This is a genomic window from Comamonas koreensis (assembly GCF_014076495.1).
Classification (GTDB): domain Bacteria; phylum Pseudomonadota; class Gammaproteobacteria; order Burkholderiales; family Burkholderiaceae_C; genus Comamonas; species Comamonas squillarum.
The window spans coordinates 3,281,857-3,339,527 of sequence record NZ_CP043575.1; the positions used below are offsets into that span (position 1 = coordinate 3,281,857).

The 57,671-nt window shown below is 61.5% G+C and carries 49 protein-coding genes and 1 pseudogene (2 of these 50 only partly in view); 25 read left to right on the forward strand and 25 right to left on the reverse strand.

The genetic code is table 11. From position 1 onward, the window contains the following. From F0Q04_RS14870 to F0Q04_RS14880, 3 genes are all read left to right on the forward strand, one after another. Window positions 1-11, forward strand: partial view of an ABC transporter substrate-binding protein gene (locus F0Q04_RS14870; protein WP_182341691.1) — the end only. 1,201 nt of this gene lie to the left of the window's left edge; 11 of the gene's 1,212 nt are visible here — the last part of the coding sequence; the start codon falls outside the window, past its left edge; it ends in the stop codon at window positions 9-11. Window positions 12-91: 80 nt separating this feature from the next. Further along, a complete protein-coding gene (locus F0Q04_RS14875) occupies window positions 92-1,516 on the forward strand; it encodes an aldehyde dehydrogenase family protein (protein ID WP_116924006.1) in 1,425 nt (474 codons plus the stop codon). Between the two features lie 52 nt (window positions 1,517-1,568). After that, entirely contained in the window at window positions 1,569-2,483 is a 915-nt protein-coding gene (locus tag F0Q04_RS14880; protein WP_182341694.1) for an NAD(P)-dependent oxidoreductase, read from the forward strand. 70 nt (window positions 2,484-2,553) lie between these two features. On the opposite strand, the gene F0Q04_RS14885 is transcribed toward F0Q04_RS14880, so the two are convergent. The 4 genes from F0Q04_RS14885 to F0Q04_RS14900 all read right to left on the reverse strand — a co-directional run bounded on the left by F0Q04_RS14885 (window position 2,554) and on the right by F0Q04_RS14900 (window position 5,626). Next, window positions 2,554-3,447: an NAD(P)/FAD-dependent oxidoreductase gene (locus F0Q04_RS14885; protein WP_182345707.1), complete on the reverse strand. Its 894-nt coding sequence runs from the start codon at window positions 3,445-3,447 to the stop codon at window positions 2,554-2,556. Beyond that, window positions 3,437-3,922: an Rrf2 family transcriptional regulator gene (locus F0Q04_RS14890; protein WP_116924009.1), complete on the reverse strand. Its 486-nt coding sequence runs from the start codon at window positions 3,920-3,922 to the stop codon at window positions 3,437-3,439. Before F0Q04_RS14890 ends, F0Q04_RS14885 begins: the two co-directional genes overlap by 11 nt. 513 nt (window positions 3,923-4,435) lie before the next feature. Then, a complete protein-coding gene (locus tag F0Q04_RS14895; protein ID WP_182341697.1) occupies window positions 4,436-4,609 on the reverse strand; it encodes a hypothetical protein in 174 nt (57 codons plus the stop codon). A 114-nt stretch (window positions 4,610-4,723) separates the two neighbouring features. Then, a complete protein-coding gene (locus tag F0Q04_RS14900) occupies window positions 4,724-5,626 on the reverse strand; it encodes a LysR family transcriptional regulator (protein WP_182341700.1) in 903 nt (300 codons plus the stop codon). 98 nt (window positions 5,627-5,724) lie between these two features. Here F0Q04_RS14900 and F0Q04_RS14905 point away from each other — a divergent pair, with 98 nt between their 5' ends. The 4 genes from F0Q04_RS14905 to F0Q04_RS14920 all read left to right on the forward strand — a co-directional run bounded on the left by F0Q04_RS14905 (window position 5,725) and on the right by F0Q04_RS14920 (window position 9,767). Next, a complete protein-coding gene (locus tag F0Q04_RS14905) occupies window positions 5,725-6,678 on the forward strand; it encodes a hydroxymethylglutaryl-CoA lyase (protein WP_182341703.1) in 954 nt (317 codons plus the stop codon). Between the two features lie 58 nt (window positions 6,679-6,736). Beyond that, window positions 6,737-7,942: a CaiB/BaiF CoA transferase family protein gene (locus tag F0Q04_RS14910; protein WP_182341706.1), complete on the forward strand. Its 1,206-nt coding sequence runs from the start codon at window positions 6,737-6,739 to the stop codon at window positions 7,940-7,942. A gap of 65 nt (window positions 7,943-8,007) precedes the next feature. Continuing rightward, on the forward strand, window positions 8,008-9,003 hold the full coding sequence (locus F0Q04_RS14915; RefSeq protein ID WP_182341709.1) for a Bug family tripartite tricarboxylate transporter substrate binding protein: 996 nt from the start codon (window positions 8,008-8,010) through the stop codon (window positions 9,001-9,003). 407 nt (window positions 9,004-9,410) lie between these two features. Further along, on the forward strand, window positions 9,411-9,767 hold the full coding sequence (locus F0Q04_RS14920; RefSeq protein ID WP_232539357.1) for a VOC family protein: 357 nt from the start codon (window positions 9,411-9,413) through the stop codon (window positions 9,765-9,767). A gap of 31 nt (window positions 9,768-9,798) precedes the next feature. On the opposite strand, the gene F0Q04_RS14925 is transcribed toward F0Q04_RS14920, so the two are convergent. The 14 genes from F0Q04_RS14925 to F0Q04_RS14990 form a co-directional block, all read right to left on the reverse strand. Then, complete coding sequence (locus F0Q04_RS14925) at window positions 9,799-10,305, reverse strand: DUF6882 domain-containing protein (RefSeq protein ID WP_116924014.1); 507 nt, start codon at window positions 10,303-10,305, stop codon at window positions 9,799-9,801. 130 nt (window positions 10,306-10,435) lie between these two features. After that, window positions 10,436-11,275, reverse strand: a complete 840-nt coding sequence (efeO, locus tag F0Q04_RS14930) for an iron uptake system protein EfeO (RefSeq protein WP_198424321.1) — start codon at window positions 11,273-11,275, stop codon at window positions 10,436-10,438. A gap of 140 nt (window positions 11,276-11,415) precedes the next feature. Further along, on the reverse strand, window positions 11,416-12,759 hold the full coding sequence (gene efeB, locus F0Q04_RS14935; RefSeq protein ID WP_182341712.1) for an iron uptake transporter deferrochelatase/peroxidase subunit: 1,344 nt from the start codon (window positions 12,757-12,759) through the stop codon (window positions 11,416-11,418). Between the two features lie 45 nt (window positions 12,760-12,804). Continuing rightward, window positions 12,805-14,913 carry an iron uptake transporter permease EfeU gene (efeU, locus tag F0Q04_RS14940; protein ID WP_182341714.1) on the reverse strand — a complete coding sequence of 703 codons (2,109 nt, stop codon included), beginning with the start codon at window positions 14,911-14,913 and terminating at the stop codon, window positions 12,805-12,807. Between the two features lie 375 nt (window positions 14,914-15,288). Further along, window positions 15,289-15,897, reverse strand: coding sequence for a response regulator transcription factor (locus F0Q04_RS14945; RefSeq protein WP_182341716.1), 609 nt, complete (start codon window positions 15,895-15,897; stop codon window positions 15,289-15,291). After that, the gene (locus F0Q04_RS14950; RefSeq protein ID WP_182341718.1) at window positions 15,894-16,967 is read right to left on the reverse strand and encodes a sensor histidine kinase; all 1,074 of its coding nucleotides are present in this window, start codon (window positions 16,965-16,967) and stop codon (window positions 15,894-15,896) included. The genes F0Q04_RS14945 and F0Q04_RS14950 overlap by 4 nt, the downstream gene beginning before the upstream one ends. A gap of 89 nt (window positions 16,968-17,056) precedes the next feature. Then, window positions 17,057-18,250 carry a porin gene (locus F0Q04_RS14955; RefSeq protein WP_182341720.1) on the reverse strand — a complete coding sequence of 398 codons (1,194 nt, stop codon included), beginning with the start codon at window positions 18,248-18,250 and terminating at the stop codon, window positions 17,057-17,059. Between the two features lie 152 nt (window positions 18,251-18,402). Next, complete coding sequence (locus F0Q04_RS14960) at window positions 18,403-19,311, reverse strand: CorA family divalent cation transporter (RefSeq protein WP_182341722.1); 909 nt, start codon at window positions 19,309-19,311, stop codon at window positions 18,403-18,405. Further along, window positions 19,308-20,261, reverse strand: a complete 954-nt coding sequence (locus tag F0Q04_RS14965; protein WP_182341724.1) for a CorA family divalent cation transporter — start codon at window positions 20,259-20,261, stop codon at window positions 19,308-19,310. The genes F0Q04_RS14960 and F0Q04_RS14965 overlap by 4 nt, the downstream gene beginning before the upstream one ends. Next, a complete protein-coding gene (locus tag F0Q04_RS14970; protein ID WP_182341726.1) occupies window positions 20,258-20,584 on the reverse strand; it encodes a hypothetical protein in 327 nt (108 codons plus the stop codon). The genes F0Q04_RS14965 and F0Q04_RS14970 overlap by 4 nt, the downstream gene beginning before the upstream one ends. Window positions 20,585-20,671: 87 nt before the next feature. Further along, window positions 20,672-21,622 (reverse strand): CorA family divalent cation transporter, encoded by a 951-nt coding sequence (locus F0Q04_RS14975; protein WP_232539358.1) that lies wholly within the window; start codon window positions 21,620-21,622, stop codon window positions 20,672-20,674. Then, a complete protein-coding gene (locus tag F0Q04_RS14980) occupies window positions 21,619-21,948 on the reverse strand; it encodes a hypothetical protein (RefSeq protein WP_198424322.1) in 330 nt (109 codons plus the stop codon). The genes F0Q04_RS14975 and F0Q04_RS14980 overlap by 4 nt, the downstream gene beginning before the upstream one ends. Window positions 21,949-22,076: 128 nt before the next feature. Next, complete coding sequence (locus tag F0Q04_RS14985) at window positions 22,077-22,442, reverse strand: hypothetical protein (RefSeq protein ID WP_182341729.1); 366 nt, start codon at window positions 22,440-22,442, stop codon at window positions 22,077-22,079. Between the two features lie 511 nt (window positions 22,443-22,953). After that, entirely contained in the window at window positions 22,954-25,188 is a 2,235-nt protein-coding gene (locus F0Q04_RS14990; protein WP_116924459.1) for an NADP-dependent isocitrate dehydrogenase, read from the reverse strand. A gap of 350 nt (window positions 25,189-25,538) precedes the next feature. Between F0Q04_RS14990 and arfB the strand changes: the two genes are divergently transcribed. The 6 genes from arfB to F0Q04_RS15020 all read left to right on the forward strand — a co-directional run bounded on the left by arfB (window position 25,539) and on the right by F0Q04_RS15020 (window position 32,358). Continuing rightward, window positions 25,539-25,955, forward strand: a complete 417-nt coding sequence (gene arfB, locus F0Q04_RS14995; RefSeq protein WP_116924024.1) for an alternative ribosome rescue aminoacyl-tRNA hydrolase ArfB — start codon at window positions 25,539-25,541, stop codon at window positions 25,953-25,955. Window positions 25,956-26,028: 73 nt separating this feature from the next. Then, window positions 26,029-26,778 carry a response regulator gene (locus F0Q04_RS15000; RefSeq protein WP_116924025.1) on the forward strand — a complete coding sequence of 250 codons (750 nt, stop codon included), beginning with the start codon at window positions 26,029-26,031 and terminating at the stop codon, window positions 26,776-26,778. Further along, window positions 26,775-28,193 carry an ATP-binding protein gene (locus F0Q04_RS15005; RefSeq protein WP_116924026.1) on the forward strand — a complete coding sequence of 473 codons (1,419 nt, stop codon included), beginning with the start codon at window positions 26,775-26,777 and terminating at the stop codon, window positions 28,191-28,193. Before F0Q04_RS15000 ends, F0Q04_RS15005 begins: the two co-directional genes overlap by 4 nt. A 430-nt stretch (window positions 28,194-28,623) precedes the next feature. Beyond that, window positions 28,624-29,892 carry a DUF11 domain-containing protein gene (locus F0Q04_RS15010; RefSeq protein ID WP_182341732.1) on the forward strand — a complete coding sequence of 423 codons (1,269 nt, stop codon included), beginning with the start codon at window positions 28,624-28,626 and terminating at the stop codon, window positions 29,890-29,892. A gap of 330 nt (window positions 29,893-30,222) precedes the next feature. Beyond that, the gene (locus F0Q04_RS15015; protein ID WP_182341735.1) at window positions 30,223-31,329 is read left to right on the forward strand and encodes a TonB-dependent receptor plug domain-containing protein; all 1,107 of its coding nucleotides are present in this window, start codon (window positions 30,223-30,225) and stop codon (window positions 31,327-31,329) included. Between the two features lie 12 nt (window positions 31,330-31,341). Then, a complete protein-coding gene (locus F0Q04_RS15020) occupies window positions 31,342-32,358 on the forward strand; it encodes a TonB-dependent receptor domain-containing protein (RefSeq protein ID WP_182341738.1) in 1,017 nt (338 codons plus the stop codon). A gap of 75 nt (window positions 32,359-32,433) precedes the next feature. Here the strand turns inward: F0Q04_RS15020 and F0Q04_RS15025 are convergent, their stop codons facing one another. Next, window positions 32,434-33,651, reverse strand: coding sequence for an MFS transporter (locus F0Q04_RS15025; protein WP_182341741.1), 1,218 nt, complete (start codon window positions 33,649-33,651; stop codon window positions 32,434-32,436). Between the two features lie 180 nt (window positions 33,652-33,831). On the opposite strand from F0Q04_RS15025, the pseudogene F0Q04_RS15030 reads away from it, so the two are divergent. Next, window positions 33,832-34,796 (forward strand): annotated as a pseudogene (locus tag F0Q04_RS15030) (LysR family transcriptional regulator). Window positions 34,797-34,806: 10 nt separating this feature from the next. Further along, the gene (locus F0Q04_RS15035) at window positions 34,807-35,481 is read left to right on the forward strand and encodes a phytanoyl-CoA dioxygenase family protein (protein WP_182341746.1); all 675 of its coding nucleotides are present in this window, start codon (window positions 34,807-34,809) and stop codon (window positions 35,479-35,481) included. A gap of 54 nt (window positions 35,482-35,535) precedes the next feature. Here the strand turns inward: F0Q04_RS15035 and kdgR are convergent, their stop codons facing one another. Then, window positions 35,536-36,387 carry a DNA-binding transcriptional regulator KdgR gene (gene kdgR / locus F0Q04_RS15040; RefSeq protein ID WP_232539359.1) on the reverse strand — a complete coding sequence of 284 codons (852 nt, stop codon included), beginning with the start codon at window positions 36,385-36,387 and terminating at the stop codon, window positions 35,536-35,538. A 40-nt stretch (window positions 36,388-36,427) separates the two neighbouring features. After that, on the reverse strand, window positions 36,428-37,255 hold the full coding sequence (kduD, locus tag F0Q04_RS15045; protein ID WP_182341749.1) for a 2-dehydro-3-deoxy-D-gluconate 5-dehydrogenase KduD: 828 nt from the start codon (window positions 37,253-37,255) through the stop codon (window positions 36,428-36,430). A 255-nt stretch (window positions 37,256-37,510) separates the two neighbouring features. Here kduD and kdgT point away from each other — a divergent pair, with 255 nt between their 5' ends. The 7 genes from kdgT (at window position 37,511) to F0Q04_RS15080 (ending at window position 43,923) form a co-directional block, all read left to right on the forward strand. Beyond that, the gene (gene kdgT / locus F0Q04_RS15050; RefSeq protein ID WP_116924035.1) at window positions 37,511-38,542 is read left to right on the forward strand and encodes a 2-keto-3-deoxygluconate transporter; all 1,032 of its coding nucleotides are present in this window, start codon (window positions 37,511-37,513) and stop codon (window positions 38,540-38,542) included. A 75-nt stretch (window positions 38,543-38,617) separates the two neighbouring features. Continuing rightward, the gene (locus F0Q04_RS15055; RefSeq protein ID WP_021025908.1) at window positions 38,618-39,379 is read left to right on the forward strand and encodes an SDR family oxidoreductase; all 762 of its coding nucleotides are present in this window, start codon (window positions 38,618-38,620) and stop codon (window positions 39,377-39,379) included. 97 nt (window positions 39,380-39,476) lie between these two features. Continuing rightward, window positions 39,477-40,322: an ureidoglycolate lyase gene (locus F0Q04_RS15060; RefSeq protein WP_182341753.1), complete on the forward strand. Its 846-nt coding sequence runs from the start codon at window positions 39,477-39,479 to the stop codon at window positions 40,320-40,322. 189 nt (window positions 40,323-40,511) lie between these two features. Continuing rightward, window positions 40,512-40,823: a hypothetical protein gene (locus F0Q04_RS15065; protein WP_182341756.1), complete on the forward strand. Its 312-nt coding sequence runs from the start codon at window positions 40,512-40,514 to the stop codon at window positions 40,821-40,823. Between the two features lie 114 nt (window positions 40,824-40,937). Further along, window positions 40,938-41,960: a P1 family peptidase gene (locus F0Q04_RS15070; RefSeq protein WP_182341759.1), complete on the forward strand. Its 1,023-nt coding sequence runs from the start codon at window positions 40,938-40,940 to the stop codon at window positions 41,958-41,960. Between the two features lie 42 nt (window positions 41,961-42,002). After that, window positions 42,003-43,436: a TAXI family TRAP transporter solute-binding subunit gene (locus F0Q04_RS15075; RefSeq protein WP_420093962.1), complete on the forward strand. Its 1,434-nt coding sequence runs from the start codon at window positions 42,003-42,005 to the stop codon at window positions 43,434-43,436. Continuing rightward, window positions 43,429-43,923 (forward strand): hypothetical protein, encoded by a 495-nt coding sequence (locus F0Q04_RS15080; protein WP_182341762.1) that lies wholly within the window; start codon window positions 43,429-43,431, stop codon window positions 43,921-43,923. The genes F0Q04_RS15075 and F0Q04_RS15080 overlap by 8 nt, the downstream gene beginning before the upstream one ends. Before the next feature lie 105 nt (window positions 43,924-44,028). Here F0Q04_RS15080 and F0Q04_RS24335 read toward each other — a convergent pair whose 3' ends face one another. From F0Q04_RS24335 to F0Q04_RS23900, 4 genes are all read right to left on the reverse strand, one after another. Continuing rightward, complete coding sequence (locus F0Q04_RS24335; RefSeq protein WP_182341765.1) at window positions 44,029-44,379, reverse strand: hypothetical protein; 351 nt, start codon at window positions 44,377-44,379, stop codon at window positions 44,029-44,031. A 220-nt stretch (window positions 44,380-44,599) separates the two neighbouring features. Then, entirely contained in the window at window positions 44,600-45,016 is a 417-nt protein-coding gene (locus tag F0Q04_RS15090) for a hypothetical protein (protein ID WP_182341767.1), read from the reverse strand. 13 nt (window positions 45,017-45,029) lie between these two features. After that, entirely contained in the window at window positions 45,030-48,389 is a 3,360-nt protein-coding gene (locus F0Q04_RS23895) for an NBR1-Ig-like domain-containing protein (protein WP_198424323.1), read from the reverse strand. 237 nt (window positions 48,390-48,626) lie between these two features. After that, entirely contained in the window at window positions 48,627-51,794 is a 3,168-nt protein-coding gene (locus F0Q04_RS23900; RefSeq protein ID WP_198424324.1) for an RHS repeat protein, read from the reverse strand. 1,265 nt (window positions 51,795-53,059) lie between these two features. Here F0Q04_RS23900 and cydD point away from each other — a divergent pair. The 3 genes from cydD to F0Q04_RS15125 form a co-directional block, all read left to right on the forward strand. Next, on the forward strand, window positions 53,060-54,790 hold the full coding sequence (gene cydD, locus F0Q04_RS15115) for a thiol reductant ABC exporter subunit CydD (protein ID WP_182341769.1): 1,731 nt from the start codon (window positions 53,060-53,062) through the stop codon (window positions 54,788-54,790). Beyond that, complete coding sequence (locus tag F0Q04_RS15120) at window positions 54,787-56,508, forward strand: amino acid ABC transporter ATP-binding/permease protein (RefSeq protein WP_182341771.1); 1,722 nt, start codon at window positions 54,787-54,789, stop codon at window positions 56,506-56,508. The genes cydD and F0Q04_RS15120 overlap by 4 nt, the downstream gene beginning before the upstream one ends. 90 nt (window positions 56,509-56,598) lie before the next feature. After that, on the forward strand, window positions 56,599-57,671 hold the 5' portion of the coding sequence (locus F0Q04_RS15125) for a cytochrome ubiquinol oxidase subunit I (RefSeq protein WP_116924043.1). Its footprint extends 529 nt past the window's final position; the window shows 1,073 of its 1,602 coding nt (coding positions 1-1,073); its start codon is at window positions 56,599-56,601; its stop codon lies beyond the right edge, outside the window.

Sequence of the window (57,671 nt, forward strand, 5' to 3'; positions counted from 1 at the left end):
CTGCGGCCTGAAGCCCGGCTCGCGCTTTCCGACTGACTGCGCTGCGCGCCCACCATGCGCGCAGCGCCACCTATTGCCTTGAGAGTGAGACATGAACGAGAACCTGATCAATGGCCAGTGGCTGGCCGGCGCCAGCACGATCCAAAGCTGGAACCCCTCTGACACCCGCGAACTGGTGGGCGAGTATGCGGCGGCCGATGCCCAGCAGATGCAGCAGGCCGTGGCCGCAGCGCGCGCCGCCTTTGGACGCTGGCAGCACACCACCACGCAGATGCGCTCGGACTTTTTGCAGCGCGTGTCCAACCAGATGATGGCGCAAAAGGAAAGCCTGGGCCTGCTGGTCTCGCGCGAAGCGGGCAAAACCTTGGCCGAAGGCCTGGGCGAGGTGGTGCGCGCCGCGCAGATCTTCCAGTTCTTTGCTGGCGAATGCCTGCGCTATGGCGGCGAGAGCCTGCCTTCGGTGCGGCCGGACATCGGCGTGCAGATCAGCCGCCATGCGCTGGGCGTCGTGAGCCTGATCACGCCCTGGAACTTTCCGATCGCCATCCCCGCCTGGAAGATTGCCCCGGCGCTGGCCTTTGGCAACACCGTGGTGCTCAAGCCCTCGGAATACACGCCCGGCGTGGCCCATGCGCTCTTTCGCATTCTCGATGAGCAAGGCCTGCTGCCGGGCGTGGCCAACCTGGTCAACGGCAGCGGCAAGCATGCGGCGCAGGGGCTGCTGAGCGGCGTCGATGCGGTGTCGTTTACCGGCAGCGTGCATGTGGGCCAGAGCATTGCGCAGACCGCCATCGGCGAGATGATCCGGCTGCAGCTGGAGATGGGTGGCAAGAACCCGCTGGTGGTGCTCGATGACGCCGACCTGGATGTGGCCGTGGAATGCGCACTCAACGGCGCCTTCTACTCGGCCGGCCAGCGCTGCACGGCGTCGAGCCGCCTCATCGTCACCGAGCGGGTGCATGACCGCTTTGTCGAGGCGCTGACGGCGCGCATGCGTGCCATGGTCGTCGGCAACAGCCTGGACAAGACCACGCAGATCGGGCCGGTCATCAACCAGTCGCAGTTCGACAAGATCCAGCACTACCTGGACCTGGGCAGGCGCGAAGGCGCCGAGCTGGTCGAAGGCGGCACGCCAGTGCAGGCGGCGACCCCGGGCTACTTTGTGCGGCCTGCCCTGCTCACCGCAACCCACAACGCCATGCGCATCAACCAGGAAGAGATTTTTGGCCCGGTCGCCAGCGTCATCAAGGTCGCCGACTACGACGAGGCACTGGCCACCGCCAACGACACGCGCTACGGCCTGTCGGCCGGCATCTGTACCACCTCGTTGCGCGCTGCCAACCACTTCCGCCTGCATGTGCGCAGCGGGCTGGCCATGGTCAACCTGCCCACCGCCGGGCTCGACTACCACGTGCCCTTTGGCGGCACGCGCGCCTCCAGCTACGGCCCGCGCGAGCAAGGGCGCTATGCAGTCGATTTCTACACCAGCATCAAGACGGCCTACATCGCGTACTGAGCCCTCTTTCCATTCCCATACCACTTAGAACTTTTCGCAGGAGACCCTCACCATGACAGACAGCATCGGTTTTATCGGCCTGGGGCGCATGGGCCGCTCGATGGCCGCCAATCTGCAGAAAAAAGGCTTCAGCCTGTTGGTGGCCGACCTCAACCCCCAGGCCGTGGAGGCACTGGTCGCGCTGGGCGCCGAGGCCGCGAGCGTGCCCGACATTGCACGCCGCTGCTCGGTGGTCATCACCATGCTGCCGTCCTCGGTCGAGGTCGAGCAGATCGCCCAGGGTGCCGATGGCATCTTTGCCAACGCGCTGCCCGGCACCATCTTGCTGGACATGAGCACCATTGACCCGCTCGCCACCGACCGGCTCAGCAAAGCGGCCGCCGGCCGCCAGATAACCGTGGTCGACGCCCCAGTGGGGCGCCTGGCCGAGCATGCCGACCGGGGCGAGAGCCTGTTCATGGTGGGCGCGAGCGAGGCCGATTTCGCCAAGGTCAAACCGCTGCTCGATGCGATGGGCACCACTACCTACCACTGCGGCCCGGTGGGCACAGGCGGGCGCACCAAGCTGGTCAACAACTATGTGGCCATCACCTTGTGCCAGGTCAATGCCGAGGCGCTGGCCCTGTCGCAGCGCTTTGGGCTCGACATCAGCAAAACCCTGCAGGTGCTCTTGGGTACCTCGGCCAACAATGGCCAGCTGCGCATGAACTTTCCCAACAAGGTGCTGGCTGGCGATACTTCGCCGGGCTTTACCATCGATCTGGCGCACAAGGATTTGTCACTGGTCATCAGCGCCGCGCACGCGGCGCGTGTGCCTATGCCCGTGGCCGCTGCCGTGCATGAGTCCTTTAGCCTGGCGCGTGCCAGCGCGTTTGGCGGTATCGATTTTTCCGGCATGGCCGATGTGGTCTGCGAGCTGGCCAAGATCGAGCGGCCCCGCGTGCCCAAGGGCTGGAAGCCCAGCTGATCGCCGAGCAGCTGCAAGCCGCCCAGGAAGAAACGCCCGCCAGGGGCGTTTTCTGCATCCGGCCCTTGGCTCAGAGCATCGATGCGCGGTGCGCCGCCACCCCGGCCATCGCCCCATCGGCCACCGACAGCGCAATGCTGCCCGCTGCACGCGCAGCATCGCCGCAGGCAAACACATTGGCTACGCTGGTCTGCTGCATTGCATCGACCTGCACATAGGGGCCCATCGGGCCATCGGCCAGCACGCATCCGAGCTGCTGGGCCACGGGGCTCGCGGGCGTGGTGCGGGGCTGCGTGAACAGGCCTTGCATAGCCAAGGTCCGGCCATCGGCCAGCACCACATCCGCCCAGCCATCGATGCGCAGCACCGGCGTGGCCTCGATCTGGGTGCCGCGCCGGGCAAACCCGACCAGATCCGCCTCCGTCGGCTCGTAGAGCCCGTTGAGGAACAAGGTGGTCGGGCCCCAATCGGGCAGCATCAGTGCATGGTGCTGGGCCAGTGGTGACGCGGCAATCACACCAATCGCGCCGCCGCCCACCTCATAGCCATGGCAGTACGGGCAATGGAACACGCTGCGGCCCCAGCGCTCGGCCAGGCCCGGCACGGCGGGCAGTTCATCGCGCACACCGGTGGCCAGCACCAGGCGGCGCGCCACCAGCAACTGGCCCCCCACCTCCAAGGTCAGCTCGCCGCTAGGCAGTACCCGGGCCTGCCGGGCCTTGGCTTCGATCCAGCGCACGGTCGAGTATTGCAGCAATTGCGCACGCGCCTCTTGCCACAGCTGGGCAGGCGCCATGCCGTCGCGCGACAAAAAGCCGTGCGAGCTGCTGCCGGCCTCGTCCACAAAACGGTTGCGGCGCAGGCCCGCATCGACGACGGTGACCTGGCGGCGCGCCCGTGCCAGCTGCAACGCAGCCGACATACCGGCATAGCTGCCGCCGACGATGGCGAAATCAGTGTGCATGTCCATGGTGGTCCTCTATACGGTGGGGGGTGGATGTTTTGGCCAGCCGGTGCGCACGCAGCGAAGCGCCGATCTGGGCAGACAGCTGCGCCAGGGTGATGCCGCCCAGCTGGGCCAGGAGCGAGGCCTCGGCCTCCTGCATCGCGCTGCGCAGCGAGCTGTTCACGACCTGTGCGACCAGGCACTCGGGGTGGTCCTCGCGAAAGCCAAGCGACACCAGCGCCGGTGCGCCCAGCGCCTGGTGGATATCGCGCAGCGTCGTCTCGCCCCAGCTGGGCGCAATCAGCCAGCCGCCCCCATGGCCCTTGCCGGACGAGACCATGCCCGCCTCGCGCAAGCCGGCCATCAAGCGCCGCAGCACCACTGGGTTGGTGTCCATGGTCTGCGCCAGGACCTCGGAGGTCAGCGGCGTCTGCGCCTCGGCCAGGTGCAGCAGCACATGGAGAACATCTGAAAACTGGCTGTTATGCTTCATGCAACTATTGTAGTTACATGAAATGAATCTGTGCCATCAGCTCTGCAAAGAACCATTACCCCCGCTAAGGTCAAGCGCTTGTTGTGATTTCTATCGACCTTGCAAGTTTTTGTCGGTTCTCCATGGGTTTTGAATTTTTCTCACTGAAGTTTGAACTCGGAGCGTTTTGAGCTCAGCCCGAGGGTGTGCAGGGGCGGCTTCCAGCCTGTCGCCGGCCCGTGAGACTGCTGATGCGCCTGGTCCATTCGAAACTAGGATGGCGGCTATCGGCCGGTAGAGGACAGCCGCAAGGCAGCTCCGATAGACGACTTCAGGCTGATTGCTGCCGGTCAGAATGCGGCATCGAACAGCCGCTGACGTCGAAACCTGCCAATCGCCATTGCCATACGCTTTTCCGTAAGGCATCACCGTTTTTCGCAATGTCGGCACGTGAAACACGAGCACTGTCAGGACCAACTCGCGGTTCTTGTCGCCGCTGCTATGAAAGACGTATCGGAAGCCGCTCTCGTGCGGTCACGCCACGGCGCGTTTGAAGTTGCCGTGCGCCTTGGCAACAGTGTCGATGCCGGTGAGAACGGTTGAGGTCTCAGTGCCACGATTGAAAACGAGGATCGCGGTTTTCCTATCGCGCCACGTGGTGTAGCCAAGCCGCTGGTCAATGGCCTCACCGAAGGCTTTCGGCCCCATTCAGAACTTGCACTCTGCGATGAAGACGTTGCGGTCGCCCTCGCGCAGGAGAATATCGGTCTTGCCCGCCCTATTGAAGGTCTCGCCCGTCGCCTTGCCCTGCAAGGCCTGCGGCTACTGCGCCGCCAAATGGTTCAACAAAGCCTTGGCCGCCGACGACAGCAAGGCCGCGTCCCGGTAGCTGATCGCAAACTGCCGCTTCGCCCAGTTGTCCGCCAGCGGAATCACCCGAACATCCGTGTTGGCGGCAAAGCTCAGTGCCACTTCGCGCGGCACCACGCTGATCGCCAGATTGGCCTGGACCACGCGCAGCGCGGCATCAAAGTTGGAGACGTGCACGCGGTGGCGCAGCGCCTTTCCTTCTTGTGCGGCGGCGCGGGTGAGCAAAATTTGCACTGCGCTCAACGCCGGCATGCTGACATGTTCGTAGTCCAGTACGTCAGAGAAGTGCACCGCTGCGCTTTGCGCCATGCGTGCGATGGGGTGGCTTTTGTGGGCCGCAATGGCCAGGTGGTCGCTGCTATACGGCTGGGTCTGCAGGCCGCTCAAATCGGCTGCGTCCCAGCAAATCCCCATGGCCGCACGCCCTTCGCGCACGCCGCGCACCACATCCGGGCTCACGCACTCCTCCAAAGTCACACGGATACTGGTGTGCGCGGGTTGCTGCAAAAAACTTGCGACATGGTCGGCCAAGGATTCGGCCATCACCGACGCCGTGACCAATACCCGTACCTGCCCCTGTACGCCCTTGCTATAGGCCGCCATTTCTTGCTGCATGTGGTTGGCGGCGGCCAGCATGGTGCGCGCATGCTCTAGCAAAGTCTCACCCGCCGCCGTGGGGCGCAGGCCGCGCCGTTCGCGGATGAACAAGGGCGCGCCCATCTGGTGCTCAAGCTGCGCCAGGCGCTTGCTGATGGCAGATGCCACCAGCGCCTCGGCCTGCGCCACACGGGCAATGCTGCGCTGCTCGCAGACCTGCACAAACAGCCGCAGGTTCAGCAGACTCAGGTCATACATGATTTTCCTTTTTGGAACGAAACCGCTTCCGCATTGGATTATTGCTGATGCTTTGGAAAATCTAAAATCAGAGCCAACGACAAAAGCCAGGAGACACGATGACCGCCACCTCAACCCTTGCTACACGGCGCGCCAGCATTCGCGAAGTTGGCCTGCGCGATGGCCTGCAAAGCCTGGCCAGCATCGTCAGCACCGCCGACAAATGCGCCTGGATTGACGCCGCCTACGACGCCGGTATGCGGGAGATGGAGGTGGGATCGATGGTGCCCGCGCACCTGCTGCCCCAGCTGGCCGATACCGAAGCCGTTCTCGCCCATGCCTGCAGCAAACCCGGCTTGCTCGCCTCTGTCCTGGTACCCAACCTCAAAGGCGCCGAGCGCGCCTTGGCAGCGGGTGCGCAGTCCATGGTCGTGCCGTTGTCGGCCAGCCATGCGCACAGCCTGGCCAATCTGCGCAAAACACCTGACGATGTCGTGGCGGAAGTCGCCCGCATCCGCGCAGTGCGCGACGCAGCGGGCAGCCGCGCCCACATTGAAGGCGGCGTGGGTACGGCCTTTGGCTGCACGCTGCAAGGCGATGTGGCCGAAAGCGAGGTGCTGCGCCTGATGCAGGCCTTGCTGGACGCAGGCGCCGACCATGTGAGCCTGGCCGATACCGTGGGCTATGCCGACCCCGACAGCGTGCGCCGTTTGTTTGAAAAAGCCCGGAAACTGGTGGGCGACCGGCTGCGCACCGCCCATTTTCACGACACCCGCGGCATGGGTCTGGCCAACGCCTATGCGGCCTGGCAAACCGGCATCACCCACTTTGACGCCTGCCTGGGCGGCATTGGCGGCTGCCCGCATGCACCGGGTGCCAGTGGCAATGTGACCACCGAAGACCTGGCCTATATGCTGCAGCGCATGGGCATTGATTCGGGTCTGGATGTTCCCGCCCTTTTGCAGCTGCGCCAACGCATGCACGCCTGGCTGCCCAACGAGCGGCTGCACGGCAGCCTGTGGCAAGCGGGGGTGATTGCAGCACCCCAGGCCTCTACCGCCATTTGCCCTTAAGTTTTAGACCAAATCAACCGCTGACGCTCACCCCATGCGCGCTAGTAGCTATTAAAATATGAGTACTCCATCTCCCTCTCCATCGCTCCCACTCGCCGGTATCCGCGTGGTCGAATTCACCCACATGGTCATGGGCCCCACCTGCGGCATGGTGCTAGCCGACCTGGGGGCCGAAGTCATCAAGGTTGAACCTGTCGAGGGTGACCGCACGCGTTACTTGCTGGGTGCGGGCGCCGGCTTTTTCCCCATGTTCAATCGCAACAAAAAAAGCATTGCGCTGGACCTGCGCCAGCCCCAGGGACTGGAAGCGGCCATACGCCTGGCCAGCACGGCCGATGTAGTGGCGCAAAACTTCAAGCCCGGCGTGATGACCAAGTACGGCCTGGATTATGCCGCGCTGTCCAAGCTGAACGAGCGCCTGATCTATGTGAACCACACCGGCTTTTTGCCCGGGCCGTACGAGCACCGCACAGCGCTGGACGAGGTCGTGCAGATGATGGGGGGCCTGGCCTACATGACAGGCCGTCCCGGCGACCCGCTGCGCGCGGGCACCAGCGTGAACGACATCATGGGCGGCATGTTTGGCGCGATCGGCGCCATGGCAGCGCTGATGCAGCGCGCCCAAACCGGCAAGGGGCAAGAGATTGACTCGGCGCTGTTCGAGAACAACGTCTTCCTCGTCGGCCAGCACATGATGCAGTACGCCGTGACGGGCGAGGCGGCCGAGCCCATGCCCAACCGTATCTCGGCCTGGTCGGTGTACGACGTGTTCACCGTCCAAGACGGCGAGCAGATCTTTTTGGCCGCCGTGAGCGATGCCCAGTGGCGCACCATGTGCCAGGCCTTTGGCTGGGCCGATCTGCTGGCCAACCCGCGCTACACCACCAACAACGAACGCGTACGTGAGCGCCCGGCCCTGCTCGCCGATCTGCGCGCGCGCCTGGCACGCATGGATGTCGCACAGGTCGCCAAAATCTTTGAAGACAACGGCCTGCCCTACGCCCCCATCAGTAAGCCAGAACAACTGCTGGACGACCCGCACCTGCAGGCCACCGGCGGTTTGGCCGAGGTAACACTGACCGACGGCGAACGCGCCGGCCAAACCGCACAGACCACCTTGCTGCCGCTGCGCATGGCGGGCGAGCGCCTGACCGTACGCCAAAACCCGCCGCGTCTGGGCGAGCACACCGCCGAGTTGCTGGCCAGCCTGGGCTACGACGCCGCGCAGATCAGCGCCATGCAGGCCGCCCAGGCAGCTGCATAATGCTACTAATATAAGAGCATAAAATCCTTTATAGACAGGCGAAAAGCCGCAATCAGGAGACAAACATGCACCCCACCCGCCCATACACCCGCCGCACCGTACTGGCCATGGCGCTGGCCAGCCTCACTAGTGGCGCCTTGCCCGCGCTGGCGCAAACCAAGCCGGCAGGGCACGACAAAGCGCTGCGCGTCATCTTGCCGCTATCGGCGGGCTCGGGGGCCGACGGCGCCATTCGCGCCATAAGCACGCCCATCAGCAAAGCCCTGGGCCAGACCCTGGTGATTGAGAACCTGCCTGGCGCAGGCGGCATCACCGGCACGGCGCAGATTGTGCGGGCGTCCAAAGATGGGGACACCATTGGCATCGTCAGCAACAACCACGTCGTCAACCCCAGCCTGTACAAAAACATTCCCTTTGATTCGATCAAGGACATCGCGCCCATCACCATCATCGGCACCACGCCCTTTGTGCTGGTGGCCAACCCCAAGGTGCCTGCACGTACTGTGCAGGAGCTGATTGCCCACGCCAAGGCCCATCCCGGCACCCTCAATTACGGCTCATCGGGCAATGGCACCATCCTGCATTTGGGCGCTGCCATGTTTGTCGAGCAGGCACAGATCGATGTGCCCCACATCCCCTACAAGGGCATGGGCCAGCTGATGAATGACTTGCTCAGCGGCCAGGTGCAGCTGGGGGTGGTGGCGGTCGCACCCGCCATGGCCCACATCAAGGCCGGGAACCTGCGCGCCATTGGCATCACCAGCGCCAAACGCAGCGCCAGCCTGCCCGATGTGCCCACCATTGCCGAACAAGGCCTGCCGCAGTACGAGCTGGACGGCTGGATCGCCGCCATTGCCCCAGCGGGTGTACCCAAGACAGAAATAGATCGCCTCTACCAAGGCTTTGTGCAAGGCATTGCCTCCCCAGAAGCCCGCGAAGCGCTAATAGCCCAGGGCTACGAGATCCAGCTCACCCCGACGGATGTGGCGACCCGTTTTATGGCGAGCGAAAAGCTGCGCATGCAGGCGGCGGTGAAAGCCGCACAAGTCAAAATGGATTGAGACCGCAGATGGATCGAACTCCTCCAACAAAAGGCAGATTCAGACTGCTCTACGCTTTTGAGACTGTCTTTTCGCACGGAGTTGCTACTATGAAACCTTGGATCGCCACCGCTGCCCTAGGTGTTTGGCCCCGGCATTTGATGGATCGGATTCATTTTGAATCATTCGGGCTCGGATGACGAAAGCGAGGACGGCAATCGCTGCGCTGCTGTAGTTCAGCTTTGTGAAGCGGCCCGCTGCAACGGGTTGTGAATTCAACCGGTCAATGCAACACAATATCTGCCTTAGGCTGAATGAGTGTTTGTATGAAGCAAACACCGCGGATGTACTGCACCGAAGCTCACGCCCCGCTGCGCCATGCCACAATCGCGCAGCCCACCACCTCCCCCTCAAAGCAAAGAATAGCCTTGTTCAAAAAACTGGACTCCGTCGTGCTGTTTGTCGCCGATATCGATGCCGCAGCCGCCTGGTATGCCCAGCTCTTGGGCACGGAGGTGCAGCACGAGAACGCGCACTATGCCTTTGTGCAGGGCCCGGGCCTGTTGATCGGCTTTCATCCCGCCGATGGCAAATGCCCGGGCGGGGTGGGCGGCACGACGGTGTACTGGGAGGTGGCTGATCTGGGCGCTGCTATCGAGCGCCTGCAGGCCCATGGCGCGCGGCTCTACCGGGGGCCGATGACGACCAGCCTGGGGGCCACAGCGGCCATGCTGCTGGACCCCTTTGGTTGCAGCCTGGGCTTGCATTGCCCGGCAGGCAGCTAGCTGCCGGCGGCAAGCTGCGGGCGGCAAACCTTTACTGCAGCGCCTGGTCCGGGTTCTGCACCACCTGCAGATGCAGGATGCTGAAGTACAGCGTGATATCGCCTTGCTGGTCGATAAAGGTGCCAATGGCGCGCTGCAGCCGGGCGGCAATGCAGAGGCACTCGGTTGCCTCGGGCCGGCCGCCAGGGATGCTTGCGGTGGTCAGCAAGGCCAGCTGGTGCTCGCGGCCAAAGTCGTGGACGACCTCCAAGGCCTGGCCATGCTGGGCGGGGATATTGGCATTGGCCCAGCTCCACACAAAGCTGCCTTCGCTCTCGCTGCTGGTACCCACCAGGCAGACGGTGCCCTGCACCTCATGCAAGGGCGCCTGCAGCACCAGGCTGGCGCTTTGCAGATCCCAGTGGTAGTGCGGCGCGCTGTGCAGGCCAAACTGGCGGGGCCACTCGGTATTGCGGGCCATCATGGTCTCGACGGCTTCGCGGCTCCAGGCGGCCCAGTCGGTCTCGCCCCCTTTGGGGCTGGTGGTGGTGTCGTTCATAGCGCTAGCGGTTCAAAATGCAGCCGCCATTGTCGGCCAATCCGGGCCTGCTGGTCAGCAACCGCGTCGGCCCTAAAAAAACCGCCCCTTGCACAGGTGCGGTCCATCGTTCAGCAAGCTGAGGGCGCTATCAGTTCAGGCCAAGCATGCCGCGCAGCTTGGACAGGTCTTCGGCCAGCGTGTTCACGCGGCCGGCCAGGATCTTGCGGTCGGCCTCATTCAGCTTGGTGTACAGCTCAAAGCTGCCATCGGGCTTGCGGTACTTGGCCAGGATGTCGAACACGGTCTTGAAGTTCGATGCGGTCTTCTCGACAAAGGCCTTGTCCTTTTTCTCGACCAAGGGGCGCAACAGTTCAAAAATCTTGTCCGCACCTTCGAAGTTGGCCTGGAAGTCGTCCAGGTCGGTGTGGCTGTAGCGCTCTTCTTCACCCGAGATCTTGGTGGCAGCCACCTCTTCCATCAGCACCGCAGCGCCGCCCACGACCTTTTCAGGCGGGAAGGTCAGGCCGCTCACGCGCTTTTGCAGCTCCTTGGCGTCGGCCAGCAGCTTGTCGGCAAAGGGGGTCAGGCCCTTGGTGCTCTTCTCGACCCACAGGCCGTACTCGATGCGGTGGAAGCCGGTGAAGCCCGGGTCCTTCTCGGCTTTTTCATGGTCATCGGCGCGCGAGTCCATGCTCTTGTCCAGATCGGCAAACAGCTCGGCGATAGGCTCGATGCGCTCATAAGGGCGACGCACGGTGGCGTACATCTTCTTGGCTTCTTCGACCTTGCCGGCCTTGACCGCATCGGTAAAGGCCTGCACACCCTTGACCAGCTCGCGCAGGTTGGTGTTGACGTACAGCTTGTACTCGGCCAGCGGCTTGACCAGCTCCAGCGCAGACACGCCGTCTGCTGCCCAGCTGGACAGGGGAATGACGCTGGCACTGCCGGCCAGCAGCAGGCCTTGCAAGAATTGGCGACGCATGGACATACGAGAACTCCTAGATACTGTTAGATTGATAATTTTTGGCTTCCAGCATCCCAATGCCCAACCCAGGCTGGCGTCCTTCATGAAGATGGACGCGCCCAGGCCTTGCAGTACAGACACCAGTGGCTGGTTAGGAAACGAGATCAGGCCTTGGCGGCAGCGGCCAGCAGGCCGCGTCCCAGCCAGTCATGGGCGTCGGCCACGCCCGGCAGCACATAGAAAAAGCCGCCGCCAATGGGCTTGATGTATTCTTCGAGCGGCTCGCCATCGAGCCGCTTTTGCACCGTGACAAAGCCCTTTTCCAGATCGGCCTGGTAGCAGATGAACAGCAGGCCCATCTCCAGCTGGCCCGACTTGGTCACGCCATTGGAGTAGTTGAAGGGGCGGCGCAGGATCAGGTTGGCCTCGCTGCCATGGTTGCGTGGGTTGGCCAGGCGGATATGCGCATCCATCGGCGTCTTCTTGCCTTCGGGATCGGCCGCATAGTCGGGCGTGTCGTGCTCGGTCTTCTTGCGCGCATCGAGCGGCGCACCGCTGTCCTTGTCGCGGCCCATGATGGCCTCTTGCTCGCCCAGCGGCGTGCGGTCCCAGCGCTCGACAAAATTGCGGATGATGCGCACGGCCTGGTAGCTGCCACCAGCGGCCCAGGCGGGTTCGTCCGACTCGGGCTGCACCCAGACAATGCGGCGCATCATCGCGTCGTCATCGGACTGGGGGTTGGCCGAGCCATCACGGAAGCCCAGAAAGTTGCGCGCGCTCTCTGCGGACTGGCCCACGGCGGCGGGAATCGGCGGCACCGAGCCCTCCTGCTTCCAGCGCACCATCAGCAGATCGGGCAGGTTCTTGATGATGTCGCGCAGCGCATGGATATTGGTATCGGGCGTGTTGGCGCAGAACTGGATCGACAGATCGCCATGGCAGAGCGCGGCCTGCAGCGCGTCATTGGGGTGCTGCTGCATGGGGGTCAGGCGCTTGGGGCACTGGTTCTTCAGACCAAAGCGGCTATCAAACAGGCTGTGGCCCACGCCGACGGTCACCGTCAGTGCATCGGGCTGCACCACCGGGCCCAAAATGCCCGAGCCAGCCGGCGGCAGCTTGGGATCGAGCACTGGTTGCGCGCCGCCCTGGGTCAGAAAGTGGATGCGCTCGGTCAGGGTTTTGAACAGGCGCTCGAGCTCCGCCTGGTTGCTGGCCAGCACATCAAAGCTGACCAACATGCCGGCCAGCGGCCGGGGCGTGACGATACCGGCCTGGTGCTTGCCGTAGAACGGCACGCGCTGCTGCGACACGCTGGTGTGCGGCGCATCGGCCACCTGGGTATTGCCGGGCGAGGCGTCTTCCGCAGCCAGCGCCTGGCGTGCAGGCATGCCCGCCAGCACGCCGGCGCCCATGACGCCAGCGGCTTCCCCCAGCCAGCGCCGCCTGGCGGGGTCGGTACTGCCCGGAGCTGCGGATTGAGACGCGTTCCTGTTCTTGAACAAAGACATGTGGTGCTTTCTGTGTGTTATTTGTAGAAATAGAAGGCGGAAAGTTCAGGGCTGCAAGCCCAGCGCTGCATTGACCTTGGCCATGCTTTGCGATGCCTGGTAGAGCGCCTGGGCCAGGTTCTGGCACTGCACCGGGTTCAGCGCGGTGCCGGCTGTGTCGCCCACCTGGCTGTCATCGGCGGGCACGCCCAGCTCTTGCATGCGCTGGCGCAGCTTGGCCAGGCTGTCTTGCAGCTGCTGGTTCAGGCCCGGGTTGGCATTGGCCAGCACGGGGCCCAGCACTTGCTGGGCCTTGTTGGCCGCAGCCCAGCTGCCGTAGAAAAACTGCAGCACGGCCAGGCCCTGCTCGGGCGTGGTCGCCTCGCCAGGGATCAGCGTCGAGGCGCGCTCCAGCGCCTTGGCCGCAGCGGCAGCAATCGACTGGGGCTGCAAGGCCGCGTCACCCAGGCGCTGGGCCAGTTGTTGCACATCCTGCTGCAAGCTGGTGGCCAGCGGCAGCAGCTGGTCTGCCGCCTCACCCGCTTGCAGGCCAGCAGCAATGCGCTGCAGCCCCACAAAGGCCGGGTCCTTGTCGCGCAGCGCAAAGTCTGCGGCACGCGCATCGATGCGGCCATTCAAATCACCATACTGCACCGCCAGCGGTGCCAGCTTTTGGTACTGGCCACGCGCCAGCGCTGCCAGCTGCTGCGCATCGGCGGGGTAGCCGTCTTGCGGCATCGCGCCGGCTTCCAGCGGGTGGGCCAGGCGCTGCTGCAGCGCATCGACCATCTCTTGCAGGCTGGCCGTCTCGGTCAGCATATAGACCTGGTACTCGGCCAGTGCGCCCAGGAAGGCGGTCACCGGCGGCTTGGCCGCCTCGGCCTTGAAGGCGTCCGAGGTCGTCACCGTCAGGCTGCCACGCGCGGCGTTGAGCAGGCCGCAGGTCATCTCGTAATTGCCTGGCACCAGGCGAGCGCTCAGCTGCTGCGTCATGCCTGGCAGAATGTTCTCGCGCTCTTCGAGCACCATCACGCCGTCCAGAATCTCCCACTCCAGCGCGCGCTGCGATTGGTTGACGATGCGGAAGATCACCTTGCCTGCCGGCACCGTCACCGCATTGGGGGTGCAGGTGCCCTGGTTGATCTCAATGGTCACCACTGGCACGCCATCGGCTGAGGTGGCGCTACCCGCAGCAGCGCCGCTGGCATGCGGCGCGGTCGATGCCTGCCAGAAGGCAGCAGCGCCCAGCAGGAACACGACCACACTGCCCAGCACCACCGGGCCCAGACGCGGCGCAGATTCTGCAGCGGGCACGGGGGTCGGTGCAGCGGCGCGGGTGGGCGCGGCAGGCACGCCGGCCACAGCAGGCGCCACCTTGACCGGCCAGAAAAACATCACCAAGGTCACGGCCAGGTACAGCGCCCAGGCCAGCACTTCGCCGACGACTGGCGCATGCATATAGCCCAGCAGGCCGCCCAGAATCACGCCCAGCGGGCTGTCCTCGGGCAAAACACCGCTGCTATCGAACACGACTTGCTGCAGCTGGTTCCAGACACCAGCCTCATGCAGGCGGCGCACCGCACCAGCCAGCAGGCCAGCCGCGACCACCAAGATAAAGACGCCGGTGTAGCGGAAGAACTGGCGCAGATTGATGCGCACACCGCCTTTGTAGAGTCCAATGCCCAGCAGCACCGACAGCGCCACGCCGAGGAAGGCGCCAGCCGCTGCGCCCCAGCCCGAGCTTTGCTGAAAGATGGCGAGCAAGAAGAAGACCGATTCCACCCCTTCGCGGGCGACGGCCAGAAAGACCATGCCGATCAGCGCCCAGCTGGCACTGCCCGAGGTGCTGAGCGCCTTGTCGACCGAGGCCTGCAACTCGCCCTTGATCGAGCGCGAGGCCTTGCGCATCCAGAAAACCATGCCCGTCAGCATGCCCACGGCGATAAAACCGACCAGGCCTTCAAACAGCTCCTGCTGCTTTTGCGGAAACTCGGCCGCCATCCACTGCAGGCCAGCGCCGACAAACAGCGACAGGCCCAGCGCGAGAAACACCCCGGCCCAAACGGCGGGCATCAGGCGGGCGCGGCCCGTGTGGCGCAGGAAACTGGCAATGATGCCAACGATCAGCGCGGCCTCAATGCCCTCGCGCAACATAATCAAAAAAGGAACCAGCATGTAATGTGTTGCTCAAGCCGGGGGCGCATGCCAAGGGCCGCGCCGCCTGCTGATCTTTCTCAGTTCTGTCGATAAATGCCCAACCGCGCCGAACGGCCCACGGCCAGCCGCAGGCAGACAATGCGGCGATGCAGCAAAGGCAGGTGCAGCATGTTAAGACCAAATCGCCGTCGCAGTCAGCGCAACCGAAGGCCGCCTACACGCGGGCACAGCATTTACAAGCAAAAACGCATATCTTATCATCGCGCACATGGCTTTGAAGCTATCAATTAGATAGCACCGGCCATCCAAGAAACACCCATGCCGCCATCATGGCGTAAGGCTGGCTTCAGCCTCGGCTCCTCTCCCGCACCGCACTGGGGTCCTGGCCAGCAGCTAGACGCCCAGCTTTTCAGTCAGGCGCACCAGATCGGCCACTGAGCTCAGCTGCAGCTTGCGCATCGCATTGCTACGCCGCACTTTCACCGTCACCTCACTCAGCTGCAGCTGGTGCGCAATCTGCTTGTTGAGCAGGCCCTGCACCACCAGCCGCACCACCTCGCGCTCGCCCTCGGAGAGCGCCTGCCAGCGGCCATGGCTCTCGGCCCGGTCCGCATCCTGCAGGCGCCGGGCGCGGTCTTGCGCAATGCCGTGGTGGATGGCATCGAGCAGATCCTGGTCCCGAAAAGGTTTGGCCAGAAAGTCGATGGCGCCCTGCTTGATGGCCTTGACGCCCATCGCAATATCGCCGTGTCCGGTGATGAAGACCACGGGCAGCAGCAGGCCCAGGCTCTGCATCTGGCGCTGGAACTCCATGCCGCTTTGCCCGGGCATGCGCACATCGAGCACCAGGCAGGCGGGCGCATCAGCGGGCGGATGCGCCAGAAATTCGGCCGCAGAGGCGAAGGAGCGCACAGGCAAGCCGACAGAGGCGAGCAGATCCTCCAGCGCGGCGCGCACCGAGTGGTCGTCATCGACCACATAGACCATCGCAGCTTCCGTCATGCCAGGCCCTCCTGCGGCGCCACCGGCACGCTGAATGCAAACACCGCCCCACCCTGTAGATGGGGCTCCGCCCAGATATGGCCACCATTGCTCTCGACAATGCTGCGGCTGATGCTCAGCCCCACGCCAATGCCCTCATGCTTGGTGGTCCAGAAAGGTTCAAACACCTGCTCCTGCGCACCAGCGGGCAGGCCCGGGCCGCCATCCGATACCCGAAACACCAGCTTGTCCTGCAGCTGCAGCGATTCCACCAGGATGGTGCGGCGCGCTATATCCACCAAGGCCGTGGCCTCCATCGCATTGAGCACCAGATTGGCGATGACCTGCTGGACCTGCACCGGATCGGCCAGCGCCAGGGGAAGGCCAGCGGCCAGATCGGCACGCATCGCGATGTCCAGTCGCTGTATCTCCGCCTGGGACAGCGCCAGCACTTCGCGCACGGCGGCGTTGAAGACAAAGGGCCTGGGGCTGGCGGGTTCGCCCTTGCTGAGCTTGCGCACCCGGCCAATGATGGCGCTGGCCCGGTCGGCATCGCCCAGAATGCGCAAGAGCGCCTGCCGGGCCTTGTCCAGGTTGGGCGGGTCTTGCTCCATCCAGCGCTGGCAGGCATGGCCGCTGGTCACGATCGCTGCCAACGGCTGGTTGAGCTCATGCGCAATCGAGGTGGTCAAGCCCTCCAGGCTGTGGATGCGCGAGATGCGCAAGAGCCTGGCCTGGGCCTCATGGGCGGCCGCGCGCGCCAATTCCGCCCTGCAGGCCAGGTAGCCCGTGATCAGAATGGCCACCGTGCTGATCAGCATATTGATCTGGCCTGCGCGCAGGTCGCCATAGCGGGTGATGAAAAAGCTCAGCCAAGTCAGCGCAATGCAGCTGCCGGTGAGCACCATGAGCCCCCGCAAGGCCAGCACATGGGCCATCGCCACAATGACCACGGTGTAGAACACCGACACCGCCACTTCGTAACGGGTCGCCGTGTCGATCAGAAACAGCAGCACCAGCGCGAGCACCATCGCCATGACGTGCAGGCCTGGGCGGCGCCAGAGTTGGGGTGGCAGGAACGGGGTCGTCATCAGAAACACGCACACAAAGCGGCGCTGGGTTGCAGGGATCGCAAAAGGCTACCACGTCAACGGCAACGTGGGACCAAAGGCCCCCCACATCAAAAACGGGTGTTCAGTCCAAAAGCCACCCGGCTCACGGTGGTCTGGCTGGCATCCACGGCCGCATCCAGTGCATAGGCACGCCCATGGGCAACAAAGGCATAGACACTGGTGCTCAGCGACAGCGGGTGGATATAGCCCAACGACATCACCTGGCTGGTTTTCGCGCGCGCACCGCTGTCCTGCCAATCCCAGTTGGGCCGCGCCTGGGACCACTGTGCTTGCAGCTCGCCGTGGTTCAGAGGGATGGACACACCCAGATAGAGCGCGTCCAGGCGGCCGCCATCGATGAACTCGATCGGCCCCAGCCCCTTGAGCCCGGCCGCCTGCAAATCCGCCGAACCATCGCCGCCATTGCGCCCGACAAAGCCATTGCGCTGGCGGCTCCAGCCCGCCGCCAGGCGTGCCACGCCAAAGTTGTAGCTGGCACCCAGTTGCGCGGCACTGGGGTGCCGGCCCGCCAAGCCAGCGTGCAAAAGGACGGCATTGGCCTGCTCCCAGCTCGCAGCCAGCAGCCAGGGGCCGTCCTCATAGCGCAGTGCCAAACTGTAGAGCTTGTGGGTGGCGCTGCCCGTCGTGCCTGCGGCTGGCGCGTCACCCGCATCAAAGCTGTAACTGGCGCCCAGCTGTACACCGCCCCACTGCGGGCTGCGCCAGCTGATCTGCTGGGACACCTGGTAGTTGTCCGAGGCCCGCAACAAGGCGCCCACACCAAAGCTCTTCCAGGACCCGACCTCGATCGCACTGACAAAGGCCTGGCCCACGGTGTACTGGCGCCCCAGGCGCAGCTCGCCCAGGCTCGCATTGCCCACCCCCACCCAGGACTGGTAGTTGAACGGCCTTGCCGGGTCATCGGGCGCGCCGTGGGTGGCATCCAGGCCGCCTTCCAGCGCAAAGGCGGCGTAGCTGCTGCCACCCAGTGCCTCGCGGCCCTGCAGGCCCCAGAGCGAATCGGACTGGCCGCCACTCAGCAGGCTCTTTTGCGTTGGCGCCCCGCTCACCCGGGTCCAGCCGATGGCGGCATCGACCGTGCCATACAGGCGCAGGCTGGTCTGCGCCAGGGCTGGCATTGCGGCTGCGGCGGCCAGTGCGGCTGCACCGCTGGACAGCGTACGGGCCCAAGCCCGGCGGACGGATGGCTGCCGGGGCGGGGCCGAGCGCAAGGCGACCCTGGGAAAAAACAATGGCGACATAGCGGGCTCGGTCATGGCGCGGCCAGGGCGCTGTCGCATCCTGCGACGGGCGCAGCGGCCTGGCTGCTGAAAAAGGGGCAGGTGAAAGATAAAGGGCAAACGGCGGGTGAGGCAATGGCGCAAAAACAACCGATGCAATGGACTTGGTGCTGTCATCGCAATGTGCCCGAGTGCTTGACCATCCAGACAGGGATGGCGGTGAGCACCAATACGGCGAGCAACTGCATCCAGAGCGAGCCCTGCCAGGACAGCTCGGGCATCACCCGAAAATTCTGGCCATACCAGTTGATCAGGGCCGTACCCGGAATAAAGGCCGCCCAGAGCACACTGAATACCTTGGTCACATTCAGGTCGCTCATTGCCACCGTTTCCTCGGCCGCACGGCGGTGGAAGCGCTGGCGATCGAGCATGCAGCGAGCCCGCCGCTGTACGCCCTCGATCTCGGCCAGCAGCGCATCCACATGAATGCTCTGCAGCTGTGATCCCTGCCAAGCACCGCGGCGCAGCTGCATGGCTGCCTGGGCCAGGTCATCGAGCGCCTGCACAACCACCGACAGCGGCCGGTGGAGCATGGACAGATGGCTGTCTACATCGGTCAGGTCTTGGGCACCCCGGGTGCCGGGCGTGCCCACCGTCAACTGGAAGCTCCGCAGCGAGCGCATCGAGGTCGCCAGCCCCTTGTCGATGCCGTCCAGCACCAGACCGGTCTGGCCCAGCAACTGGTGCAGCAGCACCAGCGCGACGGCATGCGCGCTGCCCGCAGGCAAGCCCTGCGCCTTGAAGCGCTCGAGCGCCTGACCCGGGCGCAGCATGCGGTAGCCTGTCTCGACCGTGTAGAGCGCCTGCGCATCCGCAGCCTGGTGCCACAGCAGATCGGCCACCAGCACCCTCCCGTCTTGCACGCGCGCGCATCGGATGCGCATCGCAGCACCCGCACCCCATTGGCGCTGCGCGGTTGTTGGCAGCAGGTCGATGCCATGGCGCCTGCCCAGGTCATCGAGCGCCTGGGGGCTGGCGGCATGCAGGCGCGTCCATAGAGGCAAGGTTTGATCCCACGTCATCGCATCCACCCCTTGCGTTTGATGTAGGCCAGCGGCACCAGCGCGAACAGGCCTGTCAGCCCCATGACCATCCACTCCCCCCAAGGCAGCGCCAGCTCGGGCATGTAGGCAAAGTTCTGCCCGTAAAACGCAGCGACCAGGGTGGGAGGTGTGAAAACAGCGGTGACCACGGTGAACACCTTGATCACCTGGTTCTGCTTGATATCGAGGGTCGTCATCAGTGACTGCTGCAGGTTGCGGATCTTGTCATGCTGAAACCGGGCATAGCGCCGCAGGCTGTGGATGTCCGACAGCTGCACCGGCAAGCGCTGCCCCCAGTGTGCATCGCCTGCCGCGCGCCGCAGCCAACGGCCTGCACGCGCCAGCATCAACTGCCCCTCAACCGCCTTGGCCACCAGCTCCTCGGCCTCACCCAGTGCCATGGCGGTGCTGGCGATATCCGCCACCCCTGCCTGGCGCTTGGCGGTGTCAAACCCGCCGCTGGCCGCGGCCACGGCATCGCTGCGCTCGTCCAGGCGCGCGGCGATATCGCGCAAGCTGGCATGGGCCGCGTCGTTGAGTGCGTCGAGCATGCAGAACATCGCTGTGCAGGGGTCGAGGGCGCAGCCATCGCCCATGGACGCGAGCAGTTGCTCGCCAGCCTGGTCCAGGGCATGCAGGCGCGGGCCCTGCTCCACGCTGATGAGCCGCTCCTTGCCGAGCGCAAAAAGCACGACCGTCTCCCGGAACGCCTCGTCCTGGAGCAGGACCAGCTCCAAAGGGATGACGATAAAGTCGCCTTCCTGCGTTGCCGCCCGGCCGCGCTCCCAGGACAGGTTGAGCCTATGCAGACGCTGCGCAGCCGCCAGCGACTCGCCCTGCTGGGCGTTGAGGCGCAGCCAGCCGGCCTGGGCCAGGCGGGCGTCTATGAGGCCACCGGCCGCGTGGCAGTGGATACGGGCCTCGCTCATCGCTGCACCTCACTGGCGGTCGGCGCGGGTTCAGCGGCTTGCTTGGCCCTGTCCTGCTGGTCCAGCACATAGCCCCCATACAGATGCAGCGCGGCAAAGCTGCCCAGGATGAGTGCATACAGCACGATCACCGCGATCATGATTTCGCGCTCAATCTGCGCGGTACGCGGGCGGCTGGCACGTGCCTCGTTGATCGCCTGGCGGCGCTGCGATGCGGCCTGGCTAGCATCTTGCAAGCTCAGGTCGGCATTCCACACCAGGCCTTCGAGTTGGCGGTTGAGCGTGGTGTAGCTAAAGCTAATTTTGTCAGTCGTTGGCGGCATCAGAAATACTCCAGGTAGGGGGTCACAGACTTCGCACTGCTTCTTGCGGCAAGCAGAAATGTGGTCTTTGCAATGGCATCGCTGCGCTCAACGCAGCCAGCCGCGGTGTTTGACATAGAGCAGCGGCAGCAGCGCCAACCCAGCCGTCAGGGCGATGGTGAAGGGCTCGCCGTATTGCCACTCAAGGATCGGCATGCGGGCAACGTTCATGCTGTAGTAGGTAGAGATCAGCATCGCGGGCAGGAACAGGGCCGTCACGACGGAGAACACCTTGACGATCTGGTTTTGCTTGACGTTCAGCGCCATGTTGTTGGTGGTCTGGAGCAGGCGCACCCGGTCATGCACAAAGCTCTCATGCTCCTCCACGGCCTCGATGTCTTCGATCAAGGTGCTAAGCAGCGGCTGGAGAGGCGCATCAGCTAGGGGCATCCGCGCCAGCGCATGGCGGGCCGCCAGCGCCAGCTGCAGCTGGCTCTCCAGGCAATCGGACAGCAGCTCTTCGACCTCGCCCAGGTCCAGCTGCGCTGCCACCACATCGCTTACGCCAAAATCGCGGTCCCGCGCCTCCAGGCTGCCCAGCACCGCGTTGGTCTGCACCAGCACGCGCCCCAGATCGCTGTTGAGCGAGTCCAGCAACGCATCGGTCGCATCATTGATGGCCTGCAGGACCAGCACAAAACTCTCGAATGCCCGCGCTCCATGGCCTTGGCGTTGCATCCTGGCTTGCGCCATCTCCAGCGCCTGGGGTGCGTCGCTGGGCTCCAGAGAAAGGAGCATGTCCCGGCCAAGCACAAAAATGACGCGACTGGCTCTCTTGCAGCCTTGCTCCACGCCTAAAAACGTGATCGCAAAGTAGCTGAACTCGCCATCCTGGCTCAGGTTGCGTTGCAGGCCGTAGGCTATGTCCAGCCCCAGGCTTTGCTTGATGTCTGCCAGCTTGCCAGGCTCATCGGCACGGATCCGCAGCCACTGGGGCACAGCGTCCCCGTTGGCATCGGCAGCGGGTTGGAACAGGTGGGAGCTACGCTGCATACTCATGGCGACGGCTCCTGCACGGATGCATCGGATGTGAGAGAACGCGCGCTTTCGTAAAAGCCCGCGTGCGAGCCCGAGGTGGACGAGGTCTTGGTATCCCGGTGGTAGTTGCCAAAATGCAAAGCTGCCACGGCAAGCAACAAGATGCCCCAGGTAAGACCCAGCATCGACAAGGACAGGCGCTCATAGCGTGACCAGTGCCGGGGCCGCTGCGGCGGCACTGCAAAGGGGCGGCGTGCAGGCCGGCTCCAGACGAGGCCATGGAGGGCCCGCTCGGTGTTGACCGGCAGTGGTAATCCACCGGGCGACGGGTATTGGGAAGATGGCATGGTGCATCCTGGTTGGCGCAGCCCTGCCCGGCCCTGGCGCGCAAAAGCGCGTGCCAGGGGCTGGCGGGATAGCGGGTTGGCAAGAAAAGGGCTGCAGGCGCCGCGTGTGGCAACGCGCAGCGCAGGTGCTAACGGCGGGCGCTCGCGGCGGACCGGTCTGCGGGCAAATCGGCCCGTGGGCCCCCTAGCCAGCACAGCGCGCGGGAGCGGCCCGAGGGCCGGTAAGCCGTCAACCTGGCTGGGCGGTCAAGGCCCTGCAGGCGCTGACGGGCAACCCGGCTCAAGAGGGCGACCACCCGTGCCCGGTCAGCGGTGGGCAGCATTGCCAGTGCATCGGCTGCCACCGGGCCGGAGAGGCCCGACAGCGCCTGGGCGAATGGCTTGTCGCCCTGGGATGCCAGAAAGGCGGGCAGCACCGAAGAGGCGTCAGACGCCACAGCGGCCCGGATGACGCGCTGCAAAAGCGCGGTGGATGGGGAGTGAAAAAACAGCATGAGAAGGTCCTTGGGGCAGCGCCTCGCCAAGGCCTCTCATGCATTCAGGCGCGAGATGGACTTGGGGCGATGGCCCGATAGGGGGTGGTGGTGCACTGCAAAGGGAGGCGGCGCTTGCAGCAGCGCATGTCAGGCTCAGGATCGGGGTCCATGGCTTTTCTCCAGGTCAAAAGTTCTGCGGATGCCCATGTCGTGCTTCAACAACTGAGGTGCGCATCGGCGGCAATCGTCGGGCGCTTACATGGACCGGGGCGGAGCGTCATCGTTGTGCGACAGTGCAGGTCTTTCGCGACGACAAAAAGAATTCTCGCAGGCTGGCGCGCCAATCGCCACTGGTCTTTGGGGTAGATGCCACCGCCATTGGGATGGGGGCGATATACGAAGGTATATGGCGCCAACACATGCCGGCCTCCAACCCGACAGCAAATAAAAAAAACCGGCAGCCCTCACGGGTCTGCCGGTTGCGCAAAAACAGCCTGGGCGGCATCAGCCAGCCCGGGCCTGGGCCTTATCAGCCCAGTGCAGCCACCGCTGCGTTGAAGGTGCTGCTGGGGCGCATCACGGCGTCCAGCTTGGCGGCGTCAGGCTGGTAGTAGCCGCCGATGTCAGCAGGCTTGCCTTGCACGTCCTTGAGTTCGGCCACGATCTTGGCTTCATTCTCGGCCAGGCTCTTGGCCAGGGGCGCAAACTTGGCTGCCAGTTCGGCATCGGTCGTTTGCGCGGCCAGGGCCTGGGCCCAGTACAGCGCGATGTAGAACTGCGAGCCACGGTTGTCCAGCTCACCGGTGCGGCGCGATGGCGACTTGTTCTCGTCGAGCAGCTTGCCGGTGGCCTGGTCCAGGGTCTGGGCCAGCAGCTTGGCGCGCTCGTTGTTGTTCTTGATGCCCAGCTCTTCGAAGGACACGGCCAGCGCCAGGAACTCTCCCAGCGAATCCCAGCGCAGGTGGTTTTCTTCCACCAGCTGCTCGACATGCTTGGGGGCCGAGCCGCCAGCGCCGGTTTCGTACAGACCGCCGCCTTGCATCAGCGGCACCACCGACAGCATCTTGGCCGAGGTGCCCAGCTCCAGAATCGGGAACAGGTCGGTCAGGTAGTCACGCAGGATGTTGCCGGTCACCGAGATGGTGTCCAGGCCACGGGCTGCGCGCTCCAGCGTGAAGCGCATCGCGCGCACTTGCGACAGGATGTGGATGTCCAGGCCGTTCGTGTCGTGGTCCTTCAGGTAGGTTTGCACCTTCTTGATCAGCTCGGCTTCGTGTGGGCGGTACGGATCCAGCCAGAACACGGCAGGCATGCCGGAGTTGCGGGCGCGGGTGACAGCCAGCTTGACCCAGTCGCGGATTGGGGCATCCTTGACCTGGCACATGCGCCAGATGTCGCCCTGCTCCACGTTCTGGCTCATCAGCACTTCGCCGGTGGCGATGTCCACGATGTTGGCCACGCCGTCTTCGCTGATCTCGAAGGTCTTGTCGTGCGAGCCGTATTCCTCGGCCTTTTGCGCCATCAGGCCCACGTTGGGCACGGTGCCCATGGTCTTGGGGTCGAAGTTGCCGTGCCACTTGCAGAAGTTGATCACTTCCTGGTAGATGCGGGCAAAGGTCGACTCAGGCATCACGGCCTTGCAGTCGTAAGGCTTGCCATCGGCGCCCCACATCTTGCCGCCGGCGCGGATCATCGCAGGCATCGATGCGTCCACGATCACGTCGTTGGGCGAATGGAAGTTGGTGATGCCCTTGGCAGAGTCCACCATCGCCAGCGCTGGGCGGCCTTCCTGGCACTTGTGCAGGTCGCGGATGATTTCTTCGCGTTGCGAGGCAGGCAGGGTTTCAATCTTTTCGTACAGATTGGCCATGCCGTTGTTGACGTTCACGCCCAGCTGATCGAACAGCTTGCCGTGCTTCTCGAACGCTTCCTTGTAGAAAATGCGCACGCAGTGGCCAAACACGATGGGGTGGGACACCTTCATCATCGTGGCCTTGACGTGCAGCGAGAACAAAATGCCCGACTGCTTGCAGTCTTCGATTTCCTTTTCGTAGAAAGCCAGCAGGGCCTTCTTGCTCATGAACATCGAGTCGACCACTTCGGCGTCCTGCAGCTTGACCTTGTCCTTGAGCACCACGGTCTTGCCGGACTTGGTCTCCAGCACCATCTTGACTTCGCGGGCCTTGTCCAGGGTCATGGACTTTTCGCCGTGGTAGAAGTCGCCCTCTTCCATGTGCGAGACATGGGTTTGCGACCACTGCTTCCACTCGCCCATCGAGTGGGGGTGCTTCTTGGCGTAGTTCTTCACGGCCAGCGGTGCGCGGCGGTCGGAGTTGCCTTCGCGCAGCACGGGATTCACTGCCGAGCCGATGCACTTGCTATAGCGCGCCTTGATGTCTTTTTCTGCGTCGTTGGCAGGGCTGTCTGGGTAGTCAGGCAGCTTGTAGCCGTGGTCTTGCAGTTCCTTGATCGCTTCTTGCAGCTGGCCCACCGATGCGGAAATATTGGGCAGCTTGATGATGTTGGCATCTGGCGTCAAGGTCAGCTTGCCCAGGTCGGCCAGGTTGTTGGGCACGCGCTGTGCTTCGGTCAGAAACTCAGGGAATTCACCCAGAATGCGGGCTGCCAGCGAAATATCACTCTCGGCCACATTGATGCCAGCGGCGCTCGCAAAGCTGCGAACAACTGGCAAGAACGCTGCGGTCGCCAGACGAGGCGCTTCGTCGGTCAGGGTGTAGATGATGGTGGGTTGCTGGGTAGTCATCTGGTCTTTCAAGTGGCAAAAGTTCTGATGTGCGTCGCGCCCTGGCCGGTCTCCACGGCCCAGGGCGCGCCCGCGTAAACTCCGTCATGATGGACCGCTCGCCAGTCGTTGGGAAGCCTGTCCGTCAAATGTTGCAATGCAATATCACAATACGGAATTCAACACCAAGGATTGTCGCTGCTTTTTAAGTCTTATACAAGAGTTGGCCCAGCGAATTGTTGAGCCATAGCACGCAGCTGCCGCAAAATACGGTGTCAATGCCCGTTATGCCAGCGCCGCACGACAGCGCTGTGAAACCCCAGCCCGCTCTTTGCTTTGCGCTTTTGATCCTTTTTACCGCTGTCCCCGCCATGACCACGCCCCTGTCCTCCGCCCTCACCTTGCACGAAGCCGATGTGCAGTGGACGGCCATCCGCGCCCAGGGGCCCGGTGGGCAGAACGTCAACAAGGTCAGCTGCGCCATCCACCTGCGCTTTGATGTGCGCGCCTCGCGCCTGCCCGAGCCCGTGCAGACCCGTTTGCTCGCGCTGGCCGATTCGCGCATCACCCAGGATGGGGTGGTCGTCATCAAGGCGCAGAGCTACCGCACCCAGGAGCAAAACCTCTGGGATGCGCTTGAGCGCCTCAACGCGCTGGTCGCCAGCGTGGCGGTGGAGCCGCGCAAGCGCCGCGCCACCAAACCCACCTGGGGCTCGCAGCAGCGCCGCCTGCAAAGCAAAAGCCTGCGTGCCAATGTCAAAGCCCAGCGCGGCCGGGTGCGGGATTGACCATGCACCGCGCCCACTGGCGAAGGGCCGGTGATAATAAGAAGTAATCTCATTGGCCAACGCCTGTATTTTCATGAATGTGCGACGCAGCATCCTGATCGTCGATGACCACCAAAGCATCCGCGACCCTCTTGCCACTTTCATGCGCCGCTATGACTTCGATGTCGACACCGCCGGTGATGGCCTCGCCATGCGGCAGCTGCTCAAGGAGCACCGCTACGACCTCATCATCCTGGACGTGATGCTGCCCGGCGAGGACGGCCTGTCGCTGTGCGGCTTTGTGGCCGAGCACATCGGCACCCCCGTCATCTTGCTGACCGCAATGACCGACCAGGCCGACCGGGTGGCGGGCCTGGAGATTGGTGCTGATGACTATGTGCTCAAGCCCTTTGACCCGCGTGAGCTGGTGGCCCGGGTGCGCAGCGTGCTGCGGCGCGGTGCCCGCAGACGGGCAGACGATGCGGCGCAAACGGCTGCTGCGCCAGAAGCCTTGACAGAAAAGCGCTACACCTTTGAAGGCTGGTCCTTTGACCTCGCCACGCGCGAGCTGCAGGACCCCGGCCTCAGCCCCGTGCCGCTGACCACCGCAGAGTTCCATCTGCTGCGCGCGCTGCTGGAGAACTCCAACCGCGTGCTCAGCCGCCAGCAATTGATGGACCTCACCCAGCGCGAAGGCGCCGCATTTTTTGACCGCAGCATCGACACCCAGATCAGCCGCCTGCGCAAGAAGCTCGAATCGGACCCGCGCCAGCCCCGCATGCTCAAGACCGTGCGCGGCGACGGCTACCTGCTGGCGGCCAGAAACATCCGCCTGGCGCCATGAAGCTGCTGCCGCGCACCTTGGCCGGCCAGTTGCTCGCGCTGTTGCTGCTGGCCCTGGTCGTCGCCCACCTGGTCGCCGTCTTGCTGCTGACCTGGCTGCGCCAGGACAGTGACGTGGTCCACCCGCTGTCGGCCCACACCATCGAGACCCGGGTCACCGCCGCCTACCGCGCGCTGGAGAGCAGCCCTGAATCGGCCCAGCGCCTGGTGCAAAGCATCAGCCTGCCCGATTCGCAGTTCCGCATCCGAGCGCGCCCCTTTGACGACGGCCAACCCGTTAGCGAGCAGGAAGCCAAGCTCACCGCCAGGCTGCAAGAGCGCCTGGGCCTGGATGCGGGCGCCAACGCTGCAGACCCGCCGGTGCGCATCCATCTGCGCATGCGCTCGCCGTTGGCCGCCAGCCAGGCCGGCGATGTGGACCAGGACATCCTCGCGCTGCTGAGTCCGGCGTTCGAAGAAGATGGCAGCTGGATGCTGCATGTCGATGTGCGCCTGCCCGATGGCCAGTGGCTCAGCAGCTGGCACCTGCCCACCATGCTGCTCAGCCACTGGAGCCGGGTGCTGAGTTTTTCCATCCCCGTGGGCATGCTGCCCATCATCGTCATTGCGGTGCTGTTTGGCCGGCGCATCATGCAGCCGCTGCGCATGCTCACCGAGGCGGCCCAGCGCATCAGCCGGGGCGAGCGCTCCGCGCACCTGCCGCTGTCAGGGCCCGAAGGCGTGCGCGAAATCATCGAAGCCTTCAACGAGATGCAGGACCGCTTGCTCGGCGTCGTCAACGACCGCACCCGCATGGTCGCCGCCATTGGCCACGACCTGCGCACCCCCCTCACCTCGCTGCGCATCCGCGCCGAGCTGGTGGACGATGACGAGCTGCGCCAGGCGATGGTGAGCACCATCAACGAGATGCACAGCATGGTCGAAGAAATCCTGCACTTTGCCCAGGACGACGCGATGCGCGAAACCACCCAGCCGGTAGACCTGGATGCGCTCGTCGGCGAAGTCGTCGAGCAGCAGCGTAGCCTGGGCCGCCAGGTGGACTGGACGCCGCCCCCCAGCATCAGCTACCGCTGCCGCCCGGCCCACCTCAAGCGCGCCCTCGCCAACCTGATCGACAATGCCGCGCGCTATGGCCGTGTGCAAGTCCAGATGACCGTGCCGGATGCTGCTGACCCTGGCACGGCGCGCAGCTTGCGCATGGAAATCGAAGACGAAGGCCCCGGCATTGCGCCGCAGGACATGGAGCGGGCCTTTCGGCCCTTTAGCCGGCTGGAGGTCGCCCGCAACGGGGAGACGGGTGGCTTTGGGTTGGGGCTGGCGATTGCGCGCTCATGCGTGCGGGCGCATGGGGGCGAGTTGAAGCTGCATAACCGCAGCGAGGGTGGGTTAAGGGCGGTGATTGAGTTGCCGGCTTGAGGCCCTGTCAAAGCCAGCACTCCAGGCGCCGAAGAGATCAGCACATCGCTTGACACTCAGGCGACAACAGGGCGACACAGCGCGTACAGAACTATCGAATTTCAACACGGCGTCGCTAAAGGCCTTTCGCAAAACTGTCTGACGTAGAGCACACACTATCCCAGGCAGTCTGCTGTCTTCTCTTCTATGTCCACCGAATGCGCCCCACGTATTTGGCCTTAATGCTGTTCATTTAAGAGCACAACAGCCATCAAGGAACCAAACAGACAATGGACACATTTTGTCACCATCATTACAATAAGCAGACGAGTGACAACAAAGTTCAATACACGATCTCTGGGCACCTAGAAGCCTAGAATCTCGACCGCCAAGCGCGCCGCTTAGTCATACGGTTGCGCATCGCGTAGATATTCCAACAGAAAGTCATATTGTGAAGTTCCACGTTTCTTCAAACATGCCCGGGGGTAAGGGTATCCATGCAGCTGTGCTCCCCTCGGCAACCGGACTGCTCATTGCGTTTGCTGCGCTGTTGTCGTCATTCAACGTGCAGGCACAAGCGGCACTGCCCACGGTGTCATGCAGTTCGTCATCGGACGCTTTTAGCACTGGACATGACGCGTCAACCGGTGGCGCTTTGGCCCAAGGCGCCGCAGAGCCATCGTGGAAATTCGCGTTTGCAGGCAGGCCGGTCACCAACCCTTCGATCGCGTTGAGCGCAATACCTGAAGCCAGCTGGGGGCCCCTCACGGTCTATTGGACATCGCCCTGGAGCACGTCGCCCTACGCCAATGCCAATTGGGTTTCGCCAATGGGCTTTAGTGGTGCGGCCTCCCAACGCTGGGGCTATTACCGGTACCAGTTCAACCTGGACCCTGCGGTCAATCCGGCGGATCTGTCGGTGCAGTTGTCCTACCTGGTGGATGATGTCGCGACAGAGATCTATGTCAACGGCGTCGCCCAAAGCACTTACGCACCGGTCATCAGCCCGGGCTCGACATTTTCCACGCCACCCGTCTCGCGCACCTTGACGCAGGACTGGAAACCCGGCTTGAACGAAATCGTTTTTCAGGTTCTGGACTATGGCTGGGTGACCGGTTTGCTGGTGCAGGCTGAGCCCACGGCTGTGTGCAATCCCACGACGGTCGACATCACCAAAACCGCCAGTGCGAGCCAAGTCAACGTAGGCGGCACATTCAGCTACGACATTGTGCTGACCAACCAAGGCTCGCAAGATGCCACTGTTGCGCAACTGACAGACACCCCACCCGCTGATATCACCCTGAACGCATGGGCCTGCACGGCAGCCAATGGGGCGAGCTGCCCTGTCCCCAGCAGCGGCACCGGTCCTCTCAACCTCAGCAATCTGGCTTTGCCACCCGCCGCGACAGCAGGAGGGGCTGGCGGACAGCTGACGTTCACCCTCCAAGCCAGCGTTAACGCCAATGCAACGCCAGGCTCGCTGACGAACACGGTCCAAGCGACGCCAGACGCCGCAACCACACAGTGCTCTGCAGCGTCTGGGGGCGCGGCTGCCGCTCAATGCGCGGCATCGGCCAGCATCACCGTCGTCAAGCCTGTCACGCCCGAGCCGGCAGCGCCTACCCCTGTGCCCGCAGATGCTCCGTGGGCTTTGTTGGCCTTGGGCGGATTGCTGGCGGCCTTGGGAGCGCGCAAAGTGCGGTCTCAGGGTTCTGTGTAACGTCGGCACCTTCTTGCCCGTCACGCCCCTTCAGCCAACGCTGTGGGGGCGTTTCCGTTTCTTTCGCGAGCAGCAGCCCCGCAGATGAAGCACACGCTGCCTGTCCTCAATCTAACAGCACGTAAAGTCACAAACTGACACAAACAGGCAAACGCCAGCCACATGCATCGCAAATGATTCTGATTGCGAATTCATTTGCTCACCCAGCCAGCGTGATCGGCTCTGCGCCGCGTCCACGCCAGCCGGCTCCGCTCTGCATACCCTTGGCCCGCCCGGCAATGCCCGCGGCTGCGCCGCCTGCAGGCCGTCTTACCGCATCTGTTTGTTGTCATGTCCCATCCCGCTGCTTCATTCCCCCTTCTTCCCATTGCGCTGGCCGCAGGCCTGTGCCTGTCATCGGCCGCATTGGCGCAAAGCAACACGGAGCCCGGCACCACGCTGAACACGATCACCGTGACGGCGGCTGCGACGGCCACGGCCGTCAAGGATGCGCCGGCCAGCCTCACGGTGCTGACCGCAGAAGACATAGCGCGCGTGCCAGCCACGGATTTGAACGAGGTGCTGCGCCGCGTGCCGGGCCTCACGCAAGCCACCACGCCCGATGGCGACACCAGCATCCAGATCCGTGGCCTGCCCCAGCAGTACACCCTGATCCTGGTGGATGGCGTGCGCGTGGGCAGCTCCAGCGAGACCTTTGACCGCTACTCCCGCAATGAACTCAACTGGATTGCGCCCGAGGCGATCGAGCGCATCGAAGTGGTGCGCGGCCCCATGTCCTCGCTCTACGGCTCGGACGCAATGGGTGGCGTGATCAACATCATCACCAAAAAAGGCGGCGACACATGGGGCGGCCAGGTCTCGGCCGGTGCCGAGATCAATCCCGAATCCATCCGTGGCAATGACTACAGCGGTGGATTCAACATCAGCGGCCCGCTGGGCCATGGCTTCAAGCTGCAGCTCAATGGCCAGCAAACCTACCGCCAGGCAGACAGTGGCCTGGAAGACGGCACCACGGCCTTCCGCTGGGGCGGCGGGCGTGAAGGCGCCAAGCGCCAGTCCCTAGGTGCACGCCTGCATTGGGACATCAACGACCAGCACAAGCTGAGCCTGGATGTGCAGCGCGCCGAGTGGAAGACCCTGGGCGGCCCCTCGCCCTCCACCAGCAACCCCGGCGGCTTTGCAGCGGCTGCCACCACCCGTGGTCCATCGAACATGGAGCGCGAAAGCACCAGCCTGACCCACCAGGGCAAGTACAGCTTTGGCAGCTCCAAGCTCTCGCTCAGCCACAGCAAGTACAGCAACGAGACGACCGCCCCGCGCATTGAAAACGGCCAGTTGGTGCCCGTGCCCGGCGGCACTCCCACCCAGACCTACAGCACGCATTCGGTCTCGGAAGACCTGATCCTCGACGGCTCGGTGACCATGCCCTTCAAATGAGGCTTTGACCAGATGCTGACCGTGGGCGGGCAGTGGCAGCGCCAGGAGCTGGACAACCCGAACTCGGTGGGCTCAGTTGCCAATGAGGCGGGCGTGGTCGGCCTCAGCTTTAAGCAGGCCAAGTCGCAGGCGCTGTTTGTCGAAGACCAGATCTTTTTGCGCGACAACCTGACCTTGACACTGGGCCTGCGCGGTGACCGCCATGACGACTATGGCTCTCACGTGAGCCCGCGCGCCTACCTGGTCTACCACCCCAGCGCTGCCTGGACCTTGCGTGGCGGCTACTCCGAAGGTTTCCGCGCGCCCAACCTGCGCCAGTCGAACGAGAACTTTGTGAGCCAGTCGCAAGGCGCGGGCTGCGGCTTTGCCGGCTACACCGGCGGCGGTTGCAGCATCCGGGGCAACTCCGACCTCAAGCCCGAGACCTCGCAGAACTGGGAGTTTGGCGCCGCCTGGGAGCATGAAGGCTGGCAAGCGGGCCTGACCTTCTTCAACACCGATTTCAAGGACAAGATCGATTCGCAAGGCATTGGCTACTTGACGGGCGGCAGCAACTACTGGGCCCAGTATGTGAACGTCGACGCGGCCATCACGCGCGGGCTCGAAGCCAATCTGCGCGTGCCACTCAGCCGTACCATCACCTGGAACAACAGCCTGACCCATATGCTCAAGGCCGAGAACAAGACCACCGGTGTGGCGCTGACCACCGTCTCCAAATGGAGCGGCTCCTCGGTGCTGGACTGGCAGGTCAATACTGCCCTGGGCCTAAGCCTGGGCGCCGAGCTGGTGGGCAAGCAAATGGGCCTGGCCCAGCGCCTGGCCGACAACTCCAACTTTGGCGAGCAGCGCATCCAGAACAGCTATGTGCTGTACGACCTGGCTGCCAACTACCGCATCAACCAGGCGCTGCGCATCAACGCTGGCGTGAAGAACCTGTTTGACCGCCATGCCAGCGGCAACCGCGATGTGGGCAACAATTTCTACCTGCCCGGCCGCCGTTTCTTTGCAACCTTGACGGCCAGCTTCTAAGCCGGTTCAGGTTCCAAAATCCAGGCGCTGAGGGTCACATCTCAGCGCCTTTTTCCATGCGTAGCTCTGTCAGGGCTAGGCCGTTGCAAAGCCATGGCGCTTGGCCATCAGCACCACTGCCAGGCTCAGCAGCATCAGCAGGACTACCGCTGGCGAGAAGGCCGCCACGCCCCACTGGGCCAGCAATACGCCACCGGCCATGCCGCCCCCGGCAATCGCCAGGTTCCAAGACGTCACCAGCATCGACTGCGCCACATCGGCGGCTGGCCCGGCGCTCTTGGCCAAGGCCGTTTGCAGCAGCGGCGGCAGCCCACCAAAGCCCAGGCCCCAGACGGCCACGGCCAGATAAACGGCCGCAGGCTGCTCCATCGCGAGCGCCAGCAACACGGCGCCGAGCAGAAACAGCCCCGTGCTCGCCAGCGTCAGCGCACGCAGATGGCGGTCAATCAGCAGGCCGGTGATCCAGATGCCCATCACCGACATCAGCCCAAACACCAGCAGCACCCGGTCGATCTGTGCGCCCAGGTTGGCAGGGGCCAGCAAAGGCGCGATATAGGTGTAGAGCAGGTTGTGCGCCAGCACATAGGCCAAGACCACCAGCAGCACCGGCCGCACCCCAGGCAGGCGGAACACTTGGCCCAGCCCAAAGGACTGGCCGGCGGGCTGGCCGGCAAAATCGGGCAGGCGCAGCTGCACCCAGGCCATCAGCAGCAGCGCCAGCACACTCATGCTGCCAAAGCACAGGCGCCAGCCCAGGTGCTGCCCCATCCAGGTGCCCAGTGGCAGTCCCAACGACAGCGCCAGCGGCGCGCCCAGCATCGCCATCGCAATGGCGCGCCCGCTATGGTGTGGCGGCACCATGCGCGTGGCATAACCGGCCAGCAAGGCCCAGAGCAGACCTGCCGCCACCCCGGCAACAAAGCGGGCCAGCAAGGTGAGCGCGTAGCTGCCCGACACCGTGGTGATGCTGTTGGCCAGCACAAATCCTGCCAAGGCCGCCAGCAGCAAAGGCTTGCGGCGCATGCGCTGAGTGGCCGCCGTCAGCGGTATCGCCGCCACCAAGGAGCCGATCGCATACAGGCTGACCAGCTGCCCGGCCATCGCCTGCGACACCCCAAGCCCGGCACTGATCTGCGGCAGCAAACCGGCGGGCAAGGCCTCCGTCAGGATGGTGACAAAGCCCGCCAGTGCGAGCGCCAGCAGCGATGCGAGCGGCAGGCCGCCGCGCTGGGGTGGGCAGCTGGGTTCAAGATGGGGGGATGGATGAGAGGAAAGCGAAGAAGAATCTGCCATGGCACAACCGGAAAGTCCTGTACAAGCCCGCGCTGGCCAGCGGGCTGGCAGGCCTGGGGCGAATGAAAAACAATGAGCCGCCATGGTGCAAGGATTGCCTGTGCAAGACAATAATGCCGAGATTCAAAACATATCGGACAAATTGTCCGCAATCAACCAGCGACAGGAGCAACATCCACCATCGACGCATTGAGTGGTATCGCCGTCTTTGTGCAAGCGGCCGATGCACGCAGCTATTCGGCAGCCGGGCGCGTGCTGGGCGTTTCTGCATCGGCCGTGGGCAAAAGCATTTGCCGGCTGGAGACGCGCCTGGGCGTGCGGCTGTTCCACGCAGCACCCGCAGCATGACGTTGACAGCCGAAGGCGCGCTGTTCCTGGAGCGCTGTCGCCGCATTCTGTGCGAGGTCGAGGCCGCAGAGCTGGAGCTGTCCGAGACCTGGCAGTCCCCGCGCGGGCGCTTGCGGGTGAGCCTGCCGCAGGTCGATGCGCTGGTCATGCCTGCGCTCACGGCTTTTATGCAGCGCTACCCGGCCATTACCCTGGACCTGGATTTCAGCGACCGGCTGGTCGATGTGATCGAGGAAGGTTTTGATGTGGTGATGCGCACTGGAGAGGCCGCCGATTCGCGGCTGGTGTCGCGGGTGCTGGGCAGCTTTGCGCTGCAGCTGGTGGCCGCCCCCAGCTATCTCGCAGCGCGTGGCACGCCCCAGCAGCCGGCCAACCTGGCCACCCATGCCTGCCTGCAGCACCGCTTTCCCAGCAGCGGCAAGTTGGAGCCCTGGCCGCTGCGCGCCGACGCCGGCGCTGCCGCCTGGAGCTTGCCCACGTCCATGGTCTGCACCACCACATCGGCGCTGATGGAAGCGGCCATTGCGGGCCTGGGCATTACCTGCCTGCCGGACTTTATGGTGCGCGCTGCCATCGCACGCGGCCAGCTGGTGACTGTGCTGGACGCACAGGTGGTCCATGAAGGCAGCTTTCGGCTGCTCTGGTCATCGAGCAAACAGCTGGCACCGAGGCTGCGGGTGTTTATCGACTGCATGGCCGCATCCCTGCCACTGCGCGCGCCCGGCACCCCAGGCCACACCCCGGCTCCACTGGCTATACTGCCTGCTGCCCCTTCCCCACCCGACCGCGCAGCTTGAAAGGCAGACCATGGACGCATGCGAACAGCTCCAGCACGACGGCTATGTGCTGCTGCGCCAGGCCATCCCAGTCGCCTGGTTGCCGGGTTTGCGCGAGGCCTTTGATGCGGGCATCACCAGCCACTGGCCCGTGCCCCGGGGCTGGGATTGGCGCCATGCACTGGTCGATGACAACCCCCAGATACTCGCCGTGTGCCAGCTGCCGCAGCTATTGGCCGCTGCGGGTGTGCTGATTGGCGAGCGCTTTTTTCTGTCGCAGGTCGAAGGGCGCGAGCCCATTGGTGGTGGCGGCTACCAGCGCCTGCACCGTGACTTGTCCAACCAACGGCCGGGCGACACTGTGGGCGCGCTGGCCTTTTTGGATGACTTTGGGCCGGACAACGGCGCCACCCGCTTGATCCCGGCCAGCCACCGCCCCAACGCAGAAGAAGCTGCGCGCAGCGAGCATGACGAATCGCAGGCGATTCAGATCGCCGGCCAGGCCGGCGATATTCTGGTGTTTGATGTCGACTTGCTGCATGCCGCCAGCCTCAACCCCAGCGGCGCGCACCGCCGCAGCCTGCTGATCAACTATGCCGCCGAAGGGCTGTACGACGCGCACCAGCAAACCGCAGCGCTGCGCCAGGTGCGCATGGATACCAGCGCGCGCTACGCGCCTGGCGATTTTGTGCTGGCATCTGCCTGATGCCAGCTTGATACCCGCTTGGTGCCCGGCTGAACCCAGGCAGCGCGAGCCGCGTTAAAGCGGCGCGTCGCCTGTGCTGATCGGCTCGCCTTCTGCATCTTTCGCATCTTTGGCAATGTGCGGCGCATGCCAGCCCATCTTTTGCGAGATCGCCGCACTGGCGGTTTTCAGCAGTGTGCGGTAGTAATGCGGCGTATCTGCGCCGCAGCGCATGACCGGGAAAGACACCGACAGCGCAGCAATCACATGGCCAAAGCGGTCAAACACCGGCACCGCAATGCAGCGCAGGCCGGGCTCGGCCTCCTCGTCGTCCTCGGCCACCTCCTGCGCACGCACGCGGGGCAGGATGTCCATCACGGCATCGACGGAGCTCAAGGTGCGGGGCGTGAACAGCTTGAGCGGCTGCGACGACAGCAGCGCCCGCGCCTGCTCGGCCGGCATGAAGGCCAGCAGCACCTTGCCAATGGCAGTGCTGTGCAAGGGCTTGCGCCGGCCAATGCGCGACTGCATGCGCAGCCCAAAATCCGATTCGATCTTGTGGATGTAGATGATCGCGTCCTCATCGAGCGCGCCCAGGTGGATGGTCTCGCGGGTCAGCGCCCCCAGGCGGCGCATCTCCTCATCGGCCTCGCGCACCAGGTCGGTGTTCTCCAGCGCCTTGCCGCCTAGCTCAAACAGCCGCAAGGTGGCGCGGTACAGCTCGGACTCGCCATCCTGCGCCACATAGCCCAGCGCCTTCAAGGTTTGCAGCAGCCGGTGCACGGAGGACTTGGACAGCGCCAGCTGCTGGGCCAGCGCGGTCACGCTGACATCGCGCTGGTTGCCCAGGCATTCCAGAATGGCAAAGGCTTTCTCCACCGCGGCGACGGTGTCGGTCTTGTCCATGGCTGCGGGGCTCTCGCTCATCGGTCCGTCCTTCTGTGTTGGGCTGTGTGGATGGCCTCGATTATCGGGCCAGCCAGCCGCCATCGACGGCCAAGGTATGGCCATGCACATAGTCGGCCGCGCTGGAGGCCAGAAATACCGCCGCGCCACCCAGGTCCGCCGGCTGGCCCCAGCGGCCCGCGGGGATGCGCTGCAGGATCTCACCGGCGCGGCCTGCATCCTGGCGCAGTGCCTCGGTGTTGTTGGTCTCGATATAGCCTGGCGCGATCGCATTCACATGGATGCCCTTGCCGGCCCATTCATTGGCCATCAGCCGGGTCAAACCCAGCACACCGCTCTTGGCTGCTGTGTATGACGGCACACGCACCCCGCCCTGGAACGACAGCAGCGACGCGATATGGATGATCTTGCCGCCCTGCCACTGCGCGCCTTGCCGTGCGGCGCAGTCCAGCATATGGCGCGCCACAGCCTGCGACAGAAAGAACAGGCTTTTGAGGTTGGTGTTCATCACCGCATCCCAGTCCTCTTCCGTGAAGTCCAGCGCATCCGCACGGCGAATGATGCCAGCATTGTTCACCAGGATATCGACCTGCCCGCAGGCCGCCAGCACCTGGGCCAGCGCATCGCCTATGGCCGCCGTGTCAGACAGATCGGCCTGCACCGCGATAAAACGCCGGCCCAGCGCCTGCACCTGCGCTGCCGTCTGGCTGGCCTCACTGCGGTTGAGCGCCACGATATCGGCCCCCGCCTGCGCCAGCGCCACCGCAATGCCCGCACCGATGCCGGTATTGCAGCCAGTCACCAGCGCTACCCGCCCCTGCAGATCAAAAGGGTGGCGGGGGCTGGCGGGGGCAGCGACAGGCGCTGGGGCAAAGCATGAATCGGACATGGCTGGTGAATGCAATGGGTACAAAAGCGGCCCGCCAAAACGCGGGCTGACCGGGAGATATGGCAACCATTGGAACACATTTTTTGTTTTTCAGAACACTGTTCCGTAAATTTTTATGAATAGCAAAAAACAAAGGGTTTACCAGCTATTTTTTGAATTTAAATTTATGGAACACTGTCCCGGTTGCCACGATAGTCATCGGACAACACCTCTACAAGCGATAACAAACCACCACCAAAGTGTGAGGAGCGAGACATGGAAATCCAGAAAACCATTGAGCGTGTGCCCGGCGGGCTCATGCTGATTCCCCTGCTGCTGGGCGCCTGCGTGCACACCTTTGCAGCAGATGCCGGCAAGTACTTTGGCTCGTTCACCAACGGGCTGATGACCGGCACCGTGCCGATCCTCGCGGTCTGGTTCTTTTGCATGGGGGCGACGATCAACCTCAAGGCCACCGGCGTGGTGCTGAAAAAATCCGGCACCTTGGTGCTCACCAAGATCCTGGTCGCCTGGGTGGTGGCGATGGTGGCCACGCGCTTTTTACCGGCCGGCGGCATCCAGACGGGGCTGTTCACCGGCCTCTCGGTGCTCGCGCTGGTCACCGCGATGGACATGACCAATGGGGGGCTGTATGCCGCGCTGATGCAGCAATACGGCACGCAAGAGGAGGCCGGCGCCTTTGTGCTGACCTCCATCGAGTCGGGCCCACTGGTCAGCATGCTGATTCTGGGCGCCACCGGCGTCGCGGTTTTTGAGCCACGCTTGTTTGCCGGCGCGGTGCTGCCGTTTTTGATCGGCTTTGCGCTGGGCAACCTGGATGCGAACCTGCGCGAGTTCTTTGGCCGCTGCGTGCATCCGCTGATTCCGTTCTTCGGCTTTGCGCTGGGCTGCTCGATTGACCTGGGTGTCATCGCCAAGAGCGGCTTTACCGGTGTGTTTGTCGGCGTGGCCGTCATCATCGTCACCGGCATCCCGCTGATCCTGGCGGATAAGTACATTGGCGGCGGCAATGGCACTGCGGGGCTGGCCGCCTCGTCCACCGCTGGTGCAGCTGTTGCCAATCCGCAAATCATCGGCACCATGGTGCCCGAGCTCAAGTCCATGGCCGATTCGGCCACCGCCATCACCGCCACCGCCTGCCTGCTGACCGCCATTCTGGTGCCGATCCTCACGGCCATGTGGGCGCGCAAGTATGGACGCCGCCCGCAGGCATCGGTGGCAGCACCCACCCCGCCAACCAGCGCCGCTGGCAGCCCGCCCAAGCTGGCGCAGGACGGGCACTTCTAAGCGTACTCAGCTTTACCCCCTCGCCTGGCGCGCTAGTCCATAGCGCGCCCAGGCATCTTTCACAGGACTGACTCCATGACCCATTCTTCCGTCTCCACCGGCCGCCTGGCAGGCAAGGTGGCCCTGGTGACCGCAGCGGCGCAAGGCATTGGCCGCGCCAGCGCCGAGCGCCTGGCAGCCGAAGGTGCGCGCGTAATTGCCACCGACTTGCATATCGGCCCGCTGGCAGGCTCGGGCCTCGATGCGCGCCAGCTCGATGTGCGCGACAGCGCCCAGATCCAGACACTGGCCGAAGTGCTCGGCCCCATAGACATCCTCTTTAACTGCGCAGGCTTTGTGCATGCCGGCAGCGTGCTCGAATGCAGCGAAGAGGACTGGGACTTTGCCTTTGACCTGAATGTCAAAGCCATGTACCGCAGCATCCGCGCCTTTTTGCCGGGCATGCTGCAGCGCGGCCGGGGCAGCATCATCAATATGTCCTCGGCCGCCTCCAGCATCAAGGGCGTGCCCAACCGCTTTGCCTACAGTGCGTCGAAGGCAGCCGTCATCGGCATGACGAAGTCCATCGCTGCCGATTACTGCACCCGGGGCGTGCGCTGCAATGCCATCTGCCCGGGCACCGTCGATTCGCCATCGCTCGGCCAGCGCATCGCCACCCAGGCAGCGCACGATGGCCTGTCGGTTGACGCGGTGCGCGCCGCCTTTGTGGCCCGCCAGCCCATGGGCCGCGTCGGCAAGCCCGAGGAGATTGCCGCGCTGGTGGCCTATCTGGCCTCGGACGAGGCGGCCTTTACCACCGGCCAGGCCCATGTGATTGATGGCGGCTGGTCCAACTAAAACCCGCCAGCCCCCACTTTTACCGCTGCGCGACAGCAGCCCTAGCTGCAGGCACCTAGACTGGCGCCTGCATGCAATTTGATCCATTGGAGATGACATGAAATTACTGCGTTACGGCCCGGTGGGCCAGGAAAAGCCCGGCCTGCTCGACAGCAGAAACACCTTGCGCGACCTCTCGGGGGTGCTCAGCGATATAGAAGGTGCACACCTGGGCGACGCCGCGCTGGCCCGCCTGCGCGCGATCGACCCGGCCACGCTGCCAGCAGTGCCTGGCCAGCCGCGCGTCGGCCCTTGCGTGGCAAGGGTGGGCAAGTTCATCTGCATCGGCCTCAACTACGCCGACCATGCCGCTGAATCGGGAGCCGCCATCCCGACCGAACCCGTGATCTTCAACAAATGGACCAGTGCCATCTGCGGCCCCAACGATGCTGTCGAAATCCCCCGTGGATCCAGCAAGACCGACTGGGAAGTCGAGCTGGGCGTGGTCATCGGCAAGGCCGCCAAGTACATCACCGAAGCGCAGGCACTGGAGCATGTGGCCGGCTACTGCGTGGTCAACGATGTGTCCGAGCGCGAATGGCAGATCGAGCGCGGCGGCACCTGGGACAAGGGCAAGGGCTTTGACACCTTTGGCCCCATCGGCCCCTGGCTGGTGACGCGCGATGAAGTGCCGGACCCGCAAAACCTGTCGATGTGGTTGGATGTGGATGGCAAGCGTTTTCAGAACGGCAACACCAAGACGATGATCTTCAGCGTCGCGCAGATCGTCGCCTACGTCAGCCAGTGCATGAGCCTGCAGCCGGGCGACATCATCTCGACCGGCACGCCGCCCGGCGTGGGCCTGGGCATCAAGCCAAACCCTGTCTACCTGAAAGCTGGCCAGACGATGCGCCTGGGTATTGAAGGCTTGGGAGAGCAGCAGCAAACCACCGTCAACGCCTGATGACGCGCAGCACCCGGCGCCAGCGCGGCAACGGGTGCTTACAGATGGAAAAATCGTAGCTGCCATCGCCATAGATTTACACCATCAAAACAGCCACTAGAGCTGATGTACAAAGCAACCATTGCTCATCTTTTGATACAGAATTTTCCGCTAAGCTGCCAGCATCCACCACAACTCCACCCCCCTGCCATGAACCGTTTGTTGACCCCTTTGCTCACTGCGCTGGCACTGTCCTGCCTGGCCGATGCCAGCTGGGCCCACGGTGGCGGCCACCGCCACCACCACCGCAAGGAACACAAGGAGCAGTTCTGGGACGGCAACTGCAAGGTGGAGCGCAAGTGGAAGCGCAATGGCGAATACAAGGAAAAGCGCCGCTGCCATGACCGCCCAGCCGCCTATTACGCACCCGCGCCGCAGCCCGTCTATGCCGCCCCGGTGCTGGTGGCGCCCCGCCCGCCCGAGGCCATTGTCATCAGCCCGCAGATCGTCATCCGCCCCTGATCGGCTTGCGCTCGCACTCCTGCCCATCCCTCTTTGCGGGCTGTCAGACACCTGTTTGACAGCCCGCTGTCTTTGCCTCCACAGCCACAAGCCCAGTTGGCCCACAATCGGGCCATGTCTTCCTCCCCCCTCTCTATCGCTTCGGCCGGCTCCATCACCATGGTGCAAGGCATCGAAGTGGGCCATTTCACCGACACACGACGCCCCACCGGCTGCACGGCCATCCTGGCCAAGGCCGGGGCGGTGGGCGGCGTCGATGTGCGCGGCGCCGCACCCGGCACGCGCGAAACCGACCTGCTCCACCCCACCAACCTGGTCGAGCGCGTACACGCCATCATGCTGGCGGGCGGCAGCGCCTGGGGCCTGGACGCGGCCAGCGGCGCGATGCGCTGGCTCGAAGAGCAAGGCGTAGGCCTCGATATCTCCGTGGGCCGCATTCCGCTGGTACCTGCAGCCGTGCTGTTTGATGTGCTGGTGGGCGATATGCGCATCCGCCCTGATGCCCAGGCCGGCTATGCCGCCTGCCAGGCCGCCAGCAGCGCCATGCCCGCGCAAGGCAATGTGGGCGCGGGGGCCGGCGCAGCCGTAGGCAAGATCTTTGGCATCCAGCGGGCGATGAAAGGCGGCATCGGCACGGCCTCCGTCACCGTCGATGGCGTCACCGTGGGCGCCATCATTGCCTGCAATGCACTGGGCGATGTACTGCACCCGGACACCGCCCAGGTGGTGGCTGGCGCACGCACCCGCGATGGTCTGGGCCTCATCGACACGCGCCGCGCGCTGCTGCGCGGCGAGCCGCCCCAGCCCCTGCTGGCGGGCACCAACACCACCATCGGCGTGATCGCCACCGATGCCGCCATCACCAAGGCGCAGGCCAGCCGCCTGGCCACCGTGGGCCACGATGGCCTGGCGCGCGCCATCAACCCGGTGCACACCATGTCCGACGGCGACACCTTGTTCTGCCTGGGTACTGGCGCCGCCGGGCGCAGCCTGGGGATGATGGTGCTGGCCACGATGGCCGCCGAAGCGGTCGCCCAGGCCACCTTGCAGGCGGTGCTGCATGCCAATCGTTTACAAATCGATGCCGGAGAAAACCACAAGGCCTTGCACCTGCCCTGCGCCGCTGATTTACAGTAGGCGCCATTCCAACTGCGCTGCGCAGGCAGCCCGCCACACACCATGGGTGACCGCTCCACGTCGATGCGCCAAAAAGCCTACGGGCTGCGCCAAACCCTGATCACCCTGGTGCTCAATATCCGCGATGCGCTGGTCTCCGGCGGCCCGCTGGTCATCCTGGCCGTGGCCTTGATCGTGGGGGCCTACTGGTGGCTCAAGCCCAACCCGCCCTCGCAGGTCAAGCTGGCCACCGGCCCGGCCCAAAGCGCTTACGCCAGCTTTGGCGAGCAGTACCGCACGCCCCTGGCCAGGAACAAGATCCGGGTAGACCTCGTCGGCAGCGAAGGCTCCTTCGACAACCTGCAGCTGCTGCGCGAGGGCAAGGTCGATCTGGCTTTTGTGCAAGGCGGCACCGCCGACCTGACCGAGGACGACCTCGACAGCCTCACCTCGCTGGGCGCGCTGTTTGTCGAGCCCGTCTGGCTGTTCTACCGCAGCGATGCTGCGCAGCGCCTGACCAAACGCGCCCACTTGAGCAATCTGACGCAACTGGCGGGTTGGCGTGTCAATGTCGGCACCGCCGGCAGCGGCGTGCCCAATCTGTTCAACCAATTGCTGGAGGCCAACCGCCTGAATCTGGCCCAGCTGCGTGTGTCGCACCTGGCTGAGACGCCTGCGACCGTCGCGTTTCTGGATGGCAAGATCGATGCACTGGTGCTGGTTTCCGCGCCCGAATCGCCCATGGTGCAGATGCTGCTGAAGACCCCCGGCGTGCAGCTGATGGATTTTCCGCAAAACGAGGCCTATGGCCGCAAGTTCAGGTTCCTCAGCCCCGTCACCCTACCGCGCGGCATTGTCGACCTTGCCGCCAATGTGCCGCCGCAAAACGTGCACCTGCTGGCCTCCACCACCTCGCTGCTGGCCCGCGATGACACCCACCCCGCCATCAAGCAGCTCTTCGCCCAGGCCTCGCAGGGCATCCACAGCCAGGCGGGCTGGTTCAACCGGGCACGCGACTTTCCCAACACCCGCAGCAGCGAACTGGCCGTCGCCCCCGAAGGCGTGCGCGCCATCAACGAACCCGCCCCCCTGCTGCAGCGCTACCTGCCCTTCTGGCTCGCCAACCTGGTCGAGCGCATGTGGCTGGTGCTGGGTGTCCTGCTGGCCTTTATGCTGCCGCTATCCCGTGTCGTACCGCCCCTCTACCAGTTCCGCGTGCGCTCACGTGTCTTCAAGTGGTACGGCCAGCTGCGCGCCATCGAGCACGAGATGGAGCAACCCGAGCCCGACCGCGCCAGCATCCAGGCCGAGCTGCTGGCGCTGAGCCGCAAGGTCGAGAAGATCACCGTGCCGCTGTCGTATGCGGATGAGTTGTATGCGCTGCGTAGCCATATTCATTGGGTGCTGCAGAAGCTGGAGCAGCAGGGGCGTAGAGATGGCGCAGCCCACGCGAACAATGCAGAAAACACCGATCACCTGGCTAATTCACATGCATAGAACTACAGCCGCCATTGCCCTTACCCTGCTCGCCGCCCATCCTGCTGCCAATGCATTTACCCCTTTCGCCCCAACGGAAAGCCAATGCGCCGCAATTTTTAAAGCAGCCGGAGACAAATACGCAGGCATGTGGCTGGGCAAAGATGGCAAATTGGTGCTGGGACTGACATCACCGGTAGAGCTGGATCGAGAGATTCAGCAAATGCTGCATATCGTTTATGTTCAATACAGCACGGCGGAGCTGCGTAGTTTTTACAATCAGGTTGTTATTAAAAAATTCAATAACAACCAATATATCGCCGGATCGCAGATTGACTACAAAATAAATCGCATTGTTATCACAGTCCGAAAAGATAATCTATCAAAAGCAATAAGCATTTTTGAGGACCAAGGCATCGATGTAAAAATGGTGCATTTTGAAGCTCAACACACCACTGTGACGTTTATGCCCCTTATGGATGATGGTAGCTGTAAAGGTTCATTGTAGTCAGTCCTGAGGTTGCCGACGATTTCTTATATCTTACAGCTCTACAGATTGCCAACACAAATGCAGTCAATCGAGCATAACAAATGATGCTCCTCAAAATACTCATCATTTATATACAATAAGAATTCCTGAATATTTGAAATTGGCAAAGCCCACTCCGATAATAGACTGCATTCCTCGAAAGCACCTTCCATTCACAATCATATGCTCCTCTACCATGCAGCGAGAGAGAAAAAATCGTCGATAATTCTCACGAGTAAATATTTCTTGAAAATAAACAAAATTTTCCACTCTAAATAAGGCCAAACAAATAATTCCGCAGCTAACAGATTCAGACTGAATGCATGTGACAAGAGTAGATTGACTGGAGCGGGATGCAACAAAAAATCTTAGCGTGTTTACCCATTGCCTTTTGTAGGCTTCTGGTGACCATCTGGTGGTGATGAGCGGAACCACCTCTCGATGCGCTCCGATTTCTATTTTGTAGACAAATCATTTTTTAAACTGAGTATCTTTTAATATTTACATGCCAAATGCCATTCGGATATTAATCTAATATCTATTTTAGAAATAATCAAACAATCCTCTAAGTGATAATTTTATGAGCAGCTTAAGGTATACGGACAAAAAAATGAGCAGAAGGCACCAATCGTTCTTCAGGACATGGACTAAATACTCACTTCCTCCTTAAATATTCAAAACGCAATTTCTCCAGAATTTCACGAACTGCACTATCTTCATAGTCGTATCCAAAAACACAGCGAACATCTTTTTCACCAGGAATCGCAGAATTTAATAAAAACCAAACTACGTCATCAATAGATTCACCCTCATGGATAGCAGTGGGAATACCCAAATCTCCCAAATTACAATCATCGATTGCATAATCCAAAGCTTCGTGGACATCTTCTGCGGCACTACCCAAGATCATAAAATATTCACAGCCCATAGAAATATACAGACCGACTAATTTTTGCCAATCAAATTCATCACTTAATGATTCAATTTTGAGTAGACAAACGGTTGGCCACACCGACGCAAGATCAACCATCCCCATCTCGAAACTAAAAACTTGCAAATTACCCAACTTCATATATCTCCGATCATTATTTTCCATTGATGATTTTTTCAATATTCTTTTCAAACGTTCGTATTTCAGTTTTTAAGTGCTGAACCCTTCGCAACTGCTGTCGCTCAATTTCTTTTTGTGACTGCCCCTCCATTCCGGGCCTTACTGTCGGATTTTTTTCAAATGCTGCCAGTTTTTCTTTATGCTCGGCAATTCTCTTTTCATATGATCGAATCGATTTTCTATCACTGTGACTAAGCTCACGCTTACCATCGTCATCGGGATCAGGAGACCCTCCAGAGGCTACAGACCTTGAGTCGGTTGAACTCTGCGGAATAGAGGCAGAATTTTCGTTTGATTCAGAAGATCCTGAATTAAAAAGATTACTAAATGCACGTCCGAGTCGCCCTAACGAATCTCGCATCTCTTGCTGCCTGCTAGGAGGAGCAAGCGCATATGATGCCCCCCCGGACAAAAGCACAACTCCTAAAACCGCAACTATAGATGCTCTGCCATCCGGATCCACATACTTATGAGGATTATTATTAGCATAAGCATAACGATTAAAGCTATGCAAATTATCAGCATCAAACCCCACAGGATCGATACCCATAAACCGCCCTAATGCAGGATTGTAGTACCGAGCCCCCATGTACGACAAACCCGTATCACTGTCATGCGGCTTACCCGTAAACCAAAGGGCATTGCCGCCATCACCTATGTCATTAAGGCGTTCCCCATAAGGCAAATAGCTTTCGTTCCAGAGCAGGTTGCCGCTGGCATCGGTGGCCAGCATGGGGGAGCCGGAGACATCGTTGTGGAAGAAGGTGATGGTCTCTGTGATGGTTGCTGCGACTACAGGCACAGCGATGTTGGTGCTTTGCGCGCCGAACCAAGCGGTATCGCCACGGAGCATCTTCCATTGGAAGTTGTAAGTGCCTGGCGTTGCGGGCGCTGTGACAGTGAAGCTAAAGCTGTGTTCCTCGCCAGGGGCTACAGCGGTCTCCAATGGCACCCGGCCGGTAGCGGTCCATGTGGTGTTGACAGGGTCCTGCGGATTCTGCGCACCAAGGTAATACGTGTCGCCGGCGGACCAAGTAGAGGTGCCGGTATTTTTCATCTTGATGGATGCCGTGTAGCTTTGCCCAGCCGTCATCGTGGTTACTGGCAGGCTTTGCGAGACGAAAGCTGCGTCATCTGTTCCCGTTGACTCAGAGACAGTCACTACGGCGTTGGTAGAAGTGGCTCCAAACCACTGCGTACCCTTCGCCATTTGCCACTGGAAGTTATAGCTTCCAGGGTCATCAGGCGCAGTGATGGGGAAGGAGAAGGTGTAGTCCATCCCCGCTGGTACCGTGCCATTGAGCGCAACTGGGCCCGCATTCCATGTGTTGTTGTCCGCCGGGTTCTGCGCCTTTAACTGGTAGCCGTTGCCGCTCGTCCAAGTGGTGGTACCTGCGTTGCGCATGGTCACCAAGGCTTGGTGTGTATCGCCTGCAATCATGCGGGCGGGGACATTCTGAGCCACAAAGATGGCACTGTCGCTGCCCGGCGGAGCAGATACCACTATCTTTCTGTTATCAGATTTATCTCCAAACCAAGCCCCATCACTCTGCACCATTTGCCATTGAAAGTCGTAAGCGTCAGGCGTTGCGGGTGCAGTGATCTGAAAATTGAACGTGTACTGCTCCCCCGGGTTAACAGAATTGCCAAGATTTACCCTTGACACTCCCCATATGTTCTCGGGCGAGCCCTGAGAGCCGAGGCTAAAGCCGCCCGCCTCCGTCCAGGCTACAGTACCGGTGTTTTTCATCGTTACCGATGCGCTGTACTGCTGTCCTGCAACTATATTAGCCGGCACGCTTTGCGATACATAGGTGGCGCTATGGGGAACAGGCTCAATTAGCGGTATTTTTAGTTCATCGGATAGGCTGCCGAACCATTGAACTCCATCTTGTACCATTTGCCATTGGAAGGAGAACGTTCCGGAAGGCAGAGGTGCAGTGATCGGAATGCTGAATGTGTATTGCTCGCCAGGTGGCACTGGCTTGGAAATAAAGACTCTAGATGCCCCCCAGTGCACATTATCCTGAGGCGCCTGCGATCCTAATCGATAAGCCGCATCTTCAGACCAAGTGGCAGTACCCGTATTTAACATCGTCACAGCTGCAATGTAAGCCTGACCTGCCACCATATTGTCCGGCACCGTTTGCGATACAAACTCAGCATCATTGGGTGCGGGATCGGTTACCTCTATAGCAAGACTGGTTGATTTTGAACCAAACCATTCCACACCGTCTTGCACCATCTGCCACTGGAAATGGTAGGTACCCAGCGCATTGGGCGCGGTGATGGGAAAGTTGAATGTATGCGACTGCCCTGGAGCTACGGATTCTGTTAGCTGCACTCTACCCAAGCCCCAACTGGCATTGTCTTGGGGATTTTGAAAGCCGAGACGATAGTGCGCACCCTCAGACCAGGTTTGCGTACCCGTATTCTTCATCGTTACCGATGCCTTGTATTGCCTGCCCCTAACCACATTTACAGGCAAGCTTTGCGCTACAAATGATGCGCTGTTCGGCTGTGGTGGTGAAACATCGATATCGAGGATAAAAGATGAGCTGCCAAACCACTCGACACCCGTCTGCAGCATCTGCCAGATCAGTTTATGAGTACCTGATGCGGACGGAGCTGTGATGTCAAATGTAAAGGTATGAAGTTGATCTGGGGCTACAGAGCCTTTTACAGGCACACGATTTATACCCCAAAGAGTGGGATTCGCCGGATTTCTTAAACCTAGTTGGTACTGACCAGTCTCACTCCAAGTAGCGGTACCCGTATTCTTCATCGTCACGGAGACGGTATAAGTCTGCCCACCAACCATATGCAGGGGTACGTCCTGGGAGTAAAAGCTCGCTCGATTAGGGACACGTGGTCTTCTTACAATCTGGATAAATGTACCAGTCGAGTAATTATCCTTCTCCCAAAATGCGGTCGAGCCAAACCATCCACCACGCCCCTTTCTCATTTGCCAATCAAGGCGGGTGTTACAGCATGGCGGCGCAGTTACAGTAACGTAGGTACTGAACTCGCCGCCGGGAGGAATAGGTTCACTTGGCTTAATGGAGATAGGCCCCGCGTTCCAATTGTTTTGAGGAGATGCTAAGACATAGCCTTGGCCGGCTGACCAAGTGGTAGTACCCGTGTTTCTATATCCTATCTGAAATCGATAGATATCCCCCTCAATCATGCTTGGCTGCACAGCAGTCATGAACAGCTGGGAGTCATCCTGAGCACGTGCAAAATTACCAAGACTTAAAAGTAGTGCGATGAAAAATGCAAATTTATAAAAATATGAGACACAGTTTTTTAGCTTTGAACGTGCATTTTTAGTCATAATCCCCTCCATGCTATTTCTGCGATTGGAAAACACGCTGTGCTATACGCTTGCCGCCCAAATATATATATTCAGTGGCCTTGTTCAGCTCTGAGGGTGAATAGTCAACCAATAAATCATGGCTGGAGTTATAAAACTCGTAGCTCTTGACACCTGCTTTGACGATAGTCGACCTGTTGTTTTGAGCATCGTAGGTATACTCAACTTTAGAAGCAGCGTTGTCGCAGTCCACACATATCAAGTTAGAGGCATTGTCATAGGTGTACTTCTTACCATCACCGACGACAATATTCCCATATGCATCGTAGCTATAGTAGTAGCCACACCGCCTTTTTGCGTGCTGGTCAGCTTGTTATTGTTATCATAGTTATAGCTGAGCGTATTGTTGCCGAATTTTTGACTGGTGATATTGCCGTTGCCACCATAACCCAACACCCCTGAACCCCAAGGTCCATTAGAAGAAATCAGCCTATTTATTTTGTCATAGCTTAATGTACGGTTGTAATCAGCATCTACCGAATCTCGAATCGAAGTTAAATTACCTACACCGCCGTAACTGTAAGAGTTGTTGTTGTAATTTACCCCACCACCTCTGCGCGTGGTGAACGTACTTGGCCATAAACGAGCGTTTTGTTGATATTCCGTGATCGTGCCATTCAAATAATTAATTTGCCTCAGCTGACCAGACGGCCAATAGGTGATATTTCGAACATAGCCTGAAACTTGCGTTGGCCGCCCCAGCGCATTGGGCGAATAGCTCACCGTTTTTCCGGATGGATAAGTGATGGAGGCGAGTTGGTCGAGGCCGTTATATGAATATGTGGCCTTGAAAGTCTGCCCGTCCACCTGAAGCGTTTCGCTGGTCATGTTTCCATTGGCATCGTAGCTATAGCTACGATTGCCTGTTGAGGACCTGGCCGTTAGAGGCATGTGCGTCTTGCTGTAGGTATTACTGACATTTGGAGTTCCACTGGGGTAGGTTATAGAGGTCAGTCTGTTTTGTGCATCATAGGCATAGCGGGTGGTTGCCGAAGCGCCCACCGCACTAGAGGTCATGTTGCCAGCGGCATCGCGTCCATACTTTGTGACGCCAGTCTCTGGATTAGTCACTGACTCCAAATGATAATTGCTGTTATATTTATAGCTGCGCGTTAATCCTGCCTGGGTGGCAGACGTCATAAGGCCTTTGCTATTTCGGGCAATGGTCACGCTTGCAGATGCTTCAGGAGCTGAAATACCCATTAGCAGTTGCTGATCCGGATCGCCATAGGATCTGTAGCTATAGGTTGTCACATTGCCGCGCTCATCTGTCACTCTCTTAGTGCCTGCACCGTAGACCACATTGCTTGAGGTATTGTCTGCATTAGAAATCCGCGTGATTCGATCCAATATATCGAACTGGTAGCTCGTACCGGCATTGGAATCTGGGTCTGACTCAAATGTGCGGCGGCCAAGCACATCCACTGTAAATTTTCGGGCGATACCACCCAGAGTCACCCCCGTAGCTTGGCCAAAGCCGTTGTACACCGTGCGCTCTACCAATGCGCCACGAGTGGCTGTTTTCGTGGTGGCAGTGTAGGCGACCGAAACTGAGCTGCCAGCAGGATAATCAATGGATGTGATTCTGTTCATACCGTCATATCTCAACCTAGTTGTATGCCCATCTCCATTGGTTTCCGATATGACATTACCAGCATCATCCACTTGCCTTCTGATAGAAATGCTCTCGGGCTGCGTTTCGGACTGGGGTATGCCTCGCTTGAAATTGGAGTAGTTATGTACCTGCGAGCGGGGCAGAGTTTTTGCAACCATATTGCCTTGCGAATCATACCGATAAGTGGTAGTGACTCCATCCTCAGTAAAAGAGGTCAAGTTTCCATTCCCATCGAACGCGCGGCTTATCGAGCTGCCGGTGAAGCTTTCATTTTGGGGCTTATTGATGATCCATTTAGCAGCATTCGTGTAGTAGCTAATGGTAGTAGTCTTGCTTCCACCTGAAGTACCAGACTCAACAACCGTTCTTGGATTTCCATAGCCGTCAAATTGGCTGTTGGTGACGGTATAGGTTGCACCATCGCGCACCGTGGTCTTCTTGGTCAGGATGGGTGCGTTGGTTTGTCCGGAATCTACCTTGGTGACAAATGCACCTGGCCTGAAATAGTTTTCGTTGGATATTTTTTGTTTGTCCCAGGTGTAGGTTTCGGTTTGTGCATTACCTGTCTTCTTAGACATTAGCAACCCTACCATCCAGACCGTACCCGAGCTTGAGTAATTGGGACCTATATGTTGATAGGTGATGGTGCCACTAGGGGTGGTGACAGTAGTAGTGTCATACGTGTTGCGGCTGCCGGGGGCATAGCGAAAGCTCCAATTGCCGCCATTATTGCTGCTTTTGCCTTTGACGACCGTCGTTCGGCTCAATGGATTCGCCTGACTGTCAAAATATACAAAATCGTATGTGTAGTTGATAACACCTCCTTGCGGATAGGTCACATTCCTCATCACATGACTACCGGGCAAGGTATTTAGATTACCGTTGTATTGGTATTTCCAAGATGTGCCATCGGGCCGCGTCACCGATGTTAAAAAGTAGCTATACAGGACATTCGGCACAGCCTGGTAACCATAATTCCAGGCTTGTCCCGCACTACTGATTCGACTGATTCTGGGAGTTCTTGCACCACTGTCGGCATAAGTAAATGCTATGTTGCGGCCGTCATTGGTCACAATATTGGATATTTCTGAAGATGCACTCGCTTTGTAATTGATAACGGCATTGTTTCCGTTTCTATCAATGATTTTGGTGGTGAACCATGCAAATATAGGGTTAACGCCGCCAGTCATGTTCACCAGATGGGTCATCTCATACTGTATGCCATCTGGGGAAAATACCCTTAATCCGCCACTGTTGATACAGTCTGCTCTCCATCGCTGTGTCGTCAGCATCAGAGGCGATGAGTTGCCAGTAAATACCAGGAGTTGGCGACTACCATCTGGCAGTTCCAGAACTGGATTATCAGCCACTGTTTGGGCATTCTTATTCAAACAGATGGTGCGCTCTTTGTTTTTTAAAACGCGGCCGAAGTGAATGCTCCACCCTACCCCAGCGCCAGAGGACGATTCGTAGGCCGCAGGGTTCAGTGGCTCAACAGAAGAACTGTTGTAAGACCTTATCACCTTAAGATCAAACCCCCCATTTCCGGGAAGATGGAGGTCAACGTACTGACGCTGCAACGATCCAGAGAATGGATCAATATTTTCACTGATGCTTTGATTAATATAATCCCGGTTGGGATACAGCCCGGGATCTTTGTATAAATCAGGTATGACCTCTTGAGAAAAGCTAGTATGCGCATAGATCGTCATCAATACAAACGCACAATAGCGATATAGCTTTTTAGTCATAAGATCACCCTTTTATTCATTGGCAGTTACTTTAGTATTGACCGCGATATCCATTGCGAATTTGCGCAATGGCTGCGGGTAACGATACCGGGAGCACCACTTTTTATAAGTTACACGCAGGTAAGAAATTTCCGTGGTTTTTCCTGGATCATATGACGTCAAAATTTAATACTTTTCCCAATGACAGTCAAATTTTCAATAATTATTGACTATGAATATTATTTAATTGCGACACCAAATGTTGACGAGAAACTTACAATCTGCATTTACAAACATGTAATTAGCTGATTAACTCAAATAATTTCCTAGATAACATTTATGCCGATGTACCAGCTCTTTTTTGCGCTGGAGCATACCTAGTCACGGAGGGCATGCACGATCCAGTTCATCTGTTTTTGGCACCCACAGGAAGGCTCTAAGAAATGAAAATTTACTAATTCAATCCTTTAATGACACAATGAATCACCCCAATATGGCGGTAAATCCACTCCAATCATGGCAGCCATTTAGCCTCAGCTAGCTGAATTTGTAACTTCCTTGCTTATACTTGTAGGCCATAGATAGAACCTCATCCCTTGCTAGATTGGTAAGCGTATCAAGCGGTGACGAAATTTGTTTCTTCTAGGTGTACGGATGGCTGAAACACGCGCCTGTTTAGCCGTTCGCCAGCTTGAGGAATGCAAGGCCCTCGGCCGAGCTATTTGGGTTAGGCCACCAGTAATTGAGCGCTGACCTGTTTGGAATCGCATACACGACCCAGCAAACGGAAGGTTTACGGTGGAAGCTAGGCGCCCCCGACGAGGCATCAAGCAGCAGGCAGTACAGGACGACAAGGCTTGGCACGGCCGACGAGGCAACGATGTATCAAGGTTTGCGTTAGCGGCTCCTAGAACCAGTCGCTGGCAAACAACGCCCTTCGAACCCCAGCCCATCCCCTAGGGAGAACCCGCGCTGTTCTTGACTTACAGCAAGCTCTGTTCACACTCTAGGCAACACAATCGGCTCAAGCTCTTGGCAAAGCGGGCCCGAAACACCGTGCTGCAGCCAGGACTGAAGGCTCTTTGGACTGCAGCAATTTCTGCTTTATCTAGTTTTTTAGAGCCTTGCGCGCTCTTAATTTAGTAGCAATCTGCGCATTTTCGCTGACAGACAAGGGCCACACCTTCGTCGAAGGTAGTTCGTATCAGGTATTCGATAAATTGAATTAATGAGTATCTTGGATATACAATAGTTTCAAGAATTTCTGAAAACTAAAAACTTACCCCATGCCATCCACCCGCGCCACCTCCTCCGCCATCAGCCCTGCTGTGGCAACGCGCCCCTCTGCGAAGGGCGCGTGGTGGCAGGTGCTGGCAGCCTTGCTGTGGTTGCCGCAGGCGGCAGTGATAGCCTGGGGGATTGAGGCGATCCACCAGCAAGCGGCTTGGTCGACATTGGCCAAGGCTTGCGTCCTGTTCCTGGCCTTGGGCTTGCTGCGGGCCCTGGTCGATGGCTATGGCCTGCGCCGCGCTTTTGCCGCAGCGCGCGCCCACACGCAGCAGCTGCGGCTGCAGGCCTTGCAGGCATTGGCGCTGCACTCGCCCCTGCACCCGCATCGCCCATCGGCCGGGCTGGCGGCCAGTGTGCTCAACGAGCAGGCCGACCACATCACGCCCTACTGGGCTCGCTACACGACAGCGCGCACCAAGGTCATGGTGGTGCCGCTGGTCATCCTCGTCTGTGTGTTCAGCCTGTCCTGGGTGGCGGGCTTGGTGCTGCTGGTGGCCGCGCCCTTGATCCCCATCTTTATGGCGCTGGTGGGCTGGCGGGCCGAGGCGGCCAGCAAAAAACATTTGCAGGATGTCGGCAACCTGAACCAGTTTTTGCTCGATCGCCTGCAGGGCCTGGCCAGTATTCGCGGTCTGGGTGCGGTCGGGCAAGTTGCGCAACAGCTGGCCGGTGCGGCAGAGCAGCTGCGCGCCAACACCATGGCCGTGCTCAAGATTGCGTTTCTGTCCTCTGCAGTGCTGGAGCTTTTCTCCGCGCTGGGCGTGGCCCTGGTCGCTGTGTATGTCGGGTTCCATCTGCTGGGCCAGATCCCGTTTGGCAGCTGGGGCGGTACCTTGGGCTTGGCGCAGGCCATGTTTGTGCTGCTGCTGGCCCCGGCATTTTTTGAGCCGCTGCGCGAGCTATCGGCCGTGTGGCATGACAAGGCCTCAGGTGTGGCGGCCGAGCAGGCACTGCAAGCGCTGCAGCAGCCTGGCCCGCAGATGGTGGGTGGTGGCGATAGCGACCAGGACCGCGCGGCCAGCGCCAACACCGCAGCGGCTGCCGCGCTGACGATCCGAGACCTCAGCTTTCAATACAGTGCCGACAGCCCCTTGGTGGTCAAGGCCTTCAGCGCCGAGATTGCCGCTGGCGAGCGCGTTGCGCTGTGGGGCGAAAGCGGCAGCGGCAAATCCACGGTGATGGCGCTGATCGCGGGCCTGGCAGCGCCCAGCGCAGGCAGCATCCACATCGATGGACGACCCATGGATGCAGCCCACGCCGCCGGCCTGCGCAGCGGCATGGCCTGGGTGGCGCAAAAGCCCCATGTGCTGGCCGCCAGCCTGGTGGACAACATTCGCCTGGGCCGAGATATCGACGAGGCCGCACTGCAGCAAGCGGTGCAGAGCGCGGCCCTGGGCCCCGTGTTGGCCTTGCGCGGCAATGCCGTGGTGGGCGACGGGGGCCTGGGCCTGTCGGGTGGCGAGGCCTTGCGCCTGACCCTGGCACGCGCAGCCGCCACGCCTGGCTGCCGCCTGGTGCTGGCCGATGAGCCCACGGCCCATCTGGATGCCGAGACCGCCCAGTTTGTGCGCCAGGGCCTGCTGGCCTTGGCAGCGCGCGGCGCGACCTTGGTGGTGGCCACCCATGATCCGCTTCTGGCCGCCTGCATGGACCGGGTGCTGTCGCTCGATGGCAGCCAGCCGCCCATTGCCGCTGGCCTGCCCGCCGCCATGAGGAGCATCGCATGAAGGCCTGGAACGCGCTGCGCCCCATCGTCCAGCTGTTTGCGCAATCGCCCTACCGCCGGCGCATGCTGCTGGGCAGTCTGCTCGCTGCGATCACCGTGTGCGCCGGCATGGCGCTGCTGGGCTTGTCGGGCTGGTTCCTCACCGCGGCCTATGTGGCGGGTCTTTCTACCGCCACGGCCGTGGTGTTTGATGTGTTTGCGCCCGGCGCGGGCGTGCGCTTTTTCTCGATGCTGCGCACCGGCGCGCGCTACAGCGAGCGGGTCGTCACCCACGATGCAACGTTGCGCGTGCTGGCCGCCCTGCGGGTGCAGCTGTTCTCGCGCTTGGCCGCCGCAGATACCGCATTGGCTCTGCGCCAGCGCCCTGCCCGCCTGCTGCACCGCCTCACCGCCGACATCGATGCGCTGGATGCCGTCTACCTGCGCCTGCTCACCCCCGCCGTATCGCTGCTCATCAGCGCCTGCGTGACTGCATTGGCTTTAACGATCTTCTTGAACTGGCAAAGCGGCCTGCTGGTGGGCGCCATGGTGCTGGCCGGTGGCCTGGCCTGCGTGGCCTGGTGTGTGCGCCAGGGCTTTATGACCGCGCTGCGCCGCAGTTTTGCCGGCGAGCAACTGCGGGCCCAGGTGATTGATGCGGTGGGCGCGCAGACCGAGCTGGTGATGGCCGGCAGCCTGCAGCGCCAGATGGCCCGCATTGCTGCGGCAGAGCGCCAGCAGTGGGCTGCCGATATCCGCCTCAACCGGCTGGAATCGCAGCTGGCCGTTGCGATGGCGATGCTGGGCCACTGCGCCACCGCTGCTGCGCTGCTTTGCGCGGCCTGGCTGGCGCAGAAGGGCGAGATTGGGGCACCCATTGCCGCGCTGGCCACCTTGCTGCTGCTCGCGGCGCTGGAGCCCCTCGTCCACATCCGCCGTGGTGCGATGGAGGCGGGCCGCACCTTGCTCGCTGCGCGCCGTATTGCCCCGCTGCTCGATACGCCGGCCCACACCGCCGCCACAGACAACCGCGCACCGGCAGCCGGCCTGGCCGTCGACATGCAGGCCGTGGGCCTGCAACACCCGGGCAGCGCCCGCGCCTTGCTGCAGCAGATCGATCTGCAAGTGGCCGATGGCGAATGGCTGGTGCTGGCAGGGCCCAGCGGCGCGGGCAAATCCAGTTTGATGGCGCTGATCGCGGGCGACCTGGCACCCAGTGCCGGCCAGGTGCTGCGCAAGCCATGCGCCAGCCTGCCCCAGCGCACGGAGCTGTTCCAGGCCAGCGTGGCCGCCAACCTGCGCCTGGGCCGGCCTGACGCCAGCGATGCCGAGCTGTGGGCCGCACTGCAAACGGCAGGCCTGGCCGATGTCATCGGCGCCCTGCCGGGGCAACTGAACACGCCCCTGGGCAGCCAGGGCGCGGGCCTGTCGGGGGGCGAATCGCGCCGCCTGGCGCTGGCCCGCCTGCTGCTGCACCCAGCGCCCTTGGGCTTGCTGGACGAACCCACCGAAGGCCTGGACCGCCAGACCGCCGCCCAGGTGATGCATGCGATTGCGCAATGGCATGCAAAGCGGGCCGCCAGCGGCCAGGGCGCCATCGTGATGGCCAGCCATTTGCAGCGCGAGGCGCGCCACGCCGACCGCATTGTCTGGATCGCCCCCTTGCAAGAGGGCATGGCACAAGCGCGCAAGGGCACGGCGGAGTTTGAAGCGCTGTTGCAGCGATTGCGGCCTGGCTAGCCCGGTTCACGCAACACAGGTATTTGTCAGTTTGGAACCCACGTAGTTTTTCTACCAGATCGAGCACTTACAACACGGAAGGACCAGTTCATGGATCTCGACATCGTCGGGCTATCAAGATTGCAGTTTGCACTCACAGCCCTGTACCACTTTCTCTTCGTTCCCCTGACCCTGGGGCTGTCCATGCTGATCGCCATCATGGAGACGGTCTATGTGATGACGCGGCGTGTCATCTGGCGCCAGATGACCAAGTTCTGGGGCGTGCTCTTTGGCATCAACTTCGCCATCGGCGTGGCGACCGGTCTGGTGATGGAGTTCCAGTTCGGCATGAACTGGAGCTACTACAGCCACTATGTGGGCGACATCTTTGGCGCCCCGCTGGCCATCGAAGGGCTGATGGCCTTCTTCCTGGAGGCGACCTTTGTCGGTCTGTTCTTCTTTGGCTGGGACAAGCTCTCGCCGGTCAAGCACTTGATCGTCACCTGGCTCACGGCCCTGGGCACCAATCTGTCGGCGCTGTGGATTCTGATCGCCAATGGCTGGATGCAGAACCCGGTGGGCGCGGTCTTCAACCCGCAGACCATGCGCATGGAAGTCAATGACTTCGCCGCCGTGCTCACCAACCCGGTGGCGCAGGCTAAGTTTGTGCACACCGTCTCTGCCGGTTATGTCTGCGCAGCCATCTTTGTGCTGGGCGTGTCGGCCTGGTACCTGCTCAAGGGCCGCCATGTGGCGCTGGCCAAGCGCTCGATGACGGTGGCCGCCGCCTTTGGCCTGGCCGGCTCACTGTCAGTCGTGGTGCTGGGTGATGAGTCCGGCTACCTGTCGGGCGAGCACCAGAAGATGAAGCTCGCTGCCATTGAAGCGATGTGGGAGACCGAGCCTGCACCGGCCGCCTTCACCGCCATTGGCTTTCCTGACCAGGAAGCGCGCGAGACCCATTACGCGATCCATATCCCATGGGCGATGGGCTTGATCGGCACGCGCTCGCTCGATACCGAGCTGCAGGGCATCAACGACCTGGTCAAGCACGCCGAGGTGCTGATCCGCGACGGTATCAAGGCCTATGACGCGCTGGAGAAGATTCGCGATGCCGGCTCGACGACCACGATCTCGCCCGAGCTCAAGGAGCAGTTCGAGGCCAATGGCAAGTCGCTGGGCTA

Bases quoted from the DNA above. Each gene is read 5' to 3' on its own strand.
- F0Q04_RS14875 (WP_116924006.1), top strand. From the start codon at position 92: ATGAACGAGAACCTGATCAATGGCCAGTGGCTGGCCGGCGCCAGCACG.
- F0Q04_RS14880 (WP_182341694.1), top strand. From the start codon at position 1,569: ATGACAGACAGCATCGGTTTTATCGGCCTGGGGCGCATGGGCCGCTCG.
- F0Q04_RS14885 (WP_182345707.1), bottom strand. From the start codon at position 3,447: ATGCACACTGATTTCGCCATCGTCGGCGGCAGCTATGCCGGTATGTCG.
- F0Q04_RS14890 (WP_116924009.1), bottom strand. From the start codon at position 3,922: ATGAAGCATAACAGCCAGTTTTCAGATGTTCTCCATGTGCTGCTGCAC.
- F0Q04_RS14895 (WP_182341697.1), bottom strand. From the start codon at position 4,609: ATGGGGCCGAAAGCCTTCGGTGAGGCCATTGACCAGCGGCTTGGCTAC.
- F0Q04_RS14900 (WP_182341700.1), bottom strand. From the start codon at position 5,626: ATGTATGACCTGAGTCTGCTGAACCTGCGGCTGTTTGTGCAGGTCTGC.
- F0Q04_RS14905 (WP_182341703.1), top strand. From the start codon at position 5,725: ATGACCGCCACCTCAACCCTTGCTACACGGCGCGCCAGCATTCGCGAA.
- F0Q04_RS14910 (WP_182341706.1), top strand. From the start codon at position 6,737: ATGAGTACTCCATCTCCCTCTCCATCGCTCCCACTCGCCGGTATCCGC.
- F0Q04_RS14915 (WP_182341709.1), top strand. From the start codon at position 8,008: ATGCACCCCACCCGCCCATACACCCGCCGCACCGTACTGGCCATGGCG.
- F0Q04_RS14925 (WP_116924014.1), bottom strand. From the start codon at position 10,305: ATGAACGACACCACCACCAGCCCCAAAGGGGGCGAGACCGACTGGGCC.
- efeO (WP_198424321.1), bottom strand. From the start codon at position 11,275: ATGTCCATGCGTCGCCAATTCTTGCAAGGCCTGCTGCTGGCCGGCAGT.
- efeB (WP_182341712.1), bottom strand. From the start codon at position 12,759: ATGTCTTTGTTCAAGAACAGGAACGCGTCTCAATCCGCAGCTCCGGGC.
- efeU (WP_182341714.1), bottom strand. From the start codon at position 14,913: ATGCTGGTTCCTTTTTTGATTATGTTGCGCGAGGGCATTGAGGCCGCG.
- F0Q04_RS14945 (WP_182341716.1), bottom strand. From the start codon at position 15,897: ATGACGGAAGCTGCGATGGTCTATGTGGTCGATGACGACCACTCGGTG.
- F0Q04_RS14950 (WP_182341718.1), bottom strand. From the start codon at position 16,967: ATGACGACCCCGTTCCTGCCACCCCAACTCTGGCGCCGCCCAGGCCTG.
- F0Q04_RS14955 (WP_182341720.1), bottom strand. From the start codon at position 18,250: ATGTCGCCATTGTTTTTTCCCAGGGTCGCCTTGCGCTCGGCCCCGCCC.
- F0Q04_RS14960 (WP_182341722.1), bottom strand. From the start codon at position 19,311: ATGACGTGGGATCAAACCTTGCCTCTATGGACGCGCCTGCATGCCGCC.
- F0Q04_RS14965 (WP_182341724.1), bottom strand. From the start codon at position 20,261: ATGAGCGAGGCCCGTATCCACTGCCACGCGGCCGGTGGCCTCATAGAC.
- F0Q04_RS14970 (WP_182341726.1), bottom strand. From the start codon at position 20,584: ATGCCGCCAACGACTGACAAAATTAGCTTTAGCTACACCACGCTCAAC.
- F0Q04_RS14975 (WP_232539358.1), bottom strand. From the start codon at position 21,622: ATGAGTATGCAGCGTAGCTCCCACCTGTTCCAACCCGCTGCCGATGCC.
- F0Q04_RS14980 (WP_198424322.1), bottom strand. From the start codon at position 21,948: ATGCCATCTTCCCAATACCCGTCGCCCGGTGGATTACCACTGCCGGTC.
- F0Q04_RS14985 (WP_182341729.1), bottom strand. From the start codon at position 22,442: ATGCTGTTTTTTCACTCCCCATCCACCGCGCTTTTGCAGCGCGTCATC.
- F0Q04_RS14990 (WP_116924459.1), bottom strand. From the start codon at position 25,188: ATGACTACCCAGCAACCCACCATCATCTACACCCTGACCGACGAAGCG.
- arfB (WP_116924024.1), top strand. From the start codon at position 25,539: ATGACCACGCCCCTGTCCTCCGCCCTCACCTTGCACGAAGCCGATGTG.
- F0Q04_RS15000 (WP_116924025.1), top strand. From the start codon at position 26,029: ATGAATGTGCGACGCAGCATCCTGATCGTCGATGACCACCAAAGCATC.
- F0Q04_RS15005 (WP_116924026.1), top strand. From the start codon at position 26,775: ATGAAGCTGCTGCCGCGCACCTTGGCCGGCCAGTTGCTCGCGCTGTTG.
- F0Q04_RS15015 (WP_182341735.1), top strand. From the start codon at position 30,223: ATGTCCCATCCCGCTGCTTCATTCCCCCTTCTTCCCATTGCGCTGGCC.
- F0Q04_RS15020 (WP_182341738.1), top strand. From the start codon at position 31,342: ATGCTGACCGTGGGCGGGCAGTGGCAGCGCCAGGAGCTGGACAACCCG.
- F0Q04_RS15025 (WP_182341741.1), bottom strand. From the start codon at position 33,651: ATGGCAGATTCTTCTTCGCTTTCCTCTCATCCATCCCCCCATCTTGAA.
- F0Q04_RS15035 (WP_182341746.1), top strand. From the start codon at position 34,807: ATGGACGCATGCGAACAGCTCCAGCACGACGGCTATGTGCTGCTGCGC.
- kdgR (WP_232539359.1), bottom strand. From the start codon at position 36,387: ATGAGCGAGAGCCCCGCAGCCATGGACAAGACCGACACCGTCGCCGCG.
- kduD (WP_182341749.1), bottom strand. From the start codon at position 37,255: ATGTCCGATTCATGCTTTGCCCCAGCGCCTGTCGCTGCCCCCGCCAGC.
- kdgT (WP_116924035.1), top strand. From the start codon at position 37,511: ATGGAAATCCAGAAAACCATTGAGCGTGTGCCCGGCGGGCTCATGCTG.
- F0Q04_RS15055 (WP_021025908.1), top strand. From the start codon at position 38,618: ATGACCCATTCTTCCGTCTCCACCGGCCGCCTGGCAGGCAAGGTGGCC.
- F0Q04_RS15060 (WP_182341753.1), top strand. From the start codon at position 39,477: ATGAAATTACTGCGTTACGGCCCGGTGGGCCAGGAAAAGCCCGGCCTG.
- F0Q04_RS15065 (WP_182341756.1), top strand. From the start codon at position 40,512: ATGAACCGTTTGTTGACCCCTTTGCTCACTGCGCTGGCACTGTCCTGC.
- F0Q04_RS15070 (WP_182341759.1), top strand. From the start codon at position 40,938: ATGTCTTCCTCCCCCCTCTCTATCGCTTCGGCCGGCTCCATCACCATG.
- F0Q04_RS15075 (WP_420093962.1), top strand. From the start codon at position 42,003: ATGGGTGACCGCTCCACGTCGATGCGCCAAAAAGCCTACGGGCTGCGC.
- F0Q04_RS15080 (WP_182341762.1), top strand. From the start codon at position 43,429: ATGCATAGAACTACAGCCGCCATTGCCCTTACCCTGCTCGCCGCCCAT.
- F0Q04_RS15090 (WP_182341767.1), bottom strand. From the start codon at position 45,016: ATGAAGTTGGGTAATTTGCAAGTTTTTAGTTTCGAGATGGGGATGGTT.
- F0Q04_RS23895 (WP_198424323.1), bottom strand. From the start codon at position 48,389: ATGACTAAAAATGCACGTTCAAAGCTAAAAAACTGTGTCTCATATTTT.
- F0Q04_RS23900 (WP_198424324.1), bottom strand. From the start codon at position 51,794: ATGACTAAAAAGCTATATCGCTATTGTGCGTTTGTATTGATGACGATC.
- cydD (WP_182341769.1), top strand. From the start codon at position 53,060: ATGCCATCCACCCGCGCCACCTCCTCCGCCATCAGCCCTGCTGTGGCA.
- F0Q04_RS15120 (WP_182341771.1), top strand. From the start codon at position 54,787: ATGAAGGCCTGGAACGCGCTGCGCCCCATCGTCCAGCTGTTTGCGCAA.